This window comes from Streptomyces sp. NPDC002835 (genome assembly GCF_053591995.1).
Genome location: NZ_JBSFUW010000021.1, coordinates 57,672 through 115,342, shown reverse-complemented (window position 1 = coordinate 115,342; position 57,671 = coordinate 57,672). Strand labels below are relative to the sequence as shown.

The 57,671-nt window shown below is 71.1% G+C and carries 41 protein-coding genes and 2 pseudogenes (2 of these 43 cut by a window edge); 31 read left to right on the top strand and 12 right to left on the bottom strand.

Annotation, left to right across the window (positions count from 1 at the left end; translation table 11 throughout):
• The 3 genes from ACWD01_RS22670 to hflX all read left to right on the top strand — a co-directional run.
• Window positions 1–1,999: the 3' portion of a RelA/SpoT family protein gene (locus ACWD01_RS22670; RefSeq protein WP_451164545.1), read on the top strand. Its footprint begins 98 nt before the window's first position; the window shows 1,999 of its 2,097 coding nt (coding positions 99–2,097); the start codon falls outside the window, past its left edge; it ends in the stop codon at window positions 1,997–1,999.
• 77 nt (window positions 2,000–2,076) lie between these two features.
• Complete coding sequence (locus ACWD01_RS22665) at window positions 2,077–3,561, top strand: M1 family metallopeptidase (RefSeq protein ID WP_451164543.1); 1,485 nt, start codon at window positions 2,077–2,079, stop codon at window positions 3,559–3,561.
• A 180-nt stretch (window positions 3,562–3,741) separates the two neighbouring features.
• Entirely contained in the window at window positions 3,742–5,232 is a 1,491-nt protein-coding gene (gene hflX, locus ACWD01_RS22660) for a GTPase HflX (protein WP_451164541.1), read from the top strand.
• A 138-nt stretch (window positions 5,233–5,370) separates the two neighbouring features.
• Here the strand turns inward: hflX and ACWD01_RS22655 are convergent, their stop codons facing one another.
• Both ACWD01_RS22655 and ACWD01_RS22650 read right to left on the bottom strand, forming a co-directional pair.
• The gene (locus ACWD01_RS22655; RefSeq protein ID WP_451164539.1) at window positions 5,371–6,540 is read right to left on the bottom strand and encodes a trypsin-like serine peptidase; all 1,170 of its coding nucleotides are present in this window, start codon (window positions 6,538–6,540) and stop codon (window positions 5,371–5,373) included.
• 289 nt (window positions 6,541–6,829) lie between these two features.
• On the bottom strand, window positions 6,830–8,005 hold the full coding sequence (locus tag ACWD01_RS22650) for a trypsin-like serine peptidase (protein ID WP_451164537.1): 1,176 nt from the start codon (window positions 8,003–8,005) through the stop codon (window positions 6,830–6,832).
• A 454-nt stretch (window positions 8,006–8,459) separates the two neighbouring features.
• On the opposite strand from ACWD01_RS22650, the gene ACWD01_RS22645 reads away from it, so the two are divergent.
• The 5 genes from ACWD01_RS22645 to ACWD01_RS22625 are packed head-to-tail and all read left to right on the top strand — an operon-like array spanning window position 8,460 to window position 16,909.
• Window positions 8,460–9,836 (top strand): diaminobutyrate--2-oxoglutarate transaminase family protein, encoded by a 1,377-nt coding sequence (locus ACWD01_RS22645; RefSeq protein ID WP_451164535.1) that lies wholly within the window; start codon window positions 8,460–8,462, stop codon window positions 9,834–9,836.
• A gap of 29 nt (window positions 9,837–9,865) precedes the next feature.
• Complete coding sequence (locus ACWD01_RS22640) at window positions 9,866–12,031, top strand: IucA/IucC family protein (RefSeq protein ID WP_451164533.1); 2,166 nt, start codon at window positions 9,866–9,868, stop codon at window positions 12,029–12,031.
• Between the two features lie 42 nt (window positions 12,032–12,073).
• Window positions 12,074–12,904 (top strand): GNAT family N-acetyltransferase, encoded by an 831-nt coding sequence (locus ACWD01_RS22635; RefSeq protein WP_451164531.1) that lies wholly within the window; start codon window positions 12,074–12,076, stop codon window positions 12,902–12,904.
• A 59-nt stretch (window positions 12,905–12,963) separates the two neighbouring features.
• The gene (locus tag ACWD01_RS22630; RefSeq protein ID WP_451164529.1) at window positions 12,964–14,886 is read left to right on the top strand and encodes an IucA/IucC family protein; all 1,923 of its coding nucleotides are present in this window, start codon (window positions 12,964–12,966) and stop codon (window positions 14,884–14,886) included.
• A 52-nt stretch (window positions 14,887–14,938) separates the two neighbouring features.
• The gene (locus ACWD01_RS22625; protein ID WP_451164527.1) at window positions 14,939–16,909 is read left to right on the top strand and encodes an ATP-dependent DNA helicase; all 1,971 of its coding nucleotides are present in this window, start codon (window positions 14,939–14,941) and stop codon (window positions 16,907–16,909) included.
• A 169-nt stretch (window positions 16,910–17,078) separates the two neighbouring features.
• On the opposite strand, the gene lexA is transcribed toward ACWD01_RS22625, so the two are convergent.
• Window positions 17,079–17,864 carry a transcriptional repressor LexA gene (gene lexA, locus ACWD01_RS22620; protein ID WP_356895829.1) on the bottom strand — a complete coding sequence of 262 codons (786 nt, stop codon included), beginning with the start codon at window positions 17,862–17,864 and terminating at the stop codon, window positions 17,079–17,081.
• A gap of 586 nt (window positions 17,865–18,450) precedes the next feature.
• Between lexA and nrdR the strand changes: the two genes are divergently transcribed.
• Together nrdR and ACWD01_RS22610 are read left to right on the top strand one after the other, a co-directional pair.
• Window positions 18,451–18,963 (top strand): transcriptional regulator NrdR, encoded by a 513-nt coding sequence (gene nrdR, locus ACWD01_RS22615; RefSeq protein ID WP_356895831.1) that lies wholly within the window; start codon window positions 18,451–18,453, stop codon window positions 18,961–18,963.
• 169 nt (window positions 18,964–19,132) lie between these two features.
• On the top strand, window positions 19,133–22,015 hold the full coding sequence (locus ACWD01_RS22610; protein ID WP_451164524.1) for a vitamin B12-dependent ribonucleotide reductase: 2,883 nt from the start codon (window positions 19,133–19,135) through the stop codon (window positions 22,013–22,015).
• A gap of 107 nt (window positions 22,016–22,122) precedes the next feature.
• Here the strand turns inward: ACWD01_RS22610 and ACWD01_RS22605 are convergent, their stop codons facing one another.
• Entirely contained in the window at window positions 22,123–22,653 is a 531-nt protein-coding gene (locus ACWD01_RS22605) for a TerD family protein (RefSeq protein WP_451164522.1), read from the bottom strand.
• A gap of 255 nt (window positions 22,654–22,908) precedes the next feature.
• Between ACWD01_RS22605 and ACWD01_RS22600 the strand changes: the two genes are divergently transcribed.
• Window positions 22,909–23,514, top strand: coding sequence for a YdbC family protein (locus ACWD01_RS22600; protein ID WP_451164520.1), 606 nt, complete (start codon window positions 22,909–22,911; stop codon window positions 23,512–23,514).
• Here the strand turns inward: ACWD01_RS22600 and ACWD01_RS22595 are convergent, their stop codons facing one another.
• On the bottom strand, window positions 23,515–24,135 hold the full coding sequence (locus ACWD01_RS22595) for a TetR/AcrR family transcriptional regulator (RefSeq protein WP_451164518.1): 621 nt from the start codon (window positions 24,133–24,135) through the stop codon (window positions 23,515–23,517).
• Window positions 24,136–24,221: 86 nt separating this feature from the next.
• On the opposite strand from ACWD01_RS22595, the gene ACWD01_RS22590 reads away from it, so the two are divergent.
• From ACWD01_RS22590 to ACWD01_RS22580, 3 genes are read left to right on the top strand one after another with little or no spacing between them, the layout of a single operon-like run.
• Window positions 24,222–25,832 (top strand): ABC-F family ATP-binding cassette domain-containing protein, encoded by a 1,611-nt coding sequence (locus ACWD01_RS22590; RefSeq protein WP_451164516.1) that lies wholly within the window; start codon window positions 24,222–24,224, stop codon window positions 25,830–25,832.
• Between the two features lie 19 nt (window positions 25,833–25,851).
• Window positions 25,852–26,511, top strand: coding sequence for a histidine phosphatase family protein (locus tag ACWD01_RS22585; protein ID WP_451164514.1), 660 nt, complete (start codon window positions 25,852–25,854; stop codon window positions 26,509–26,511).
• 12 nt (window positions 26,512–26,523) lie between these two features.
• Window positions 26,524–27,447 (top strand): ADP-ribosylglycohydrolase family protein, encoded by a 924-nt coding sequence (locus ACWD01_RS22580; RefSeq protein ID WP_451164512.1) that lies wholly within the window; start codon window positions 26,524–26,526, stop codon window positions 27,445–27,447.
• A 201-nt stretch (window positions 27,448–27,648) separates the two neighbouring features.
• Here the strand turns inward: ACWD01_RS22580 and ACWD01_RS22575 are convergent, their stop codons facing one another.
• Complete coding sequence (locus ACWD01_RS22575) at window positions 27,649–29,202, bottom strand: MFS transporter (RefSeq protein ID WP_451164510.1); 1,554 nt, start codon at window positions 29,200–29,202, stop codon at window positions 27,649–27,651.
• A gap of 121 nt (window positions 29,203–29,323) precedes the next feature.
• Here ACWD01_RS22575 and ACWD01_RS22570 point away from each other — a divergent pair, with 121 nt between their 5' ends.
• From ACWD01_RS22570 to ACWD01_RS22560, 3 genes are all read left to right on the top strand, one after another.
• A complete protein-coding gene (locus tag ACWD01_RS22570) occupies window positions 29,324–29,971 on the top strand; it encodes a TetR/AcrR family transcriptional regulator (RefSeq protein WP_451164508.1) in 648 nt (215 codons plus the stop codon).
• Window positions 29,972–30,023: 52 nt separating this feature from the next.
• Complete coding sequence (locus ACWD01_RS22565; RefSeq protein WP_451164506.1) at window positions 30,024–30,725, top strand: ribonuclease HII; 702 nt, start codon at window positions 30,024–30,026, stop codon at window positions 30,723–30,725.
• An 83-nt stretch (window positions 30,726–30,808) separates the two neighbouring features.
• Window positions 30,809–31,429, top strand: a complete 621-nt coding sequence (locus ACWD01_RS22560; RefSeq protein WP_451164504.1) for a hypothetical protein — start codon at window positions 30,809–30,811, stop codon at window positions 31,427–31,429.
• A 73-nt stretch (window positions 31,430–31,502) separates the two neighbouring features.
• Here the strand turns inward: ACWD01_RS22560 and ACWD01_RS22555 are convergent, their stop codons facing one another.
• Both ACWD01_RS22555 and ACWD01_RS22550 read right to left on the bottom strand, forming a co-directional pair.
• Window positions 31,503–32,132, bottom strand: coding sequence for a hypothetical protein (locus tag ACWD01_RS22555; protein WP_451164502.1), 630 nt, complete (start codon window positions 32,130–32,132; stop codon window positions 31,503–31,505).
• Between the two features lie 238 nt (window positions 32,133–32,370).
• Entirely contained in the window at window positions 32,371–34,542 is a 2,172-nt protein-coding gene (locus tag ACWD01_RS22550; protein ID WP_451164500.1) for a RecQ family ATP-dependent DNA helicase, read from the bottom strand.
• Between the two features lie 110 nt (window positions 34,543–34,652).
• Between ACWD01_RS22550 and ACWD01_RS22545 the strand changes: the two genes are divergently transcribed.
• The 6 genes from ACWD01_RS22545 (at window position 34,653) to ACWD01_RS22520 (ending at window position 43,181) form a co-directional block, all read left to right on the top strand.
• Window positions 34,653–36,002 carry a DUF4192 domain-containing protein gene (locus ACWD01_RS22545; RefSeq protein ID WP_451164498.1) on the top strand — a complete coding sequence of 450 codons (1,350 nt, stop codon included), beginning with the start codon at window positions 34,653–34,655 and terminating at the stop codon, window positions 36,000–36,002.
• A gap of 244 nt (window positions 36,003–36,246) precedes the next feature.
• Entirely contained in the window at window positions 36,247–37,011 is a 765-nt protein-coding gene (locus ACWD01_RS22540; protein ID WP_451164496.1) for an NUDIX hydrolase, read from the top strand.
• A 146-nt stretch (window positions 37,012–37,157) separates the two neighbouring features.
• Window positions 37,158–39,071, top strand: a complete 1,914-nt coding sequence (locus ACWD01_RS22535) for an ATP-binding cassette domain-containing protein (RefSeq protein ID WP_451164494.1) — start codon at window positions 37,158–37,160, stop codon at window positions 39,069–39,071.
• Window positions 39,072–39,177: 106 nt separating this feature from the next.
• Window positions 39,178–40,119, top strand: coding sequence for a FadR/GntR family transcriptional regulator (locus tag ACWD01_RS22530; protein WP_451164492.1), 942 nt, complete (start codon window positions 39,178–39,180; stop codon window positions 40,117–40,119).
• A gap of 360 nt (window positions 40,120–40,479) precedes the next feature.
• A complete protein-coding gene (locus tag ACWD01_RS22525) occupies window positions 40,480–42,036 on the top strand; it encodes an RNA polymerase sigma factor (protein ID WP_451164490.1) in 1,557 nt (518 codons plus the stop codon).
• Window positions 42,037–42,347: 311 nt separating this feature from the next.
• Window positions 42,348–43,181: a S1 family peptidase gene (locus ACWD01_RS22520; RefSeq protein WP_451164488.1), complete on the top strand. Its 834-nt coding sequence runs from the start codon at window positions 42,348–42,350 to the stop codon at window positions 43,179–43,181.
• Between the two features lie 128 nt (window positions 43,182–43,309).
• On the opposite strand, the gene ACWD01_RS22515 is transcribed toward ACWD01_RS22520, so the two are convergent.
• A complete protein-coding gene (locus tag ACWD01_RS22515) occupies window positions 43,310–43,540 on the bottom strand; it encodes a DUF7455 domain-containing protein (RefSeq protein WP_100109587.1) in 231 nt (76 codons plus the stop codon).
• Between the two features lie 434 nt (window positions 43,541–43,974).
• Between ACWD01_RS22515 and ACWD01_RS22510 the strand changes: the two genes are divergently transcribed.
• The 4 genes and pseudogenes from ACWD01_RS22510 (at window position 43,975) to ACWD01_RS22495 (ending at window position 49,064) form a co-directional block, all read left to right on the top strand.
• Window positions 43,975–46,092, top strand: coding sequence for a DNA gyrase/topoisomerase IV subunit B (locus ACWD01_RS22510; RefSeq protein ID WP_451164486.1), 2,118 nt, complete (start codon window positions 43,975–43,977; stop codon window positions 46,090–46,092).
• A gap of 185 nt (window positions 46,093–46,277) precedes the next feature.
• A pseudogene (locus ACWD01_RS22505) lies at window positions 46,278–46,885 on the top strand (response regulator).
• A gap of 95 nt (window positions 46,886–46,980) precedes the next feature.
• Window positions 46,981–47,463 (top strand): DUF485 domain-containing protein, encoded by a 483-nt coding sequence (locus ACWD01_RS22500; protein WP_451164484.1) that lies wholly within the window; start codon window positions 46,981–46,983, stop codon window positions 47,461–47,463.
• Window positions 47,460–49,064, top strand: a complete 1,605-nt coding sequence (locus ACWD01_RS22495) for a solute symporter family protein (RefSeq protein WP_451164482.1) — start codon at window positions 47,460–47,462, stop codon at window positions 49,062–49,064. Before ACWD01_RS22500 ends, ACWD01_RS22495 begins: the two co-directional genes overlap by 4 nt.
• A gap of 40 nt (window positions 49,065–49,104) precedes the next feature.
• Here ACWD01_RS22495 and ACWD01_RS22490 read toward each other — a convergent pair whose 3' ends face one another.
• Window positions 49,105–49,785 carry a DUF7342 family protein gene (locus ACWD01_RS22490; RefSeq protein WP_451164480.1) on the bottom strand — a complete coding sequence of 227 codons (681 nt, stop codon included), beginning with the start codon at window positions 49,783–49,785 and terminating at the stop codon, window positions 49,105–49,107.
• A complete protein-coding gene (locus ACWD01_RS22485; RefSeq protein ID WP_451164478.1) occupies window positions 49,782–51,479 on the bottom strand; it encodes an ATP-binding protein in 1,698 nt (565 codons plus the stop codon). Before ACWD01_RS22485 ends, ACWD01_RS22490 begins: the two co-directional genes overlap by 4 nt.
• A 139-nt stretch (window positions 51,480–51,618) precedes the next feature.
• On the opposite strand from ACWD01_RS22485, the pseudogene ACWD01_RS22480 reads away from it, so the two are divergent.
• Both ACWD01_RS22480 and ACWD01_RS22475 read left to right on the top strand, forming a co-directional pair.
• Window positions 51,619–52,395 (top strand): annotated as a pseudogene (locus ACWD01_RS22480) (LacI family DNA-binding transcriptional regulator); the annotation flags it as partial.
• 76 nt (window positions 52,396–52,471) lie between these two features.
• Window positions 52,472–53,560 carry a CobW family GTP-binding protein gene (locus ACWD01_RS22475; RefSeq protein WP_451164476.1) on the top strand — a complete coding sequence of 363 codons (1,089 nt, stop codon included), beginning with the start codon at window positions 52,472–52,474 and terminating at the stop codon, window positions 53,558–53,560.
• 13 nt (window positions 53,561–53,573) lie between these two features.
• Here ACWD01_RS22475 and ACWD01_RS22470 read toward each other — a convergent pair whose 3' ends face one another.
• Window positions 53,574–56,024: a DNA gyrase/topoisomerase IV subunit A gene (locus ACWD01_RS22470; protein WP_451164474.1), complete on the bottom strand. Its 2,451-nt coding sequence runs from the start codon at window positions 56,022–56,024 to the stop codon at window positions 53,574–53,576.
• 244 nt (window positions 56,025–56,268) lie between these two features.
• Here ACWD01_RS22470 and ACWD01_RS22465 point away from each other — a divergent pair, with 244 nt between their 5' ends.
• Both ACWD01_RS22465 and ACWD01_RS22460 read left to right on the top strand, forming a co-directional pair.
• Window positions 56,269–57,618, top strand: coding sequence for a M16 family metallopeptidase (locus tag ACWD01_RS22465; protein WP_451164569.1), 1,350 nt, complete (start codon window positions 56,269–56,271; stop codon window positions 57,616–57,618).
• Window positions 57,619–57,635: 17 nt separating this feature from the next.
• Window positions 57,636–57,671, top strand: partial view of a M16 family metallopeptidase gene (locus tag ACWD01_RS22460; RefSeq protein ID WP_451164567.1) — the beginning only. Its footprint extends 1,332 nt past the window's final position; the window shows 36 of its 1,368 coding nt (coding positions 1–36); it begins with the start codon at window positions 57,636–57,638; its stop codon lies off the right edge, out of view.

Genomic DNA, 57,671 nt, shown 5'->3' with positions numbered 1-57,671 from the left:
CACGGGGCGCGACCGGCTCCCCGACGCGATCGGCCACGTCGTGGAGGCGCACCGGGCGCACCACCCCGACGCGGACCTCGCCCCGCTGCACAGGGCGTACCTGCTGGCGGAGGCTTCCCACCGCGGTCAGTTCCGCAAGAGCGGCGAGCCCTACATCACCCACCCGCTCGCCGTGACGCTGATCCTGGCCGAACTGGGCGCGGAGACCACCACGCTCACCGCGTCGCTGCTCCACGACACCGTCGAGGACACCGAAGTGACCCTCGATCAGGTGAAGGACGAGTTCGGCGCCGAGGTCGGCTATCTGGTCGACGGCGTCACGAAACTGGAGAAGGTCGACTACGGCGCCGCCGCAGAGCCGGAGACCTTCCGCAAGATGCTCGTCGCCACCGGCAACGACGTCCGCGTGATGTCGATCAAACTCGCCGACCGGCTGCACAACATGCGCACCCTGACGGTGATGCGCCCCGAGAAGCAGGCACGTATCGCCAGGGTCACCCGCGACGTGCTGATCCCGCTCGCCGAACGGCTCGGCGTCCAGGCGCTCAAGAGCGAACTGGAGGACCTGGTCTTCGCGATCCTGCACCCCGAGGAGTACGAGCGGACCAGGGCGGTCATCGCGGAGAACGCCACCTCGTGCACCGCGCTCGCCGGTTTCGCGGACGACTTCCGGGCCGCCCTGCGCGAAGCGGGCATCAGCGCCGAAGTGCTCATCAGACCGAGGCACTTCGTATCCGTGCACCGGGTCTGCCTCCGGCGCACCCAGCTGCGCAGCACGGACTTCGGCCGGCTGCTGATCCTCGTCTCGGAGGACGCCGACTGCTACGCCGTCCTCGGTGAACTGCACACCTGTTTCACGCCGGTGATCTCCGAGTTCAAGGACTTCATCGCGGCGCCCAAGTTCAACCTGTACCAGTCGCTGCACACCGCCGTCGCCGGCCCGGACGGCGCCGTCGCCGAAGTCCTCATCCGCACCCACCAGATGCACAAGGTGGCCGAGGCCGGGGTGATCGCGCTGGGCAACCCGTACGTCCCCGGGGACGGCGCGGAGCCGGCCGGCGGCGCGGAGCCGGCGGACGGCGAGCGGGCCGACCCGACCAGGCCGGGCTGGCTGTCGCGGCTGCTGGAGTGGCAGGAGTCCACCCCGGACCCCGACACCTTCTGGACCTCCCTGCGCGTGGACCTGGCGCAGGACAGGGAGATCACCGTCTTCCGCGCCGACGGCCGCGCACTCGGCCTGCCGGCCGGGGCGACCTGCGTGGACGCCGCCTACGCGCAGTACGGCGAAGCGGCGCACACCTGCATCGGCGCCCGCGTCAACGGCCGTCTCGCCACCCTCAGCACCGTCCTCGGCGACGGCGACACCGTGCACGTCCTCCTCGCCCAGGACAGCGCGTCGGGGCCGTCCCCGGAGTGGCTCGACCACGCCCGCACCCCGGCCGCCCGGATCGCCATCACCAGCTGGCTCGACACGCACCCGGAGGGCGCCGCGGCTCCCTCCCCCGCCCCCCGCAGGCCCGCCCCGCTCCCCGCCGGCCGGCCGGTATCGGTGAACGCCGTGGTGGACGACCCGGAGGCGACCGTACGGCTCGCCGGCTGCTGCACCCCCGTACCGCCGGACGCCGTCACAGGCTTCCCCGTACGCGGCGGAGCCGTGACCGTCCACCGGCAGGGGTGCCCGGCGGTGGCGCGCATGACCGGCGCGGGCCGTGCGCCGGTGCCCGTGCGCTGGGGCGACGCGGCCGAATGCCGGGTCACGCTGGTCGCCGAGTCGTTCGGCCGCCCCCGGCTGCTGGCCGACCTCACGGAAGTGATCGCCGGGCAGGGGGCCGCGGTCGTCTCGGCCACCGTGGAGCCGCCGACCCAGCAGCGGGTCCGGCACACGTACACCCTCCAACTTCCCGACGCGGCCGGGCTCCCGGCCCTGATGAGAGCCATGCGCGACGTGCCAGGGGTGTACGACGTGAGCCGGACCCAGCATCCGGCGGCCACCGCCTGACCTCGTTCGGGTGGGCGCGCGGCCGCCCGTCGCGTGCCGTCGCGGTCCGTACGGCGGGGCGCTGGTAGCGGTAGTCCATGCTGCACACATCCCGGCGCCGTATGCGTGCCGCCCTGCTGGCCGCCGCGTCGGCCACCCTCATCGCCGCGACCCTGCCCTCGCCGGAGGCGCTCGGCATCGGCGACCGGCTCTTCCCCCAACTGGGCAACCCCGGCTACGACGTTCTCGAGTACGACATCGCCCTCGCCTACGAAGGCCGCAACGACCGGCCCCTCGAAGCCGTCACGAAGATCGACGCCTGGTCGACCCGGGGGCTCGACCGCGTCAACCTCGACTTCACCCACGGCACGGTCCGCTCGGTCATGGTGAACGACACCCCGGCCGACTTCGCCACCGCCGGCGAGGACCTCGTCATCGACCCGCCCGCGAACATCCCCGCCGGCTCGCGGATGCGGATCACCGTCGCGCACACCAGCGACCCGCGCGGACCCAAGGACGCCGGCGGCTGGGTGCGCACCGGCGACGGCCTGGTGATGGCCAACCAGGCGGACGCCGCGCACCGGGTGTTCCCGTCCAACGACCACCCGTCCGACAAGGCGTACTTCACCTTCCGCGTCACCGCGCCGCCGGACATCACCGTGGTCGCCAACGGGCGGCGGGTCGCCCGTGCCCGGACCGACGAGCAGACGTCCTGGGTCTACCGCACGGGCCACCCCATGGCCACCGAGCTGGCCCAGGTCTCCCTCGGCCGTTCGTCCGTCGTCGAGCGGCAGGGCCCGCACGGGCTGCCCCTGCGCGACGTCGTCCCCACCGCCGACCGTGAGGCGCTGGAGCCCTGGCTGAAGAAGACGCCCGCCCAGCTGACCTGGATGGAGGAGAAGGTCGGCCGCTACCCATTCGAGACCTACGGTGTGCTGATCGCCGACGCGGAGACCGGCTTCGAGCTGGAGACCCAGACGCTGTCGCTCTTCGAACGCTCCGTGTTCACCTCGGACGCCTTCCCCGAGTGGTACGTCGACTCCGTCATGGTCCACGAGCTGGCCCACCAGTGGTTCGGCAACAGCGTCACCCCGCGCACCTGGTCCGACCTGTGGCTGAGCGAGGGCCACGCCACCTGGTACGAGGCGCTGTACGCGGACGAGAAGTCCAAGCAGTCGCTCGAGACCCGGATGCGCCGGGCGTACGAGCACTCCGACGCGTGGCGCGCGGCGGGCGGACCGCCGGCGGCGCCGGCCGCGGCCGCACCCGGCAAGAAGCTCAGCATCTTCCGGCCCGTCGTCTACGACGGCAGCGCGCTGGTCCTGTACGCGCTGCGCCAGGAGATCGGCAAGAGCGCCTTCGAGCGCCTGCAGCGCACCTGGGTCCAGGAGCACCAGGACGGCACGGCCGGCACGGAGGACTTCACACAGCTCGCATCGAGCATCGCGGAGCGTGACCTCTCGACGTTCTTCCAGGGCTGGCTGTACGGCAAGAAGACGCCCGCGATGCCCGGCCACCCCGACTGGCGCAGCCCGGCCGTCGAGGACGCCGGGAGCGGCGCCACGAAGGCCCGCCGCCGCTGAGAAGCCGCCGAAATCGGGGTGACGGTCCCGGCGGGCCCGTGCGACCATCGGCGGGTCGGCGGCGCTGCCGGGACCGGAACCCCCAGGGGGAATCATCCGGGGCCCCCACGCGTTGTCACTGGCAACGGAGCGGCCCGGCATCTGGCCGGCGTCCGCTCTCCATATCGACGTAAGGATCCAATGACCTCCTCTTCATCCCCTTCCCAGGAACAGCAGAGCTTCGCGGAGACGCGCACAGAGAGCCTTCGGGCCGATGCCCTGATGGAAGAGGACGTCGCCTGGAGCCACGAGATCGACACCGAGCGGGACGGCGACCAGTTCGACCGCTCGGAGCGTGCCGCGCTGCGGCGGGTGGTGGGCCTCTCCACCGAGCTCGAGGACGTCACCGAGGTCGAGTACCGGCAGCTGCGCCTCGAGCGCGTCGTGCTGGTCGGCGTCTGGACCTCGGGGACCGCGCAGGACGCGGAGAACTCCCTCGCGGAGCTGGCGGCCCTCGCCGAGACGGCGGGTGCGCTGGTTCTCGACGGCGTGATCCAGCGCCGCGACAAGCCGGACCCGGCCACGTACATCGGCTCGGGCAAGGCGCAGGAGCTGCGCGACATCGTGCTCGAGACCGGCGCCGACACCGTCGTCTGCGACGGTGAGCTCAGCCCCGGCCAGCTCATCCAGCTCGAGGACGTCGTCAAGGTCAAGGTGGTCGACCGGACCGCCCTGATCCTCGACATCTTCGCCCAGCACGCCAAGTCCCGAGAGGGCAAGGCGCAGGTGGCCCTGGCGCAGATGCAGTACATGCTGCCCAGGCTCCGTGGCTGGGGTCAGTCGCTGTCCCGTCAGATGGGTGGCGGCGGCAGCGGCGGCATGGCCACACGCGGCCCCGGTGAGACCAAGATCGAGACGGACCGGCGCCGGATCCGCGAGAAGATGGCGAAGATGCGCCGTGAGATCGCGGAGATGAAGACCGGCCGCGACATCAAGCGCCAGGAGCGCCGCCGTAACAAGGTGCCCTCCGTCGCCATCGCGGGCTACACCAACGCGGGCAAGTCGTCCCTGCTCAACCGCCTCACGGGCGCCGGCGTCCTGGTGGAGAACGCGCTGTTCGCCACCCTGGACCCGACCGTCCGGCGGGCCGAGACCCCGAGCGGCCGCGGGTACACCCTGGCCGACACCGTCGGGTTCGTACGGCACCTGCCGCACCACCTGGTCGAGGCGTTCCGCTCCACCATGGAGGAGGTCGGGGACTCCGACCTGATCCTGCACGTGGTCGACGGAGCGCACCCGGCGCCGGAGGAGCAGCTGGCGGCCGTGCGCGAGGTGATCCGCGACGTGGGCGCGACGGACGTGCCCGAGATCGTCGTGATCAACAAGGCGGACGCGGCCGACCCGCTCGTACTGCAGCGTCTGCTGCGCATCGAGCGGCACGCGATCGCGGTGTCGGCCCGGACCGGTGCGGGCATGAGCGAGCTGATGCAGCTGATCGACGACGAGCTGCCCAGGCCGAAGATCCAGATCGAGGCACTGGTTCCCTACACCGAGGGCCAGCTGGTCTCGCGGGTCCACGCCGACGGCGAAGTCCTCTCCGAGGAGCACACCACGGAGGGCACACTGCTGAAGGCCCGGGTGCACGAGGAACTGGCCGCGGCCCTGTCCCCGTACGTGCCGGCGGCACACTGACACTCTCTCCGCCAGGCGCCGATGGCACTGCGGTGGTTTGCGCCTGCTGAACACGCCGAAAGGCCCGCCCCCAGGGGGCGGGCCTTTCGGCGTGTTCGCGTGCGGTCGCCCGGCCGGCCTACGGCCCGGCGAACCCGCCTACCGTCCGGCGAACTTGTCGCTCATCATCGTGTAGATCTGCTGGGCGTCCGCGTCCAGCCGGGGACCCGCCAGCCAGCCCGAGGTGACCGGGCCGATGGAGGTGTTGGAGACCAGCGCCAGCTTTCCGTTGGGCTGTTCGGCGAACCAGCCGCCGCCGGAGGAACCGCCGGTCATGGTGCAGCCGATGCGCCACATCGTCGGAGTGCCGGGAGCGATCGACAGCCGCCCGGGCCGGTCGACGCACTTGTGCATGAGCGCGCCGTCGTACGGCGGCGCGGCCGGGTAGCCCCAGGCGCCCATGGCGCGGATGTTCTTGGCCTCGGGGGCGTCGAAGTCGATGTCGAGGGCGACGCCGACCGTCTCCTCGAGGGACTTGGTGCCCCGCTCGGGCTTCACATGCATCACGGCGTAGTCGTACGGGGCGCCGGTTCCGCCCGTCGGGCCGCCCTCGTTGATCCAGGCGCCGGAGGTCGCGACCCAGTCGGCCCAGTAGACGCCGTACGGCGCGATCTCCTGCGGCCGCGCGTTCTCCAGCGCGGCCGGGGACTTGCCCTGGTCGTTGTAGGCGGGGACGAAGGCGATGTTGCGGTACCAGCCGCCCGCCCGGCCCGCGTGGACGCAGTGGCCCGCCGTCCACACGAGGTTGGACTTGCCGGGGTTCTTCGGGTCCTTGACGACGGTCGCGGAACAGACCATCGAGCCCTCGGGAGCGTCGAAGAACACCTTGCCGACGGGGGCGGCGTTCTTGTGGTACGGCTTCTTCTCCGGCTCGGCACGGACCGGGCGGGGCTCCGGGTCGGTGACGCCCTGGTCACCGGAGAGGTCGCCGGCCGCCATCGTCTTCGCGGGCGCCTTGGCCGTCGTCATCCGCTCGGGCTTCCACAGGCCCTCGATCACCGGGTTGACGAAGTCCTCGGCCTCACGCAGCCACGTGTCCTTGTCCCAGTTCTTCCACTCGCCGTTCTTCCACTTGTCCAGGCCGACACCCTGCTCCTTGAGCTTGTCGGCCAGGTCCGCGGGAAGTGCGGCGCCTCCCTTGTCCGCGGCCGCGTCGGACGCGGCAGGCTTGTCCGCCGCCTCCGTCCCGCTCGGGCCGCAGGCCGTCGCCGTCAGGGCGAGAGCCGAAACGAGGCCGGCCGCGGCCAGCAGTGGTCGTATGGATCGCATGGAACGATTCCCCCTGAAAAGCTCTGTACCTGCCATGGAAGGCACATCGCGCTTGCCATGGACGTGTCATAGGAAGAGGCGGCCGTCGGGGCCGCCTCATGCTGGGGCACCACTCTAGGCTCTGCGGACGGACGATCATCATCACGGGCCCTCAACTGCACGGACTTTCCACGAGGATGGAGAACGAGGGCGAGGCGCAGGTGTGGGCGAGGAGCGGCGAGGGTCCCGGCCGCCCGGCCGGGACCCTCGCCGGATCAGTTCACGCGGGCGCCCTCGCGCCCGGACGTCCTTACTGGCCCGCGAACTTCTTGCTGACCGCCTCGTAGATGCCCTCGGCCTCCTTGCCGAGACGCGGACCGGCCAGCCAGCCGGCCGTCACCGGGCCGATGGAGGTGTTGGAGACCAGGGCCGGCTTGCCGTCCTGGCCCTGCGCCACCCAGCCGCCGCCGGACGAACCGCCGGTCATGGTGCAGCCGATGCGGTACATCGTCGGCTCGCTCGCCTTCAGCGACAGCCGGCCCGGCTTGTCGGCGCACTGGAAGAGCTTCTGGCCGTCGTACGGCGGGGCCGCCGGGTAGCCGGTGGCGGTCATGCTCTGGATCTTCGGCACCGCGGGGGCGTTGAAGTCGACCGGCAGGGCCGAACCGACCGTCTCCTCGAGGGACTTGCCGGTGCTGCCCTTCTCCGGGGTCACGTGGATGACGGCGTAGTCGTACGCCGCGCCCTGGCCGCCGGTCGCGGCGCCCTGGGAGATCCACTGGTCGGAGGTCTGGGCCCAGTCGCCCCACCAGACACCGTAGGGAGCGATCTCCTCCTTGGGCGCCTTCTCCAGCTCCGCGGTCTCCTTGGCCCCGTCGTTGTAGGACGGGACGAACGCGATGTTGCGGTACCAGCCACCGCTCTTACCGGCGTGCACACAGTGGCCGGCGGTCCACACCATGTTGGACTTGCCGGGGTGGGCCGGGTCCTTCACCACGGTCGCGGAGCAGACCATCGACCCCTGCGGACCGTCGAAGAAGACCTTGCCGGCCTCCGCGGCGTTCGCGCGGTACGGGGCCTTCACGGCCTGGGCGTCGACCGGGGCCGGGGCGGGGTCGGTGACGCCTTCGTCGCCCGAGATGTCGTTGTCGACCGGCTTCTCCGGGGGCTTCTCGGCGTCCCGCATCCGGTCCGGGTCCCAGAGGTCCTCGATGATCGGGTTGACGAAGTCCTGCGCCTCACGCAGCCACTTGTCCTTGTCCCAGTTCTTCCACTCGCCGTCCTTCCACTTGTCCAGGTCGATCCCGCGCTCCTTGAGGCGGTCCTTGAGATCGTCCGGAATAGTGATCTTGCCGTCGGCGGGCTGACTGGCCGAAGCGCTCGGCTCACCGCCGGCGTTGTCCTCGCTGGGGCCGCAGCCAGTGGCGGCAAGTGCCAGCACCGCGGCCATCGAGGCCGCTGCCAGCGTCGGGCGAATGGGTCGCATCTCTTGATCCCCCTGGGACTTCAGTGCTGCTGATCGATTGAACTCAGCGGTTGGACAGAACTGTTGGACTGCTCGGCGGAAGCCGTCGGCTCAACCCGTCGGTCGAACCGGTCGATTGACCGACCACTGACCGACCACGTGGGCCGGGCGGTTGGGTCAAGCTGTTGAATTGTCGGTATTACCCAGGAACTTCCGGAAGGAGTGCGTTCCTGACCCCTCCTGCACAGCTCGTGGCCGCCGGAGTGCGGCCCCCACTATGCCGGTGCCGATGGGGACGGCGTGCGGCAGGTCCATGGTTCCGGACCGTAAGGATCTTCCGATCGGCCGTGATCCCCGGCCCCCCGCGTCGTTGGTACGGGCGGGGGACGCGAGGACAGCCTTCAACGCCGGTGCGCCCCGCGGGGGTGCCGTACCGATGTGCAACGCAACTGTGACAGCCGGAGGACGAACAGCCGTGGCCGTGACCGAACCTGCTCCGGTGGCGCCGACCGCAGCTCACGAGGGGATTCTGCGCAGACAGTCGCTCCGCGAGTCGGCCGCCCGGACCTACGCGCGCTCACTGCCCATCGTGCCGGTGCGGGCAAGGGGCCTGACGATCGAGGGCGCCGACGGCCGCCGGTACCTCGACTGCCTCTCGGGCGCGGGCACCCTGGCGCTGGGGCACAACCACCCCGTGGTCCTCGAAGCGATCAAGAAGGTGCTCGACTCGGGCGCCCCGTTGCACGTGCTCGACCTCGCCACCCCGGTCAAGGACGCGTTCGTCACCGAGCTGTTCGCCACGCTCCCGCGGCCACTGGTCGAGGACGGGCGCATCCAGTTCTGCGGGCCCGCGGGCACGGACGCGGTGGAGGCCGCGCTCAAACTCGTCAGGACCGCCACCGGCCGCAGCGGCCTGTTCGCCTTCACGGGCGCCTATCACGGCATGACGGCCGGGGCGCTCGAAGCCTCCAGCGGCGCCGGCGACGTACGGGTCACCCGCCTGCCGTTCCCGCACGACTACCGCTGCCCCTTCGGGATCGGCGGCGAGCGCGGCGCGGAGCTCGCCGCCCGCTGGACCGAGAGCCTCCTCGACGACAGCAAGAGCGGTGTCCCCAAGCCGGCCGGCATGATCCTGGAACCCGTGCAGGGGGAGGGCGGGGTGATTCCCGCCCCCGACGCCTGGCTGCGCCGGATGCGTGAGGTCACCGCCTCCCGCTCGATCCCGCTGATTGCCGACGAGGTGCAGACCGGGGTCGGACGCACCGGGACCTTCTGGGGCGTCGAGCACAGCGGAGTCGTACCGGACGTCATGGTGCTGTCCAAGGCCATCGGCGGGTCCCTTCCGCTCGCCGTCATCGTCTACCGATCAGCGCTCGACGCCTGGCAGCCCGGAGCGCACGCGGGCACGTTCAGGGGCAACCAACTCGCCATGGCGGCGGGCGCCGCCACCCTCGCCCATGTCCGGGAGAACCGCCTCGCCGAGCACGCCGCGACGCTCGGCGCCCGCATGCTGGCCGGCCTCCAGGGGCTCGCCGCCGCCCATCCCTGCATCGGCGACGTACGCGGCCGCGGCCTGATGATCGGCGTCGAACTCGTAGACCCCGACTCCATGGCACCGGACGCGGTCGTCCCGCCGTCGGCACCCCGGCTCGCGGCCCTCGTCCAGCAGGAGTGTCTGCGCCGCGGACTCATCGTCGAACTCGGCGGACGCCGGGCCGCTGTCGTGCGCCTGCTCCCTCCGCTCACCCTGACCGACGAACAAGCGGCGGCCGTCCTCGAGCGGTTCGCCGACGCCCTGGCCGCCGCTGAGCGCTCCACGCAGGGCCGCACCGACCACAGGCAGTCGCACTGACCCCGGACCACGTCACAAGGAAGCCCTCCGTGAACCCCACTCCCGCACCCGATGCGCCCGAGTCCCACGACGGCCCCGCCGGCCACCACCGCGAGCAGGGCGGCGTGAGCGGCCCCCTCGTACTGGAACCCGCGACGGTGCCACGCCAGGCCGGCCACCTCGACGAAGCCCGCGACGCTGCCGCGGCCACGCCGACGCCCCCCAGTGCCCCCAGCGACCTTGCCGGCTCCGACGGCCGCGACGGCCTCGGCAGCTCCGACGGCCCCGACCGTCCCGGCAACCTGGACCGGCCCGAGCGGCCCGACTACCTGGACCGCCTCGACGGCGCAGGCCGTTCCGACCGAGCCGGCTGTTCCGGCGCCGAGCCGGACCTGGTCAGCGACCTGGACCCGTTGAAGCGCTCGGGCCCGCTGGACGACCTCGGCCCGGACGTGCGCCCCGACCACCTCAGCGACCCCGACCGGGCGGAGTGCCCGGATCCCCTCGACGACCCCGATGCGCGCCGCGCCGCGGACACGGCCACCGTGGAGAACCTGCTGCGCTGCTGGGCGCGGGAGAACGGCCTGGCACGCCCCGACGGACCCACCCTGCGCATCCCCCTCGCCGCCAGCGGCACCGCACTGCTGGTCCCCGTCCACTACTGGTCGGCCACCGGATGGCACCGTTTCGGACCTCCCGCCCTGGAGGGCAGCCCGCACGAGGCCGCCCGGGCCGACGCCGTGACCGTCGCCGCGCTGCTCGGCCGCGAGAGCGGCCACGGCGACGGAACCGATCTCGTGGCGCGGGTCGCCGACTCCGCCCGGCGCACGGCCGACTTCATCACCGACCGGCGCGCGCGCCCCTCCGCCGCTCCCGAGGCGGACCTGTTCCTCACTGCCGAGCAGTCGCTGCTGCTCGGCCACCCCCTCCACCCGACGCCCAAGAGCCGTGAAGGACTCTCCGAGGCCGAAGCACGGAGCTACTCGCCCGAGTTGTACGGCTCCTTCCCCCTGCACTGGATGGCTGTCGACAAGTCGGTACTGGCCGCGGAGTCGGCCTGGACCGAACAGGGCCGCGCCGTCACGGCCGAACAGCTCACCTCCCGTCTCGCGGGAGATCTCCCGCTTCCCGGCAACAGCGCCGCCCTGCCGCTGCACCCCTGGCAGGCACGCGACCTCAGGCAGCGCGCGGCCGTTTCCGCGCTGCTCGACGCCGGCCTCCTGCACGATCTCGGTCCCCATGGCGACCTCTGGTACCCCACCTCCTCCGTCCGTACGGTGCACCGGCCCGGCGCCCCGGCCATGCTGAAGCTCTCCCTCGGCCTGCGGATCACCAACTCCTGCCGGGAGAACCTCCGCAAGGAACTGCATCGCGGGGTCGAGGTCCACCGACTGCTCCGCGCCGGGCTCGCCGAGCAGTGGCGGGCCGCCCACCCCCGCTTCGACATCGTGCGCGACCCGGCCTGGCTCGCCGTCGACACGCCCGACGCCGGACCCGTGCACGGACTCGACGTCATGATCCGTCACAACCCCTTCGGCCCCGGCGACGACGCGGTCTGCATCGCGGCCCTGACCACCCCCCGCCCATGGCCCGGACGGGCGGGCATGCGCTCACGCCTCGCGGTCACCGTCGAACGCCTCGCCGCCCGTACCGGCCGGCCCCTCACCGCGGTGGCGGCCGAGTGGTTCCTGCGCTACCTCGACCAGGTCGTACGCCCCGTGCTGTGGCTGGATGCCACCGCAGGCATCGCCCTCGAGGCCCACCAGCAGAACACGATCGTGCTGCTGGACCCCGACGGCTGGCCGACCGGTGGCCGCTACCGGGACAACCAGGGTTACTACTTCCGCGAGTCCCACCGCGAGCGGCTGGAAGCCCGTCTCCCGGGCATCGGCGCGCACAGCGACTCGTTCGTCTCCGACGACGTCACCGACGAGCGCTTCGCCTACTACCTCGGCATCAACAGCGTGCTGGGCCTGATCGGCGCCTTCGGGGCACAGCGCCTCGCCGACGAGCGGGTGCTGCTCGCCGCCTTCCGGCAGTTCCTCGCCTCCGCGGCCGGTATGGGGTCACCGCTGCCCGGTCAGCTGCTCGAGACACCCACGCTCCGCTGCAAGGCCAACCTGCTCACCCGGCTGCACGGACTCGACGAACTCGTCGGCCCCGTCGACACCCAGTCCGTCTACGTCACCATCGCCAATCCCCTCCGATCTTCCTGAGGCACGACACCCGACACCGAACCGCGAGAGGAGCACGCCGCATTGCCTCCCACCGATGCGTACACCGCAGGCGGGCCGGGGCCCGCTCCCCGGCCGGGGGGAGGAATCGAGGACACCCTCCCTGCCGCCCCGGGGCGAGGCGCCGACGACGCGCTTCCTCCCCGGATGGCGGGAGGCGCCGAGGACACCCTCGACCTGCGGCTCCCGGACGAGTTCCTCGCCCTGTTCCACGACGACGCACCAGTCCCCTGTGCGCCGGCGGAGCGTGCCCGCCCCAGGTCGCAGGCCGGGGGCGCCGCGGGAGAACTGCTCGGCGAGCCCGGTGAGTGGGGGCCGGTCCCCACGCCCGCCGGTGCCTTCCGGCTCGTCCCCGTGGCCCTGGGACGTGATCTCACGCTCATCGCCCGGTGGATGAACGACCCCGCAGTCGCCGCCTTCTGGGAGCTGGCGGGACCCGACGCTGTCACCGCCACGCACGTCACCGCGCAACTCGAGGGCGACGGCTGCAGCGTCCCCTGCCTGGGCGTCCTCGACGGCACACCCATGAGCTACTTCGAGCTCTACCGCGCCGACCTCGATCCGCTCGCCCGCCACTACCCCGCGCGTCCGCACGACACCGGCGTCCATCTGCTCATCGGTGGCGTCGCCGACCGCGGCCGTGGCGTCGGCTCCACCCTCCTTCGAGCCGTGTCCGATCTCGTGCTCGACAACCTGCCCCTGTGCACACGCGTCATCGCTGAACCCGACCTGCGCAACACCCCCTCCCTGTCCGCCTTTCTCAGCTCCGGCTTTCGGCTTTCCGCGGAAATCGACCTTCCGGACAAGCGAGCCGCCCTCATGGTCCGCGACCGGGCGCTGCGGAACCTGCTGTGAACAACCCGCTGACTTACATGCACCGCCCGATCCGCATCGGTTCCATCTGAGGAGTCCCCGTGCCGAAGTCCCCTGCCAGCCACGGCTCCGTCCCCTTCATTCCGCCCGGCCTGACCCGCGGGAACTGGGACCGGGCAGCCGCCCGCCTGCTCGCCAAGATGCTCGGTGAATTCGCCTACGAAGAGATCATCGAGCCGGTCCTGGTCGAGCCGGACGACTCGGCCCCGCTCCAGCCCGCCGCTCCGACCCCGCTTCCGATCCCGCGCTCGATCCCGGGCTCGACCCCGCCTTCGGTCCCGGGCTCGGTCCGGCCGGCCGGCGCCGGACCGACGGCCGGCGGCGACCTCTACGCCCTCCCTGTCGAAGGGATGGGCGTGCTGACGTTCCGGGCCCGGCGCGGAGCCTACGGAAGCTGGCGCATCGCTCCCGGCTCCGTGGCATGCGACGGCCTTCCCTTCTCCGACCCGCTGGCCTTCCTCGCCCGTGCGAGGACCCTGCTCGGCCTCGACGGAGCCACCCTCGGCCATCTGATCCGCGAAATGTCCGTCACCCTGACCGGGGACACCCGCCTCGAAGGCACCGCTCTGAGCGCCTTCGAGCTCGCGGACCTCAGCTACGCGGAGCTCGAAGGCCACCAGACCGGCCACCCGTGGCTGGTGCTCAACAAGGGGCGCATCGGCTTCTCCGCCACCGACACCGCCCACTGGGCGCCGGAAGCCCGCTGCCCCGCCCGCCTTCCCTGGATAGCGGTCAAAACCGGTCTCGCGGCCTACCGCGGGGTCCCCGGGCTCGACCGCTCGGAGGTCCTGTACGCCCGCGAGCTCGACGAAGAGACCCGTGAGTCCTTCGCAGCCGCGCTGCGCGACAAGGGCCTCGATCCCTCCGCATACCTGTTCCTCCCGGTGCACCCCTGGCAGTGGGACGAAGTGCTGCTCCCCCTCTACGCGCCCGCGGTGGCGCGCGGCGAGATCGTTCCGCTGCCCAGCGACGGCGACCGGAGGCTGCCCCAGCAGTCCATCAGGACCTTCACGAACATCGACCGGCCCGACCGCCACACCGTGAAACTGCCGCTGTCCATCCTGAACACGCTGGTGTGGCGGGGACTGCCCACCGAGCGGACCCTCGCGGCGCCCGCCGTCACCTCGTGGGTACAGGGCCTGCGTGACGCGGACCCGTTCCTGCGCGACGAGTGCCGGGTCGTGCTGCTCGGCGAGGTCGCGTCCGTGACGGTCGAGCATCCGCTGTACGACCACCTCCCCGAGGTTCCCTACCAGTACAAGGAACTGCTCGGCGCGATCTGGCGTGAGCCGCTTCAACCGCGGCTGGACGCGGGGGAGCGGGCCCGCACCCTCGCCTCGCTCCTCCACACCGATCCACAGGGCCGGGCGTTCACCGCCGAACTCGTCAGCCGGTCCGGTCTCGCCCCGGCCGTCTGGCTCCAGCGGCTCTTCGCGGCCCTGCTGCCCCCTCTGCTGCATTTCCTCTACCGCTACGGCACCGTCTTCTCCCCGCACGGCGAGAACGCCATCGTGGTCCACGACGACCACGACATCCCGGTACGCCTCGCGATCAAGGACTTCGTCGACGACGTGAACGTCAGTGCGCAGCCACTGCCCGAGCACGCGTCGATGCCGGAAGAGGTGCGGCGGATCCTCCTCACCGAGGATCCCGGCTTCCTCACCCAGTTCATCCACTCAGGTCTCTTCGTGGGGGTGTTCCGCTATCTCGCCCCGCTCTGTGAGGAGCAACTCGACGTTCCCGAGGAGCAGTTCTACTCGCTCGTACGGGCGGAGATCCTGCGCCACCAGGCCCGTTTCCCCGAGCTCAAGGAGCGTTACGAGACGTTCGACCTGCTCACTCCCCGTATCGAGCGCCTGTGCCTCAACCGGAACCGGCTCCACCTCGACGGCTACCGCGACCGTCCGGAGCGCCCTCACGCGGCCGTCCACGGCACTGTCCCCAACCCGCTGGCCCCGGCCTGATGGCCCGCTGCGTGATCCTGTTGTCGGTGGCGCCCCGTAGGCTGGTCGGGCTATGACGAAGCCATCCCTTCCCGAGCTCCTCCACTCCGCCGTGACCGCCGTCGGCGGTGTGGAGCGGCCAGGCCAGGTCACCATGGCCGAGGCCGTGGCCGAGGCCATCGACGACGATTCCCACCTGTTGGTCCAGGCCGGCACCGGCACCGGAAAGTCGCTCGGCTATCTCGTCCCGGCCCTGGCTCACGGCGAGCGGGTGGTGGTGGCCACGGCGACCCTGGCGCTGCAGCGCCAGCTCGTCGAGCGCGATCTGCCGCGTACGGTCGAAGCACTGCATCCGCTGCTGCGACGCCGGCCGGATTTCGCGATGCTCAAGGGCCGGTCGAACTACCTGTGCCTCCATCGCCTGCACGAGGGTGTGCCGCAGGACGACGAGGAGGGTCTCTTCGACCAGTTCGAGGCAGCGGCGCCCACGAGCAAGCTCGGCAAGGACCTGCTGCGCATGCGGGACTGGGCGGACGAGACCGAGACCGGTGACAGGGACGATCTGACCCCGGGCGTCTCCGACCGGGCCTGGCACCAGGTCTCCGTCTCCTCCCGCGAATGCCTGGGCGCCTCCAAGTGCGCCTACGGGGCGGAGTGCTTCGCCGAGATGGCGCGCGAGCGGGCGAAGCTCGCGGACGTCGTCGTCACCAACCACGCCCTGCTGGCGATCGACGCCATCGAAGGCGCCCCGGTGCTCCCGCAGCACGAGGTGCTGATCGTCGACGAGGCGCATGAGCTGGTCTCCCGTGTGACGGGCGTGGCCACGGGCGAGCTCACCCCCGGGCAGGTCAACCGCGCTGTCCGCCGTGCCGCCAAGCTCGTCAACGAGAAGGCGGCCGACGCTCTCCAGACGGCTGCCGAGTCCTTCGAGCGGCTCATGGAGCTGGCCCTCCCCGGCCGTCTCGAGGAGATCCCCGAGGACCTCGGCTACGCCCTGATGGCGCTGCGCGACGCGGCCCGTACGGTGATCAGCGCGATCGGCTCCACCAGGGACAAGTCGGTCCAGGACGAGGACGCCGTGCGCAAGCAGGCGCTGGCCGCCGTCGAGAGTGTGCACTCCGTCGCCGAGCGGATCTCCCAGGGCTCCGAGTACGACGTGGTCTGGTTCGAGCGGCACGACCGGTTCGGGGCGTCGCTGCGGGTGGCGCCGCTCTCCGTCTCCGGGCTGTTGCGCGAGAAGCTGTTCGCGGAGCGGTCGGTGGTGCTCACCTCGGCCACGCTCAAGCTCGGCGGCGACTTCAACGGAGTGGGGGCCTCGCTGGGTCTCGCGCCGGAAGGCAGCGGGGGCGAGGACGTGCCGCAGTGGAAGGGGCTCGACGTCGGCTCGCCCTTCGACTATCCCAAGCAGGGCATCCTCTATGTCGCCCGGCATCTCTCCACCCCCGGGCGCGAGGGTTCCCGCGGCGACATGATGGACGAGCTGGCCGAACTGGTGGAGGCCGCCGGCGGGCGTACGCTCGGGCTCTTCTCCTCGATGCGGGCCGCGAAGGCGGCGGCGGAGGAACTGCGCGGCCGCATCGGCAATCCGATTCTGCTGCAGGGCGAGGAGACCCTGGGCGAATTGATCAAGGCGTTCGCCGCAGACCCGGAGACATGCCTGTTCGGCACTCTCTCGCTCTGGCAGGGCGTCGATGTGCCCGGTCCCGGCTGCCAGCTCGTCGTGATGGACCGCATTCCGTTCCCGCGTCCCGACGACCCGCTGATGAGCGCCCGGCAGAAGGCCGTCGAGGAGGCGGGCGGCAATGGGTTCATGGCCGTGGCGGCGACGCACGCGGCGCTGCTGATGGCTCAGGGAGCGGGCCGTCTCGTGCGCGCGACCGGAGACCGCGGTGTGGTGGCGGTGCTCGATCCGCGGCTCGCCAATGCGCGCTACGGCACCTATCTGCGCGCCTCGCTGCCCGACTTCTGGTACACGACGGACCGCAACCAGGTCCGCCGTTCCCTGGCGGCGATCGACGCGGTGGCCAAGGCGGAGGGCAAGTAGCGCCGCTGCCACAGCAGTCCGCCTGTCAGAAGGCGCGACTGTCGGAAGGGCAGCGCGAGTGGGCGGAAGGTGCTCGCCCTGCTTCTCGTGCTCACAGGGGCGCGGGCAGCGCAGGACCCCGGGACCGGCGCAGTGGATCCCGGGGTCCGGTCTGGGCCGGCGGGTGGTCTCACACCCGTCGCAGCACTGCCACCACCTTGCCGAGGATGGTCGCCTCGTCGCCGGGGATGGGCTGGTACGCGGCGTTGTGCGGGAGCAGCCAGACATGGCCGTTCTCCCGCTTGAAGCGCTTGACCGTGGCCTCGCCGTCGAGCATGGCCGCCACGATGTCCCCGTTCTCCGCGACGGGCTGGCGGCGCACGGTCACCCAGTCGCCGTCGCAGATCGCGGCCTCGATCATCGAGTCTCCGACGACCTTCAGCACGAAGAGCTCGCCGTCGCCGACCAGCTGGCGGGGGAGGGGGAAGACATCCTCGACGGACTCCTCGGCGAGGATGGGGCCACCGGCCGCGATCCGGCCGACGAGGGGCACGTACGACGCGGCGGGCTTGCCGGTGGTGTCCGTGGGCTGGGTGCTCGGCTGGTCGGAGCCGCGGACCTCGTACGCCCGGGGCCGGTGCGGGTCCCGGCGCAGGAACCCCTTGCGCTCCAGCGCCATGAGCTGGTGGGCCACGGACGAGGTGCTCGACAGGCCGACCGCCTGGCCGATCTCGCGCATCGACGGCGGGTATCCCCTTCGCTGCACTGAGTCGCGGATGACCTCGATGACGCGCCGCTGCCGGTCCGTGAGGCCCGAGCTGTCAGCCCGGATGCCGGGAGGTCGGCCGGGCAACGAGCGGCCGGGCTTCGGCCCCTCCGGAGTCGTGGCTGCGTCATTCATGGCATGCACCGGCTCGAATCGGCTCTGTGAGCGGTCCTGGGCAGTGATGGTGGCACTGTCTGCGGTGGTGGTCACGTCGGCCCCTCTCGAATGGTCTCCCTAAATGGACAACGGTAGTTGGTTTCGAAAGGTTGCGCCAAACACACGTTCGAGTGAAAAATTGCAGATTGCCTGACGTGGGCATTCTGCTGGGTGTATGCGCGAACGATCGAGCCGGGCCGCGCAGCCGCTACGGTAGCCTTCGCCGACGACGCCGACGGAGTCGGGTCGTTCCGGAGCCTTCCGGTGCCGCCCGTTCGGGCCGTCGCTCAGTCTCGCATCCAGGCCGTTCCGGAGCGGGGACGCCGGGCCCCGTGTCGTCACGAGGAGCCCGTCGGCGCGTCCCGGGCAGCGGGTCCGAGCACGGAACGCAGCCGCCCGGCACGCGGTGTGTCCGAGCGCCCTTGGAGCCCCTCCGTACCCGCCGCGCAGGACGACACGCGTGGCGAGCTGAAGTGCGCCAGACCCCAGATCTAGTGGTTGGATTGGGTTCGCCACCCAGAAGTTGTGTCCCTGGTGTTTCACGGCCGAAGGGATCGCCTATGCTTGTGGCTGCTTCGCGAGGCCCGATCCGGCCCGCAGAGGCTCATCGGTCGTGCTCACGAAGGAGGGGTTGGGAGCCATGCACTGTCCCTTCTGCAGGCATCCCGACAGTCGTGTCGTCGACAGCCGCACCACCGACGACGGGACGGCGATCCGCCGCCGCCGGCAGTGCCCGGACTGTGCCCGGCGCTTCACGACGGTCGAGACCGCCTCTCTGATGGTGATCAAGCGCAGCGGCGTGACGGAGCCCTTCAGTCGTACCAAGGTTATTTCCGGGGTACGGAAGGCTTGCCAGGGGCGGCCGGTCACCGAGGACGCCCTCGCCCAGCTCGGCCAGCGTGTCGAGGAGGCGGTGCGCGCCACCGGCAGCGCCGAGCTGACCACTCATGACGTGGGTCTGGCCATACTCGGCCCGCTGCAGGAACTCGACCTCGTCGCGTACCTGCGCTTCGCGTCCGTGTACCGGGCGTTCGACTCGCTCGAAGACTTCGAGGCCGCCATCGCGGAGCTCCGCGCCGGCCGGCCTCCTGCCGAGGAAGACGGGGGCGGCGGGACGGTCGAGGTCCCCGTACCCGCCACCGCCGCCGACTGAGCGGAGCGGCCGGACGGCCGAGGCCCGCATGAAGGGCCCGCCGGACGGTCAGGGCGGCAATGAACCTGCTCGCGTACGCCCTGCGTGGCGTCCGCAGCAACAGACAGAAACCGTGCCCCGGGAAGATCTGGGCACTTCAGGGCGTTTTTGCCCGTATATGGGAGGCGGCATGACCGAGACGACGAGCGGCCCGGCACGAGGGTCCCGAGCCAAGGGATCCAAGGCGAGCAAGGGCCTGCGTATCGAGCGCGTCCACACCACCCCCGGCGTGCATCCGTACGACGAGGTGGTCTGGGAGCGCCGTGACGTCGTCATGACCAACTGGCGTGACGGCTCGGTCAACTTCGAGCAGCGTGGCGTCGAGTTCCCCGACTTCTGGTCGGTGAACGCGGTCAACATCGTCACCAGCAAGTACTTCCGCGGGGCCGTCGGCACCCCGCAGCGCGAGACCGGTCTCAAACAGCTCATCGACCGGATCGTGAAGACGTACCGCAAGGCCGGTGAGGACAACGGCTACTTCGCCTCGCCCGCCGACGCGGAGATCTTCGAGCACGAGCTCGCGTACGCCCTGCTGCACCAGATCTTCAGCTTCAACTCGCCGGTCTGGTTCAACGTCGGCACGCCCCAGCCGCAGCAGGTCTCGGCCTGCTTCATCCTGGCCGTCGACGACTCCATGGAGTCGATTCTCGACTGGTACAAGGAAGAGGGCATGATCTTCAAGGGCGGCTCCGGCGCCGGCCTGAACCTCTCCCGCATCCGCTCCTCCAAGGAGCTGCTGTCCTCGGGCGGCAACGCCTCCGGCCCCGTCTCCTTCATGCGGGGCGCCGACGCCTCCGCAGGAACGATCAAGTCCGGCGGTGCCACCCGCCGCGCGGCCAAGATGGTCATTCTCGACGTCGACCACCCCGACATCGAGAACTTCATCGAGACCAAGGTGAAGGAAGAGGAGAAGATCCGCGCCCTGCGTGACGCGGGCTTCGACATGGACCTGGGCGGCGACGACATCACGTCCGTCCAGTACCAGAACGCCAACAACTCGGTGCGCGTCAACGACGAGTTCATGAAGGCGGTCGAGGCGGGCGGCAAGTTCGGCCTGCGTGCCCGGATGACCGGGGACGTCATCGAGGAGGTCGACGCCAAGAGCCTCTTCCGCAAGATGGCCGAGGCGGCCTGGGCCTGCGCCGACCCGGGCATCCAGTACGACGACACCATCAACCACTGGCACACCTGTCCGGAGTCCGGCCGGATCAACGGCTCGAACCCCTGCAGCGAGTACATGCACCTGGACAACACCTCGTGCAACCTCGCCTCGCTGAACCTGATGAAGTTCCTCAAGGACGACAGCAAGGGCAACCAGTCGTTCGACATCGAGCGCTTCTCGAAGGTCGTCGAGCTGGTCATCACGGCGATGGACATCTCCATCTGCTTCGCGGACTTCCCGACCCAGAAGATCGGCGAGAACACCCGCGCCTACCGCCAGCTCGGCATCGGCTACGCCAACCTCGGCGCGCTCCTGATGGCGACCGGCCACGCGTACGACTCCGACGGCGGCCGCGCGCTCGCCGGCGCCATCACCTCCCTGATGACCGGAACGTCGTACAAGCGCTCCGCCGAGCTCGCCGCCGTGGTCGGCCCCTACGACGGCTACGCCCGCAACGCCGAGCCGCACAAGCGCGTCATGAAGCAGCATGCCGACGCCAACACCGTGGCCGTCCGGATGGACGACCTGGACAGCCCGATCTGGGCCGCCGCCACGGAGGCCTGGCAGGACGTGATCCGCCTTGGGGAGAAGAACGGTTTCCGCAACGCCCAGGCGTCGGTCATTGCCCCGACCGGCACCATCGGTCTCGCGATGTCCTGCGACACCACCGGTCTCGAGCCCGACCTCGCCCTGGTCAAGTTCAAGAAGCTGGTCGGCGGCGGCTCGATGCAGATCGTCAACGGCACGGTCCCGCAGGCCCTGCGCCGGCTCGGCTACCAGCCGGAGCAGATCGAGGCGATCGTCGCCCACATCGCCGACCACGGCAACGTGATCGACGCGCCCGGCCTGAAGACCGAGCACTACGAGGTCTTCGACTGCGCCATGGGCGAGCGTTCCATCTCCGCGATGGGCCACGTCCGCATGATGGCCGCGATCCAGCCGTGGATCTCCGGCGCGCTCTCCAAGACGGTCAACCTGCCGGAGACGGCGACGGTCGAGGACGTCGAAGAGGTCTACTTCAAGGCGTGGAAGATGGGCGTCAAGGCGCTCGCGATCTACCGCGACAACTGCAAGGTCGGCCAGCCCCTCTCCGCGAAGAAGAAGGAGCAGGAGAAGGCCGAGGTCACCGAGAAGGCCGAGGAGACGATCCGGGCCGCGGTCGAGAAGGTCGTCGAGTACCGCCCGGTCCGCAAGCGCCTCCCGAAGGGCCGCCCGGGGATCACCACCTCCTTCACGGTGGGCGGCGCCGAGGGCTACATGACCGCCAACTCCTATCCGGACGACGGTCTCGGCGAGGTCTTCCTGAAGATGTCGAAGCAGGGCTCCACGCTCGCGGGCATGATGGACGCTTTCTCGATCGCCGTCTCGGTCGGCCTGCAGTACGGCGTTCCGCTGGAGACGTACGTCTCGAAGTTCACCAACATGCGCTTCGAGCCGGCCGGTATGACGGACGACCCCGACGTGCGGATGGCGCAGTCGATCGTCGACTACATCTTCCGCCGCCTGGCGCTGGACTTCCTGCCCTTCGAGACCCGATCCGCGCTCGGCATCCACTCCGCGGAGGAGCGTCAGCGCCACCTGGAGACCGGCTCGTACGAGCCGTCGGACGACGAGCTCGACGTCGAGGGCCTGGCCCAGTCGGCTCCGGTGCGGCAGGAGCCGCAGGCCGTCGCCGCCCGGCAGGCGGAGATCCCGGCGCCGAAGCAGGCGCACACCTCCGCCGAACTGGTGGAGATGCAGCTGGGGATCAGCGCCGACGCTCCGCTGTGCTTCTCCTGCGGGACCAAGATGCAGCGTGCCGGTTCCTGCTACATCTGCGAGGGCTGCGGCTCGACCAGCGGTTGCAGCTGACGACCGACGCCACCGGGTGAACCGGTGAGGGCGGGGGAGCCGATGAGGCTCTCCCGCCCTTTGGTCTTTCTCCGCGGTGCCGGCATTTCTCCGTGGTCACCGGGTGTTCAGCCCGTCGGGCGTCCCATCACCGTGAGATACGTCTGCGGGTCCGCGTCGAAACCGGTGAGCGAGCCGCTGAACGTCCATTCCCCCGTCTCGCCGCGGACGAACTCGCCGACCGTCGCGGCCGTGGCGTCCGGGACCGTGGCGAAGTCGTTCCCCCCGATCTCCGTGTGTCCTTCGAGGATCCGCACCGAGGCGTTCGCGACATCGCCGAACGTCGTGCGGCCGTTGCTCTGCTGGATGACGACTCCCACGACGACACGCCCGTAGGCCGAGGCCAGCCGGTCGAACTCCAGGGTCATGACCTCGTCCGCCCCGAAACCCTGCCCCGTCCCGCTCTCCCTGGCCAGGATGATCGTGCCGTCGGGCGAGCGGCTGTCGAAGTGCACGACGTATGCCGGATCGCCGAAGGGAGCCTCCGTCGGATACGTCGCGGCCACCAGGTCGAGGTCGTGGGGCGACTCGCCGAGGGGGCTGGGATCCCACTTGAGGGCCACCTCTGCCTTCCGGACGCCCTTGTTGAGGCTGCTCACAGCACATCCTTCCCCGTAACTGCCGGAAACGATTCGTGTGTTGACCGTATCCGTTCCGTGCGTGCTGCGGCGAGGATGCCGCCGGCACACCACCTCGTGGCGGAACGCGTCGATCCCGCCGCTGACCTGGCAGCTCGGCCGGGCGTGCGCGAAGGCGCCCACGGTGGCCGTCCCGCGCACGAGTTGCCGTGCCGCGGGCGGGCGTTGTGACGCCGAGAGTGACCCGGGCCACGTTCCGAGCCGTACGATGGCGCGGTGCTGGTCAAGTGGATTCGCTGCACGGTCGTGGACCGCCGAGGCTTCGAGCGCGGGCAGCGGAAATGGGCGGGGCTGCTGGGTGAGCCGGGATTCAGGGGGCAGGGCGGAGGATGGAGCAGGATACGGCCGAACGTGGCCCACATCTTCGCGTTCTGGGAGACCCGGGCGTTCTACGACTCGTTCATGGCGCGCTCCCACGACCGGCTCGCGTCCGGGCAGACGGGCACGTACAAGGACCTGCAGGCGAAGCTGTTCGACCACCGCTTCGACGTCAAGACCGGTTTCCAGCCGCGGTTCACGGAATCCGATGTGGTCAGAGTGGCGCACTGCCGGGTCCGTGAGGACAGGGCCGAGCACTTCTCCCTGATGCAGGAGAAGGTGTGGAACCCGGCCATGGCCGGCTCGCCGGGGATGGTGCGGGGGGTGTTCGGGGAGGCGCCCGGCAACGAGTTCCTCGTGATGTCCATGTGGCTGGCGGCGGCTGAGCACGGGAAGTACCGCTCCGAGCGCGTCGAGCGGCTGCTGCTGCGCGCACAGACTCAGGCGGACGTCGTGGCCCTGGCCGGTGACGTCGTGGCCCTGGAACCGTCGTGGACGGTGTGATCAGCTCTCCGGCGCGGTGAAGGCGCCGGCCCGCACTCCCGCGAAGGCGGCCGCGGCCGCCTGGTCCGCGACCGCGTGGCCTATCGGTTCCCGGGTGATGAACAGTCTGAAGTAGATCGGCGCCGAGACGGCCCTGACGACGGCGCCCGCGTCCGTCTCCGGCGCGGCCTCCCCGCGCTCGACCGCACGGCGGACGATGCTCTCACAGCGCGAGAAGCGCTCCGTGTAGAAGGCGTGCAGCGCGTCGGCCGCGCGCTGGGACTGGAATGCCGCGGCGATGATCGCGGTGGGCGCGGCGGCCTGCGCCGGATCGGCGAACGAATCGGCTGCCTCGCGTGCCAGCGCCCGAAGGTCCCTTTCGAGGCTTCCCGTGTCAGGCGGGCTCCAGTCGTCCTCGCCAGCCAGGTCGAGCGCGTCTGCGACGAGGCCCTCGATATCGCCCCAGCGTCGGTAGAGGGTGGTCTTGTGCACGCCGGAGTGCTCCGCGACGTATTCGACGGTGAGGCCGGGGTATCCGTGCTCGCCCAGGCCTGTGAGGACGGCGTCGCGGACCGCGGCGCGGGTGCGGGCGGTACGGCCGCCGGGGCGGAGTGTGCCCGGCGCGGACTGTGTGGCATTCAATTGCTACTCCTGTTGCGTTAGGTGGTTCGAGTCTGCCACACTCGACGTAACGCGACAACAGTTGCGTTAAATCTTCGGAGGTGCCTTTGCCCACTCAGATCTCGATGCGTGGTGTGACCCTGTCCCGCGGGGACAGGCTGCTGCTCGACGACGCCTCCCTCGCCGTGCGCCCGGGCGAACGGATAGGCGTCGTCGGCGAGAACGGCGCGGGCAAGTCCACGCTGCTGCGCCTGCTGGCCGGTATCGAGCGACCGGACGCCGGTGACGTGGTCACCGTCATCGAGAACGGGGCGGGACACCTCGCCCAGACCCCGCAGCTGCCGCCCGGCAGCACCGTCGGCGACGTCGTCGACGCGGCTCTCGAAGAGCTGCGCTCGATGGAGGCGAGGATGCGCGACCTGGAGCAGGCCCTGGGCTCGGGGCGGGCCGATGTTCTCGACGAGTACGGCGATCTGCTGACGCACTTCGAGCTCCGCGGCGGATACGACGCCGATGCGCGAGTCGACAAAGCGATCAACGGACTGGGTATCGCCCACATCGGCCGGGAGCGCACCCTCGGCAGCCTGTCCGGCGGGGAGCAGGCGCGACTCGGCATCGCCTGCCTCGTGGCGGCGGCGCCCGAGGTCATGCTGCTGGACGAGCCGACGAATCACCTGGACGGAGCCGCGCTCGACTGGCTGGAGAGCGCCCTGCTCGACCACACCGGGACGGTGATCGCCGTTTCGCACGACCGGACCTTCCTGGAGCGGGTCACCACCGCCCTTATAGAGGTGGACGCGGACCGCCGCACCGTCGTGCGGTACGGCGGTGGCTACGAAGGCTTCCGCGCCGAGCAGGCGGCCGCGCGCAGACGCTGGGAGCAGGCCTACGCGGAGTGGACGGAGGAGACGGCGCGCCTGGAGGCGTTCGCGGCGACCACCGCGCACGGCGTCGCGGCCGGCCGATCCATGAAGGACAACAACAAGATGGCGTACGACCGGGCCGGTGCCAGAGTCCAGGCGTCGGTGTCGGGACGGATCCGCAACGCGCAGGAGCGGCTGCGCCGGCTCCGCGCGGAGCCCGTCCCGAAGCCGCCGGAGCCACTGCGCTTCACGGCAGGGCCGGTCTCCGGCGCGGCGGCGGGCGAGCTGGTCACCCTCTCCGACGTGCGCGTGGGGGACAGGCTCTCGGTCGGCCGGCTCACGGTCGAGGCCGGGCAGAAGCTGCTGATCCACGGTGGCAACGGCGCCGGGAAGTCCACTCTGCTCCGGGTGATGGCCGGTCTGCTCGCACCGGACGCCGGCGCCGTGCGGCGCAGGGGGAGGATCGGGTTCCTCGCCCAGGAGATACCGGTCGACCGGCCGGCGGAGTGCGTCCTGGAAGTCTTCGGGAGGGGCCTGCCGCTCACCGACGACGAGCTCGAGGGGTTGCTGCTGTCCTACGGACTCTTCCGCCCGCGGGACCTGCACGTCGCCGTGGGAGCCCTTTCGGCCGGGCAGCGTCGCCGCCTGGCGCTGGCCCGTCTGCTGGCGCGGCCCGCCGATCTGCTGCTCCTCGACGAGCCGGCCAACCACCTGGCACTCGGGCTGGTCGAGGAGCTGGAGGAAGCCCTGTCCGTCTGGACCGGCGCCCTGGTGGTGGTCTCGCACGACCGCCTGCTGCGCCGGCGCTTCGAAGGGAGGGTGCACCGGATGGCCTCCGGCCGACTGCTCGACTGAATGGTTCTAGGGTCGTCCTATGGCGCGACCGCGACGCATCGTCCTCGTCCGGCACGGAGAGTCGGTGGGCAATGCCGACGACACGGTGTACGAACGCGAGCCCGACCACGCCCTCCGGCTGACCGCCGCCGGCCTGGCACAGGCTGCGGAGACCGGGGCACGGCTGCGGGAACTCTTCGGAAGCGAACGCGTCAGCGTCTACGTCTCCCCCTACCGCCGGACCCATGAGACGTTCAGGGCGTTCGGCCTCGACCCGGAGCTCGTACGGGTCCGCGAGGAGCCGAGGCTGCGCGAGCAGGACTGGGGGAACTGGCAGGACAGGGACGACGTACGGCTCCAGAAGGCGTATCGCGACGCTTACGGCCACTTCTTCTACCGCTTCGCCCAGGGGGAGTCCGGCGCCGACGTGTACGACCGGGTCGGCGCGTTCCTGGAGAGCCTCCACCGCAGTTTCGAGGCCCCCGACCACCCGCCGAACGTGCTCCTGGTCACTCACGGACTGACCATGCGGCTGTTCTGCATGCGCTGGTTCCACTGGTCGGTGGCGGAGTTCGAGTCGCTGTCCAATCCGGGCAACGGCGAGACCCGCACACTGTGGCTCTGCGACGACGGGCGCTACCGCCTCGACCGGCCCTTCGAGCGCTGGCGGACCCCGGAGCCGTATGGCACCACCGGTTAGAGTGGCAGGAAGATGACCGCTGATTCCGCATCCGACCGGCGCTTCGAACGCGCTCTGGACAGCCTGCGAGGCCTGTCCGTGGGAGACGCCCTGGGCTCCCAGTTCTTCGTTCCCTCCAACTATCCGCTGCTGAAACGGCGCGAGCTGCCGCCCTCCCTCTGGCAGTGGACCGACGACACGGAGATGGCCTGCTCGGTCCTTGCCGTCCTCGTCGGTCACCACCGCGTGGACCAGGACGCCCTCGCCCGGTCCTTCGCCGAACACCACGACTTCGACCGTGGCTACGGCCCCGCGGTCAACCGGCTGCTCCGGCTGGTCAGAGAGGGCGGCGACTGGCGGGAGCTCTCGGCGGAGCTGTTCGAGGGGCAGGGCTCCTGGGGCAACGGCTCCGCCATGCGGATCGCGCCTCTCGGCGCCTGGTACGCGGACGACCCGGAACAGGCCACGCACCAGGCCGAGATCTCCTCGTACCCCACGCACCAGCACCGGGAGGCCGTGGTCGGCGCCATGGCCGTGGCCGCGGCGGCCGCGCTGGCGGCGGATCCGGCGGGCCCGCCCGCTCCGGCGGACCTGCTGGACGGCGTCATCTCCCTGGTGCCGCGCAGCGCCGTGGGCGCCGGTCTGCGGCGGGCCCGGGACATGCTCGACTACAACGACGCCGGAACCGTCGCCGCCGTACTGGGCAGCGGCCGGCGTACCAGCGCCCATGACACGGTGCCTTTCGCGCTGTGGTCCGCGGCCCGGTCGCTCGGGGACTTCGAGCAGGCGTTCTGGACCACCGCCCAGGTCGGTGGCGATGTCGACACCACCTGCGCCATCGCCTGCGGCGTCGTCGCCGCCACGAAGGCCGGACAGCCGCCGGCGCACTGGCTGGAGCGGACAGAGCCACTGCCCGACTGGCTGCCCGGGGCACCCGGCGCGGACCGCACGAGCTGAGACCGGAAGGGCGCGCGGCGGCGCCGGCCGGGAGGCCGGAACTGCGTCCGCTGGCGGGGCCGGCACCGCCCGATGAGTCTGCGCCCGGGCACTGGAGAGCCTGCGCGGCGGCTCAGCACTGGGCCGTCGGCAGGCGGCGCCGGGCGCAGGCCGTACCCCCGTGGACGGCCTGTACCCGGCGCGCTCATGCGGCGGAGCGCGTCATGCGGCGTGTCCGCCTGGACCCGCCGCCCCGCTGAGCGCCTCCAGGTCACTCTTGCGGACCCGCACCACGAACAGGGCCGTCACCACCGCGAGCGCGACCAGACCCACCCCGGCCCAGAACGCTGTCGCGATCCCTTCGGCGAGCACCTGGTGGCCCCACGGGGGCGGCAGTTCGTGGGTCTTGGCGAAGGCTTCCTGCTGAGCGGGCGTCGCCTCGGCGAGGAACGACGGCAGCTGCCGCTCGGCCTCGTCGCGGCTCGCCGTCCCGAACACCGTCATCAGGATCGACAGACCGAGGGATCCGCCGACCATCTGCGTGGCATTGAGCAGGCTCGAGGCGGCGCCGGACTCGTGCTGCGCCACGCCGGACACAGCGGTCAGCGTCGCCGTCACGAAGACCAGCCCCATGCCGAAGCCGAAGAGCAGCATCGGACCGAGTACGCCGCTCCCGTAGGAGCTGTCGGGGGAGATGAAGGTGAGCCACGTGATGCCGGTGCCCGTGAACACGGTTCCGGCGGCGAGGAACGGCTTGGGCCCCAGCACCGGCAGCAGTCGCGACGAGAGGCCTGCCGCGACGACGATCATCACCGTGACCGGAAGGAACGCGAGGCCTGAGGTGATGGGGCTGTAGTTCAGCACGTTCTGCACGAACAGGACGATGAAGAAGAACATGCCGAACATCGCCGCCGCGAGGCTCATCATGATCACGTAGGTGCCCGACCGGTTGCGGTCGGCGAACATGCGCAGAGGAGTGATCGGATCGCGCGCCTTGCGCTCGGTCAGCACGAAGGCCGTCAGCAGCGCCACGGCGGCGGCGAACGCGCCGAGCGTGAGCCCGTCGCTCCAGCCCTCCTCAGAGGCCCGGATGAAGGCGTAGACCAGCGACGCCATGCCCGCGGTCGAGGTGAGCGCGCCCGTCACGTCGAACCGGCCCGGGTTGCGCTCCGACTCGTTAATGTACACCGGGGCGAGGACGGCGATGAGGATGCCGATGGGCAGGTTCACGTAGAAGACCCAGCGCCAGTCCAGCCACTCCGTGAGCATGCCGCCCGCCAGGAGCCCGATGGCGGCGCCGCTGGCGGAGACGGCCGCGAAGATGCCGAACGCGCGTGTGCGTTCCGGTCCTTCACGGAAGGTCGTGGTGATCAGCGCGAGGGCCGTGGGCGAGGCGATCGCTCCGCCCACGCCCTGCAGCACGCGGGCCGCGAGCATCTGCCACGGTTCCTGGGCGACGCCGCACAGCAGCGAGGCGAAGGTGAACAGCAGCACGCCGGAGACGAACACCCGGCGGCGCCCGAGGATGTCGCCCGCCCTGCCGCCGAGCAGCAGAAGACCGCCGAAGGTGAGCGTGTAGGCGTTCACCACCCACGAGAGCTGCGTCGTGCTGAACTCGAGCGCTCCCTGAATGTGCGGGAGCGCGATGTTCACAATCGTGGTGTCGAGGACCACCATGAGCTGCAGGGCGGCGATGACGGTGAGCGCGATGCCGGGGCGCCCCTGCCGACGGGCCGCTCCTGGTGGAGAAGGTGCTGTTAACTGAGAGGTTGTCACTACGAGTCCCCCACGCATGAGTTAGTGAACGAAGGCGTTCACTTTTTCGTCAACCGTAGAGAGTCCCCGTCAGTGAACGCAAGCGTTCACTGAGCCTCCCGTCCCCAACGGAGATATGACGATGGCCACTTCGCGCTGGACCGGTGCCGCACAGGCTCCGCCGGGCCCGCTGCGCCGGCGAGGGCCCGTGCTCGAACGAGCGATCCTCGAAGCCGCGCTGGAGCAACTCAGTACGGTCGGATGGAACGGATTCACCATGGAAGGGGTCGCCGCCCGGGCGCAGACGGGCAAGGCGGCCGTCTACCGGCGCTGGCCCTCCAAGGAGGACCTGGTCGTCGACGCTCTCGAGGCCGGGCTCCCGCGGCTGGACGAGGCCGCCGACCACGGGTGCGTACGGGACGACCTCTTCCACGTCTGCTGCCGGGTGCGTGACGCGATGTTCTCCCGCACCGGGATCGCACTGCGATCGGTGCTTTACGAATGCGACGCGGTGGCGGCCGAACGCTTCCAGGGCGTGATCACCAGTCGGGTCGTCGAGCCGTCCGTCGAGCTCTTCCGCGCGGTGGTGCAGCGCGGAGTTGCCCGCGGCGACGTCCGGGCGGACGCGGTCTGCGAGCTGGTCCTCGATGTGGTCCCCGGCCTGCTGATGTACCGCTCGAAGGTGTGCGGGAGCGAATGGCCCGACCAGGACATCGCCAGGATGATCGACCAGGTCATGGTCCCGTTGCTCCGGCCGCACAGCTGCCGCCCGACCGTCGGCGGATCGTGACCTGCATCCGGTTGTCATCAGGCCACCCGGGCGGCGTACCCTTGCTGGCGCCATGCCCTACGAACCACCCACCCACGCAGTCGAGCGCTCGATCCGGGCGACCACCGGCGCCAAGATCGTCGCAGGTATCGACGAGGTCGGGCGCGGAGCGTGGGCCGGGCCGGTGACGGTGTGCGCCGCGATCACCGGACTGCGCAGGCCACCCGTCGGCCTGACCGACTCCAAGCTGATCACTCCCAAGCGCCGCGAGGAGATGGCAGAGGTGCTGGAGGGCTGGGTCACGGCTCACGCCCTCGGTCACGCCTCGCCGGAAGAGATCGACGAGCTGGGGATGACGGCGGCCCTCAGGCTGGCAGCCGGCCGGGCCCTCGAAGGCCTGCCGGTCCGTCCCGATGCCATCATCCTCGACGGCAAGCACGACTACCTGGGAGTGCCCTGGCAGGTGCGTACGGTGATCAAGGGGGACCAGTCGTGCGTGGCCGTCGCCGCCGCGTCGGTGATCGCCAAGGTGCGCAGGGACGCGATGATGGCGCAACTGCCGGAGGACTTCGCCGCCTTCGGTTTCGCCGAGAACGTCGGCTACCCCTCGCCCGTGCACAAGGCCGCACTCCGGGAACTGGGCCCCACGCCGTACCACCGGCTCTCCTGGGCCTATCTCGACGCGCTGCCCCGGTGGCGGCACCTCAAGAAGGTCCGCGTGTCCCCGGAGGCGGCCGAACTGGAAAGCGGGGGCCAGCTCGGCTTCGACTTCTGAACTCGCCCTGCCGTCAATCCGGTCGCACTGTTCGTGCCCACCCGCCGATGCCTTCCGCACCGGCGTTTGATAGACATCCACCCATGCCTCTCATTCCCGAGGAGCCTCAGATTCACGAGAGCGCCCAGGGTCCCCGCGTCACTCCGGCCACCGGCCGCACCGCGCCGACCCCCCGTCCTGTCCCCGGTCCCCGTTCCGCGGCGTCGCCGCGCCCCGGTCACCCGGGCCCCGGCCCGTCCAGGCCCGCACCGCCCGCGCAGCGCGCGTCCGGTGCGGCCGGCAAGCCGAAGCCGCCCCGGCCGGAGAATCGTTCCGAGCCGCAGATCCAGCTGGTCCCCGCGCCCGCCGACGGTGCGCTGGACGCCGCCGACGAGGCGGTCGACCTGCTGCTCGACTCCGGCCGCGCCCCTGGCGACGTGCTGGTGTTCACCACCGGTGACCAGCACCCGTGGGCCGCTCACGAGCTGTCCTTCGGCGAAAGCGCCTACTGGGCACAGCACGACGCCCGCGACGACGTCTTCTACGCCGACGCCGCATCGGTGGACCGGGCCGCTGCCCGGCCCGTCGTGGTGGTCGCCGTCAACGGCGGCACGGACGGCACCGCCGCCAGTGCGCTGCCGGCCGCGCTGAAGAAGGCTTCGGCGCTGCTCATCGTCTGCGGTGACCCCCAGCGCATCAACGCCGTGCTCGGCGCGGGCGTCTGATGCGGACCGCCTGAACGGGCCGTACGTCCGGTCGTGCTCCGGCTGCCCGGTCAGGGGCAGCCGGGCGGGCGGTTCAGCGGGCCGCCGTGCGCCGGAGCGCGTCCACGGTGCCGCCCGCCGTACGCAGGGGTACCGGCTCGGCATCGATCCCCGCGTCCGCCAAACGGCCGGGTGACGACGTCGAGTTGGGGTGCCGGCCGCCGCGTCCCTCGCCCAGCACCTGCCAACCGCCGCGTGTCAGCGTGATGTACGCGCCGCAGCGCAGCCCGTGCAGCGTGCACGCGTCCCGCAGGCCCCACATCCAGGCTCCGTCCTCCTCCGTCCACCGCTCGTCGCCCTCGCGGCAGTAGAGCAGCACCGCGGTGCGCACGGGCGTCCGGCGGCGGAGGTCGTGCGGGATCACTCGGCGCAGGTGGGCCAGCAGCGCGTTGCGGAACTCCCAGCCGTCCGCCGGCGCGGCGCGCCGGGAGAACGACGCGCTGGCCGCGAGCCGTTCCTCGTGATCGAGCACGGCGACGACCGCCGTGCTGGGTGCGGGACGATGCCGGGCATGCAGTCCACCGACCACCTCGCGGGGATTGCGCAGCAGCGGGATACCGGCTGCCGCCCATTCGGCCGGCTCGAGCAACCGGGCAAGGCGGTTGGCGGAGTTGGCCGATGCGGTGATCGAGGTGGCTGCGGACGAAGCGAATCCGAAGGTCACGGTCCTCCCTTCGCATACGCGCCCACAGTGCGGGCAGGGTCGGGTGAGGGCGCGCCACGGCATGGCCCTTGGGGACCGCGAACGGGCCGTGCGGGGGAGCACTCCAATTCTTCCTGGCGCATGGGAATGCGGCAACGAGCAATTCGGCACCACCGGTGGAAAACAGCGGGTATGACGCTCATATCCCTTCCCCTGTCCGTCCGTGACGACCCCTGTACTTCAGGACGTGACGGCTACTTCAGGACTGGATGGCAAGGACCAGGGGGAACACCCCCTTCGCGCCCGCCCTGCGCAGCAGCCGTGACGCCACGGCCAGCGTCCAGCCGCTCTCCGAGAAGTCGTCGACCAGCAGCACCGGTCCGCCCGCGGCGGCCAGCGCCTCCGCCAGCTCCGGGGGCACGACGAGCGACTCGTGCAGAGCCCGCACCCGCTGGGCGCTGTTGGTGCGCGACATCCCCGTCTCAAGCGCCTCCGGCACGTACTCGAGGGATCCCAGCAGAGGCATCCGCCCGACCTCCCCGATACGGCCGGCGAGGGAGCTGATCAGACGCGGCCGGGTGCGGGACGCGACCGTGACCACGCCCGCGGGGCGCTGCGGCGCGTCCGGGGCCCCGGATGCCCAGCCGCCGGGCCCCCTGGCCCAGTCGGAGAGCACGGTCACGACCGCGTCGGCCATGTCGTCGGGCACTGGGCCGTCCGGTGCCTGGGGCGAGAACATCGGACGGAGCCGGTTGCCCCAGCCGATGTCCGAAAGCCGCCCCAGCGCCCGCCCCGTGAAGGACTGCTCACTCTGCGGGATACGGCCCTTGAGATCGATGCCGACGGCGGCCAGCCCCGTCGGCCACATCTTGCGGGGCTCGACCTCCGCGCCGGGCCTGCCCAGCTCGCCCCGTGCCGCGTCCAGCGCCGCCGTGGACACCTTGTCGCTGAACCGCGCGCCGGAGCAGTTGTCGCAACGGCCGCAGCGCGACGCCTCCTCGTCGTCCAACTGGCGCCGCAGGAACTCCATCCGGCAGTCGGTGGAGCTCACGTAGTCCCGCATAGCCTGCTGCTCGGCGGCGCGCTGCCGGGCCACCCACGCATACCGCTCGGAGTCGTAGGACCAGGGCTGCCCGGTGGTGGTCCAGCCGCCCTTCACCCTGCGTACGGCGCCGTCCACGTCGAGCACCTTGAGCATGGTCTCGAGCCGGGTGCGCCGCAGCTCCACCAACGGTTCCAGGGCCGGCAGCGACAGAGGGCGCCCGGCCTGCGCCAGCACGTCCAGCGTGCGCCGCACGAGCTCCTCGGGCGGGAAGGCGACCGAGGCGAAGTACTGCCAGATCGCCTCGTCCTCCTTGCCGGGCAGCAGCAGCACCTCCGCATGCTCCACACCACGGCCGGCGCGGCCCACCTGCTGGTAGTACGCGATCGGGGACGAGGGCGAACCGAGGTGTACGACGAAGCCGAGGTCAGGCTTGTCGAACCCCATGCCCAGCGCCGAGGTCGCCACCAGGGCCTTGACCCGGTTGGCGAGCAGATCCTCCTCCGCCTGCTGCCGGTCGGCGTTCTCCGTGCGTCCGGTGTACGAGGTCACGGTGTGGCCGCACTGGCGCAGATACGCGGTGACCTCCTCGGCGGCGGCGACCGTCAGGGTGTAGATGATCCCGGACCCGGGCAGCTCGCCGACGTGATCCGCGAGCCAGGCCAGCCGCGTCGCGGCGTCCGGGAGCCGCAGCACGCCGAGGCTGAGGCTCTCCCTGTCCAGCGGGCCGCGCAGCACCAGGGCGTCGGTGCCGGCTCCCGTGCCCAGCTGCTCCGCCACGTCCGCCGTGACCCGCGCGTTGGCCGTGGCCGTCGTGGCGAGGACAGGAACGCCCCCGGGGAGATCGGCGAGCATGGTGCGCAGCCTGCGGTAGTCGGGCCGGAAGTCGTGGCCCCAGTCGGAGATGCAGTGCGCCTCGTCCACCACGAGCAGTCCGGTCGCCGCGGCCAGCCGGGGCAGCACCTGGTCGCGGAAATCGGGGTTGTTGAGCCGCTCGGGACTGACGAGCAGCACATCCACCTCGCCCTCGGCGATCTCGGACTGGATGGTCTCCCACTCCTCGGGGTTGGACGAATTGATCGTCCGGGCGCGGATACCGGCTCGCGCCGCGGCCTCCACCTGGTTGCGCATCAGCGCGAGCAGGGGAGAGACGATCACGGTGGGGCCGCTGCCGCTCGCCCGGAGCAGCGAGGTGGCGACGAAGTAGACCGCGGACTTGCCCCATCCCGTCCGCTGGACGACCAGCGCCCTGCGCTTGTCCGCGACCAGGGCCTCGATCGCCCGCCACTGGTCCTCGCGCAGCCGGGCACGACCCGAGGTGTCGGAAACGAGCCGGGCCAGGACGGAATCGGCGGAAGCCCTGAGCTCCGCGCGGTCTGCGTTGGTCATCCCCCCATGCAACCCGATGGCACCGACAAACCGCGAACGAGCCGCCAAGCATGTGGATAACTTTATCCACAGGGGTCGCGCGGTCCGGATCTGCGCGGGAGCGTCGTCGCATGAACAAGCACCACGACCTCAGCGGCACAGACCAGCAGATCACCCTGCGCGGCCCGGCCGAACTGGCCGACGCGCTCCCGTACATGATGGGGTTTCACCCGACTGATTCCATCGTCCTCGTCGCCCTGCACGGCAGCAGCGGACGCTTCGGCGGACGACTGCGGCTCGGTATCCCACCCTCGCCGGGGGAATGGGGTCCGGTCGCCGCGCAGCTCGCCGAATGCCTCGTCCAGGGCTGCCGCCGCCGCGGACCCGGGCCCGACGGCATCGTGGCCTTCCTCTGCCAGGAACCGGCGGAGGGCGAGAGCGGGCAACAGGTCATGGAACGGCTGCGTCCGCTGGCCCAGCGACTTCGCACCGCCTGCGGCAGCCTCGACGTACCGGTGTACGAGGCACTGTGCATCTCTGATGGCCGCCTGTGGAGCTACTGCTGCCCCGACGCCCGCTGCTGCCCGCCCGACGGCACGCCCCTCGCCCTGCCCGGCACGTCGGTGATGGCCGCCGCGGCCGCGTACGCGGGAATCAGGGTGCGCGGCAGCCTGCGCGACATGGAGCAGCGGTACGCACCGGCGAACGCTCCCGAGGCTCGGGACCAGGTCCGGGCGCTCGATGCGGCAGGTGTGGCGATCACCGGCAGGATCCTCGACGCCCAGGGACGGCAGGAGGTCGCGGAGGAGACCGTGACGCTCGCCCGCCGTCTGCTGGAACGGATGGCGGACGACCCACGTGGCGACGACGACCCCGGCGCCGACGCGGCCGACGACCGGCTGGTCTCCGCGGACGAGGCCGCGGCGGTCATCCTCGGCCTGCAGGACCGGGAGACCAGGGACCGGGCGGCGCAGTGGATGGAGGGCGTGGAAGCGGCCCCGGCACTCCGCGTCTGGCGGGTCCTGTCGCGCCGGTGCGTGCCCCCGTACACGGAACACGCTGCGGCACCGCTCACCCTCGCGGGCTGGGTGTCGTGGTCCCTGGGTGACGAACCCGGTGCCCGCGTCGCCCTGGGGCTCGCTCTGCAGGCCGATCCCGAGTACGTGTTCGCGCGGCTGCTGCACCAGGCGTGCAACGAAGGGCTGGACCCGGAGACCGTGCGCCACTGCCTGCGACAGGCACGCGACGCCCCGCCGGCGGCGCCGCCGTCCGCACCCCCTGCCCGGAACTCCCGCACGCGGACCCGGAGGCGTCGCACCAGGCCCCTCGGGAAGTCCGCCGCCCAGCGGGAGCGGTCGGAGTCCCGGAGCGAGAGCGGCCGCCCCGCCCCTGGCCGCCCACGCAACGGCACAGCCGCCGCCCGGGCCCGCGCGCGTGCCGGGCGGCGGAGCGGACAGCGCGGCACCAGGAGCGGGCGGTGACGGCGGCGACGGCCGTGAAGGCGGTGCGGACAGCGGCGGCGGTGACCGGACGGAACGTGCAGGCGCCCAACGCCGCGGCGGCGACGTACGGTCCGTGCCGCCACGCCCGGGCGAGCACGCCGTGGACCGGCTCCAGTTGGAGGTGCGAGCCGTCGTCGCCGGGCGGGTGCGACCGGGTGAGTAATCCAGCCGTGCAGGTGGCGAAGGGTGTCTTTATCGTCAGGCAGACGACTATGATCGCGGCATGTCGCCCTACGACCCGTCGGCCTTTCCGCCCTTCGCCGTCACTGTCGATCTGGTCGTGCTCACCGTGCGTCGGCACGCGCTCTGCGCTCTGGTCGTGCGCCGTGGTGAGCCGCCGTTCCAGGGCAGGTGGGCGTTGCCCGGCGGCTTCGTCAGGGGCGACGAGGACCTGGCGGCGGCAGCGGCGCGCGAACTGTCCGAGGAAACGGGCCTGTGCGCGCACGACCCGGCGTCCCCGGGCGCGGCCAACGGCGCCCACCTGGAACAGCTCGCCACCTACGGTGACCCCAAGCGTGACCCCCGTATGCGGGTGGTGAGCGTCGCGCATCTGGTGCTCGCTCCGGACCTGCCGGCGCCCCGAGCGGGCGGGGATGCCAACAGTGCGCGCTGGGCGCCGGTCGAGGAGCTCCTCGCCCGTGACAGCGTCTTCGCGCGCGAGGAGGAACAGCCGGCGCCGCTCGCCTTCGACCACGCGCTGATCCTGGCGGACGGTGTGGAGCGCGCCCGTTCCAAGATCGAGTACTCCTCGCTGGCCACCGCCTTCTGTCCGCCGGAGTTCACGGTGGGGGAGCTGCGGCGGGTGTACGAAGCGGTGTGGGGCGTCGCACTGGACCCCCGTAATTTCCACCGCAAGGTGACCGGCACGCCGGGCTTCCTGGTTCCGGCCGGAGGCACGACCACGCGGCAGGGCGGCCGCCCGGCGCAGCTCTTCCGTGCCGGTGGCGCGACGGTACTGAACCCGCCGATGCTGCGTCCCGAGGTCTGATCACGCGGGGATCGGCGCATCGGTCGTGTTCTGACACCCTGGGCTGCCGACCATGCGCAAGAAGTCTGAAATGTCGCGTTATCTTGCTGCGGTACCCGTGCTGCCGCTGAGCGGTCTCACCTTCCGCGAGAGAGGCGAGAGAAGCGATGCTCCAGGCCGTCGGACTGACCAGCACCCGCCGCCGGGAGCGTCGGCCCGCCGTCGACGACGTCACCTTCGAGGCCGGGCCGGGCCGCGTCACGATGCTGCTCGGTGCCTCCGGCGCCGGAAAGACGACAGCGCTGCGGCTCGCCCTCGGGCTCGAGGCCGGCCGGGGGGTCGCGTACTTCCGCGGGAACCCGCTGCATCGCATCGCCAACCCCGCATGCGAGGTGGGCGTCCTGCTCGGTGACGTGCCGGGGCACCCCGCCAGGACGGCCCGCAGCCAGCTGCGGATGCTGAGCGCGGCTGTCGGGGTGCCGGCCTCCCGCGCCGACGAACTGCTCGACGTCGTGGGCCTCGGCGCTCTCGCGCAGGAGCAGCTGGGCAGGCTGTCTCTCGGCATGGACCGCAGGCTCGGGCTGGCGTCCGCCCTGCTGGGGGATCCTCAGACGCTCGTCCTCGACGAGCCGTTCCGCGAGCTGTCCCCGCGCGACCGGAGCTGGTTGTCCGCGCTGCTGCGGGCGCACGCCGCGGACGGTGGAACGGTCCTGTGCACGATGCGCGACCCCAAGGAGGCCGCGAAGCTCGCGGATCGCGTCGTCACGCTCCACGAGGGCCGCCTCGTCGCGGACCAGGAGGCCGCCGACTTCTCGCGGACCCGGCTTCGCCCCCGTGTCGCCGTCCGCACCCCGCACGCTGCCCGGCTCGCCGCCGTTCTGGCACGCGAGGCACGGGCCTCACGGCGGTCGGTGGAAGTGGTCGCCGAGTACGGTGGCGGGCTGGCGGTCTTCGGCAGCAGTTGCGCCGAGGTCGGTGAGGCGGCCTTCCGGCACGGAGTGCTCGTCCACCGCCTCACCGACGAAGTCGGTGATACCTGCCCCGCCCCGGACTCCGCCGCCGGCGCGAGCGTGCCCGCCACAGCCACCGCTGCCGCAGTTCCAGTCCCCGCCACCTCCGACGAGCCGTCGCCCGCCCCCGACGCCCGGCCGACCACCTCCGACGCCCGTCCCGGCGCCCCCGACGCCCGACCGCCCGCCCCCGACACCCCGCCGCGCACCCCCGACGCCGGGCCCCCCACCGCCCCCGACGCAGCACCACGCCCCACCGCCCCCGCTCCCGTCGCGGTCCCGAAGCCCGCCCGCCCGGTGCGCAGCCCGCGGTGGCCGCTGCGCTACGAGATCCGCCGCCTGCTCGGCGTCCGCACCGCCCCCGTGATCGCCCTCGCCGCTCTCGCCGCCTCCCTCGCCCTGTGCGTGCTGCTGGCCCGGACGGAAGGCGCCCTGCACCCCCGGGCCGTCGTCGCGTGGCCCGACTACCTGCCGCTGCCGCCGGCGGCCTTCGGGGCCGGTCTGATCGGGGCGCTCGCCTTCGGTGAGGAGTTCCGCTATCCCACTCTTGCCGCCGCCCGGGGGACCGTGCCGCGCCGACTCGGCCTGCTCCTGGCCAAGCTCGGTGTGACCGCGGTCGCGGCCCTGGTGCTGGCGGGCCTCGTGGTGGCCGCCGACTTCCAGGCGCTTCGCCTCGTGTACGGGCCGGACTTGGTGGCGATGCCCGGCAATTGGGCGGGAGCGGCAGCCGGTTGGGGCGGTCTCTGCGTCGGCTGTGCCTGGTCCGGCCTGCTCGCCGCCGGCGTCTTCCGCGTCACGGCCGCAGGGGTGGCCGCGGTGCTCGCCGCACCGGTACTGGTGGCGCCACTCGTGCACAAGGTGATCGTCGTACCGGCGGCCCGCTCGATCACCGGACTTCCCGGCAGGCTGCGCGACCTGGCCTGGCTCGAGTTCCCTCAGCAGGCGGACCGCTGGCTGATCGCCGCGGGGCGGCTGCTGGCCCAGCCCGTGGGGGCCGCGATCGCACTGTCGCTGACGGCGCTCGTCTGCGCGTACGTGTTCACCGGTCTTCGCCGGAGGGCCTTTTGGTGACCGAGGGGTGACTGTCTGTTCGTGAACTGCCCGCGACGACTTGACTAATGCCCGTTTCCTTACGATAAGTCGTCAATTGAGGGGCGAGCGCCGATCACCCTTTCGTGTGCTTTTCACCAAAGACCTCAAGGGGCTCGGAAGCGGAGCCGACAAAGGATGCGTGAGTACCCTTGCGCACACCATGATGACCGCCGCCCGCCCCACCGAGAACGGCCTTGCCGGTCCGGGCGAACTCGACCGCCACGGCTACGGCGGATCGCCCGTCGCCGACCGTGTCGGCCCTCCCTCGTGGGACGGCTCCGACGCGGAGTTGGGCCGGGTTGGCCGCCGCAGCGCGGGCAGCCGCGGCCGCGGCCTGCACGGCCAACTCGTCCAGCAGCTCGGCCAGATGATCGTCTCCGGCGACCTGGGGGCGGACCGGCCGCTCGTACCCGAGGAGATCGGCCAGCGCTTCGAGGTCTCCCGCACCGTGGTGCGGGAGTCGCTCCGGGTGCTCGAGGCCAAGGGGCTGGTCAGTGCCCGGCCCAACGTCGGCACCCGTGTCCGCCCCGTCAGCGACTGGAACCTACTCGACCCCGACATCATCGAGTGGCGCGCCTTCGGCCCGCAGCGCGAGGACCAGCGCCGGGAGCTGGGCGAGCTGCGCTGGACGATCGAGCCGCTGGCCGCCCGGCTCGCCGCCGGTCACGGCCGTGAGGACGTCCAGCAGCGTCTCGGCGACATGGTCGAGATCATGGGCCACTCCCTGGCCCAGGGGGACGCGCTCACGTTCTCGCGCGCCGACGCCGAGTTCCACTCGCTGCTGATCCAGCTCGCGAGCAACCGGATGCTGGAGCACCTGTCCGGAATCGTTTCAGCGGCGCTCCAGGTGTCCGGCGCGCCGGTCACCGGCTGTGACCGGCCCACCGAGGCGTCGCTGTCGCACCACGCCCGCATCGCGGACGCCCTCTCCTCCGGCGACGGGCAGGCTGCGGAATCGGCCATGCGCCAGCTGCTCACGGTTCACCCGGAAGTGGAGCGAGTGGTCCCCGCGCCGCGTGAGCACTGACAGCGGCGGCGGTCGGGGATGGGACGGCATCCGGACCACGGGTCACCGGATTCCGAGAGGACGCGTCGCCGGATTCCGAGGGGATCCGGCGACGTGCCATGCCGTAAACATCCCGCTTTGACCGTTCAGTCGCTTTTGGGGTGTGACTGGGGCCACGTGGATTGGGCGTAACACTCCTCGAGGCTGCGCGATGACCTAAGAGGTGACAGCCGAGGAGGGAATACAGCAGCCGTACACGGCGCTGTGACAGCTCCTGGGTTCCGCCCGCGCCACCGGCACATCCGCAGCCCGGTGGTCGTCGGCTTCGGCCCGATCATGGGCGGGGCCGGAAGCCGTTTCCATCGTTCCGAGAGGTTGTTCGTGTCGGCCAGCACATCCCGTACGCTCCCGCCGGAGATCGCCGAGTCCGAGTCTGTGATGGCGCTCATCGAGCGGGGAAAGGCTGATGGGCAGATCGCCGGCGATGACGTGCGTCGGGCCTTCGAGGCTGACCAGATTCCGCCAACCCAGTGGAAGAATGTTCTGCGCAGCCTCAACCAGATCCTCGAGGAAGAGGGTGTGACGCTGATGGTCAGTGCAGCGGAGTCGCCGAAGCGCGCCCGCAAGAGCGTCGCTGCGAAGAGCCCGGCCAAGCGCACCGCCACCAAGACCGTCGCGGCCAAGACCGCCACGGCGAAGACCGTCGCGGCCACCACGGCCCCGGCGGCCGAGACCGTCGAGGTCCCGGCCGACGAGTCCTCGGAGACCGCGCCTGCCAAGAAGACGGCCGCCAAGAAGACGACGGCCAAGAAGACGGCGGCGAAGAAGACCGCCGTCAAGAAGACGACGGCGAAGAAGACCGCCGCCAAGAAGGACACCGACGAGGCGGCCGACGGCGAGGAGCTGCTCGACGAGGTCCAGCCCGGCGCCAAGAGCGACGAGGAAGAGCCCGAGGGCGAGAGCAAGGGCTTCGTCCTCTCCGACGACGACGAGGACGACGCGCCCGCGCAGCAGGTCGCCGTCGCGGGGGCCACCGCCGACCCGGTCAAGGACTACCTGAAGCAGATCGGCAAGGTCCCGCTGCTCAACGCCGAGCAGGAGGTCGAGCTCGCCAAGCGCATCGAGGCTGGCCTGTTCGCCGAGGACAAGCTGGCGAACTCCGACAAGCTGGCGCCGAAGCTCAAGCGCGAGCTGGAGATCATCGCCGAGGACGGCCGCCGCGCCAAGAACCACCTGCTGGAGGCCAACCTCCGGCTGGTCGTCTCGCTGGCCAAGCGCTACACCGGCCGCGGCATGCTCTTCCTGGACCTGATCCAGGAGGGCAACCTGGGCCTGATCCGCGCGGTCGAGAAGTTCGACTACACCAAGGGCTACAAGTTCTCCACGTACGCCACTTGGTGGATCCGTCAGGCGATCACCCGCGCCATGGCCGACCAGGCCCGCACCATCCGTATCCCGGTGCACATGGTCGAGGTCATCAACAAGCTGGCCCGTGTGCAGCGCCAGATGCTCCAGGACCTGGGCCGCGAGCCCACCCCGGAGGAGCTGGCCAAGGAGCTCGACATGACCCCTGAGAAGGTCATCGAGGTCCAGAAGTACGGCCGCGAGCCGATTTCGCTGCACACCCCGCTCGGCGAGGACGGCGACAGCGAGTTCGGTGACCTGATCGAGGACTCCGAGGCGGTCGTCCCGGCGGACGCTGTGAGCTTCACCCTCCTGCAGGAGCAGCTCCACTCGGTGCTCGACACTCTGTCGGAGCGTGAGGCCGGCGTGGTCTCGATGCGCTTCGGTCTCACGGACGGCCAGCCGAAGACCCTGGACGAGATCGGCAAGGTCTACGGTGTGACGCGCGAGCGCATCCGCCAGATCGAGTCGAAGACGATGTCGAAGCTGCGCCACCCGTCGCGGTCGCAGGTTCTGCGCGACTACCTCGACTGAGTCCAGCCCCAACAGAACGCCCCCGACCTGCGGATCCGCAGGTCGGGGGCGTTCTCGTTCCGCCGGACGGGGACACAGGCCGCGTTCCTGGTCCGGATCGCTGCGGGCCTGGGCAGCGAGGCGTCGGCGCGGTCCAGGGTATTGGCCCTCGGGCGGGGGCGTACGCGGTCGAGCGGATGCCGGTCCGAGAGCCGGTGGCGAAGGACCCGGATCCCCGTGGGGCCGGGTTCTTCGCCGTGTCATGGGGTGCGCGAGGCGGTCGGCTGGCGGACTCTGAGTTGGACCGGATTCACGCAGAGTCAGGAGACCATATGCGTCGGCCAACTGCCCGAGCCCTGGCCGGGGTGCCGGCCCTGATCGCAGCAACGGTCGTGACACCACTGGCGACGCCCCTGCCCGCCGCAGCGGACAGGGTGGTCATCGGCGGTTACGAGGTGCGTGCCGAGGAGGCCCCGTGGGTCGTGGCGCTGGCCAGCCGTGACCGGTTCGGCGCAACGCGCAGCGGGCAGTTCTGCGGGGGCGTGGTCGTGGCGCCGACCACGGTGATGACGGCCGCCCACTGTCTGAGCACGGCCGTGCTGGGCAAGGACGCCGCGTCCGTGCGCGACCTGCAGATCATCGCGGGCCGTTCGGAGCTGACGGGCGGTGGCGGGCAGGAGGTCCCGGTGCGGGAGACCTGGGTGACGCCCGAGTACGACCCGGTGACCAACAGTGCCGACATGGCGCTGCTGACGCTGGCCGATGCCCTGCCCGCGGATCATGTGCTGCCGGTGGCCGAAGCGGGCGACCCGGCGTACGAGGCCGGCACGGCCGCTACGGTCTACGGCTGGGGCGACACGAAGGGTGACGGCAGTTACGCGTCAGCCCTGAGGGCGTCGCGGGTGTCCGTACTGCCGGACGAGACGTGCGCGAGCGCGTACCCCGGCGGGCGGGGGAGCAGGTACCAGCCATCCACGATGCTGTGTGCCGGGGACCCGCAGGGCGGCCACGACGCCTGCCAGGGGGACAGCGGAGGCCCGCTGATCGCCGAGGGCAGGCTCATCGGCCTCGTCTCCTGGGGCAGCGGTTGCGGACGGCCCGACGGGCCGGGGGTCTACACGAGGGTCGCAGCGGTGGCTCCGCCCCTGGCAGGGACCGGCAAATGACCGGCCACGGCTGAGGACTCTGCCGAGGACGGGTGACGGAACGAGAGCGGGCGGCTTCCCCCGGTGTCCGGGGGAGCCGCCCGTCGGCCGGTCCTGGACCGGCTACTGGCTCGTCGGGATGTGAGGCGTCAGTGGTCCTCTTCACCGGCGCCGGCCGGCACGGCCGTCAGGCGGTCCGTCTCATCCTGTATTTCCGCGGCGATCTTCTTGAGTTCCGGCTCGAACTTGCGCCCGTGGTGGGCACAGAAGAGCAGTTCACCACCACTGATCAGTACGACGCGCAGATACGCCTGGGCGCCGCAGCGGTCGCAGCGGTCAGCGGCCGTCAGCGGGCTCGCGGGGGTCAGAACAGTAGTCACGTCGCCTCTTCTCTAGCTCGACGAGCTGTCGTACCAGGGTCAACATCCAACCAGCCCGAAAACGTTCCCGCTCGTGGCTTTTCCTCGAAACTTTTTCCCGAGGTGGCTGTCTGCTGCCGGTTGGCGGCGAATGAGCCGTATTGCTTCGCTCTACGGATTTCGCGTTGCTTGTCTCGTTTGGCCCTCCCGGCTGGGTTGCCGGTTGTTCATGAGGACGTGCCCGGAGCCTAAATGGTTCATGCCTGGAAGGGAACGTGATGTGCACGTCACCCCATCGAGGGATCGAACACCTTTGCGACTCTGGACTAGCATGAGTTTTCACGTGGGTGGCGTTACATCGGCTCTACCAGGCCTCTGTACGCTCTGACCCGGTGACAGACGCCGGGCCTATACCCCCACAGGCCACTTTCCAAATTCAGCGAGGAGCGAACCGCGTGACCGCCGAGACGTCCGTGCCGTCCAGTGCGCTGCTGACCGCAGACCGTGACGGTTCCAACTACACCGCGCGGCACCTGCTCGTACTTGAGGGGCTCGAGGCGGTTCGCAAGCGCCCTGGCATGTACATCGGGTCGACCGACAGCCGGGGCCTGATGCACTGCCTCTGGGAGATCATCGACAACTCGGTCGACGAGGCTCTCGGCGGGTACTGCGACCACATCGAGGTCATTCTCCACGAGGACAGCTCCGTGGAGGTCCGCGACAACGGCCGGGGAATCCCCGTCGACGTCGAGCCGAAGACCGGCCTCTCCGGCATCGAGGTCGTCATGACCAAGCTGCACGCCGGCGGCAAGTTCGGCGGCGGCTCGTACGCCGCGTCCGGCGGTCTGCACGGCGTGGGCGCCTCCGTGGTGAACGCGCTGTCGGCCCGCCTCGACGTCGAGGTCGACCGCAACAGCTCCACGCACGCCATCAGCTTCCGCCGCGGCGTCCCCGGGATCTTCACCGAGTCCGGTCCCGACGCCCCGTTCGACCCCGCCAACGGACTGCGCAAGATCAAGCGCGTGCCGAAGGCCCGCACCGGCACCCGCGTCCGGTACTGGGCGGACCGGCAGATCTTCCTCAAGGACGCCAAGCTCTCCCTGGACCACCTGCACCAGCGCGCCCGCCAGACCGCCTTCCTGGTGCCCGGCCTGACCATCGTCGTGCGGGACGAGCGCGCCCTCGAGGGCGCAGGCAAGACCGAGGAGACGTTCCGCTTCGACGGCGGCATCAGCGAGTTCTGCGAGTACCTGGCCCAGGACAAGGCCGTCTGCGACGTGGTGCGGCTCACCGGCCATGGCACCTTCAAGGAGACCGTCCCCGTCCTCGACGACCGCGGTCACATGACCCCGACCGAGGTCACCCGTGAGCTCGGCGTCGACATCGCGCTGCGCTGGGGCACCGGGTACGACACCACTCTCAAGTCCTTCGTCAACATCATCGCCACCCCCAAGGGCGGCACCCATGTGAGCGGGTTCGAACGCTCCGTGACGAAGACGATGAACGAGGTGCTGCGCTCCGCCAAGATGCTGCGCGTCGCCGAGGACGACATCGTCAAGGACGACGCCCTGGAGGGCCTCACCGCCGTCGTCACCGTCCGGCTGGCCGAGCCGCAGTTCGAGGGCCAGACAAAGGAGGTGCTGGGCACCTCGGCGGCCAACAGGATCGTCGCCGCCGTCGTGGCCAAGGAGCTCAAGGCGTTCCTGACGTCCACCAAGCGGGACGCCAAGGCCCAGGCCCGCGCGGTGCTGGAGAAGGCCGTCGCGGCCGCCCGTACGCGCATCGCCGCCCGCCAGCACAAGGAGGCCCAGCGCCGGAAGACGGCCCTGGAGTCCTCCTCGCTGCCCGCCAAGCTCGCCGACTGCCGCAGCGACGACGTGGAGCGCAGCGAGCTGTTCATCGTCGAGGGGGACTCGGCGCTCGGCACCGCCAAGCTGGCGCGCAACAGCGAGTTCCAGGCGCTGCTGCCGATCCGCGGCAAGATCCTGAACGTTCAGAAGGCGTCCGTCTCGGACATGCTGAAGAACGCCGAGTGCGGCGCGATCATCCAGGTCATAGGAGCCGGCTCGGGCCGTACGTTCGACATCGACGCCGCCCGGTACGGGAAGATCGTCCTGCTGGTCGACGCCGACGTCGACGGCGCCCACATCCGGATCCTGCTGCTCACGCTCTTCCAGCGCTACATGCGGCCCATGGTGGAGGCCGGCCGGGTCTTCGCGGCCGTGCCGCCGCTGCACCGGATCGAGCTGATCCAGCCCAAGAAGGGCCAGGACAAGTACATCTACACGTACTCGGACAACGAGCTGCGGCAGACCCTGCTGGAGTTCCAGCGCAAGGGGGTCCGTTTCAAGGACTCGATCCAGCGCTACAAGGGCCTCGGAGAGATGGACGCCGACCAGCTCGCCGAGACCACGATGGACCCGCGCCACCGCACGCTGCGCCGGATCAACATCGGCGACCTGGAGGCCGCGGAGCAGGTCTTCGACCTGCTCATGGGCAACGAGGTGGCGCCCCGCAAGGAGTTCATCACCAGCTCGGCGGCCACCCTGGACCGTTCGCGCATCGACGCCTGACGGCCGGACCGCCGGGCCCTGCCCACCCGGGGGTGGAGACGACAGCTCCACCCCCGGTCCGATCCGCGGCGCCGTCTCCCTCCGTAGCATCGGCCCGGACCGAGGAGGCGGACCTGCGCGGTGGCAGGTGGACCCGGTGGCCCACCCGGGAGGCGCTTTCCCGTATCGGTGTCCCACGGGCCCGGATGGCGCTCGACATCGCCCTGTTCGCCGCGCTGGCCACCTGGGCCGTCGCCGCGGAGGCGGTCGCCCTCGTCGCCGAACTCGCCCCCGACGTCGTCCTCATGGACCTGCGGAGGCCGCGGGTCGACGGGGTGGAGGCCACCCGCCGGATCCGCGAGGAGCACCCCGCCACCCAGGTCGTCGTGCTCACGACCTACGCCGACGACCACTCGCTCTTCGCCGCGCTGCGGGCCGGCGCCCGGGGCTACCTCACCAAGGACGCCGACGGCGACGAGATCGTCCGGGCGATCCAGGAGGTCGTCGCCGGGCGGGCCGGGCTCTCCCCGGTGGTCCAGAGCCGGCTCATCGACCAGGTCACGGCGGAACCCGCCCATTTCACCCCTCCCGGCTGCCCGACGGACTGACCGCGCGCGAGGGCGAGGTGCTCACGCTGATCGCCGAAGGGCCGGGCAACGCCGACATCGCGCGGCGCCTCGGCATCTCCACCGCCACGGTGAAGACCCACATCGACAACCTGTTCGCCAAGGCGGGACTCCACGACCGGGCCCAGGCCGTCCGGTACGCCTATCGGGAAGGGCTTGCGCAGCCTCCTGGGAGGAACGTCACCTGATGGGGTGAAGACCTCGAGAGAAGAGTCCTGGATCTTCCCACTCTGTCCATCCTTGGGCAGGCGGCCTGAACGGTTCGCCGCGGCAAGGAGTGTCGATGGTGGAGAAGCAGGAAGACCGGGATGTCGCCCCGGTACGGCTCGAAGACCCGTGGTGCGACGCACTGGCCTCCGGCTGGAGCGACCGGGACGGCACCGGAGCCCCTGCCCCTGACGGGCTGCCCGCCCCGGGCGACGGCCCTGCGGCCGCGCGCAGCGCCGCCGAGATCTATCTGGAGGTGCAGCGCAGTGAGGCGTTCCAGGAAGTACGCGCCCGCTACCGGCGGTTCGTCGTCCCCGCCTGCGCGGCCTTCCTCCTCTGGTACCTGGCATACGTGGTCGCGGCGACGACGGCGCCGGACCTGATGGCCAGGCCGGTCGTCGGCGCGGTCAACGTGGCGATGGTCGCGGGGCTCGCGCAGTTCCTCACCACGTTCCTGCTGACCTGGGCGTACGTCCGCCACGCCAGGCTGCGCCGCGACCGGGCGGCACTGGATCTGCGGTGGGACACCCAGGAGATGACCAGGGGGGCCAGGCGTTGACGGGGGATCACCAGGCGCTCGCACTGCTGCTGTTCAGCGTATTCATCGCGGTCACCCTCGCGATCACCACCTGGGTGAGCCGCAACAGGCACGGTTCCGCGGAGGAGTTCTACGCGGGCGGGCGGCTGTTCTCCCCGATGGAGAACGGATTCGCCATCGCCGGCGACTACATGTCCGCCGCCTCCTTCCTCGGCATCTCCGGCCTCATCGCGCTCTACGGCTACGACGGCATGCTCTACTCCGTGGGCTTCCTGGTCGCCTGGCTGGTGGTGCTCCTGCTCGTCGCCGAACTGGTCCGCAACTGCGGCCGGTTCACCCTCGCCGACGTCGTCGCCGCGCGGATGAGGGAGCGGCCCGTCCGGATCGCGGCGGGGACCTCCTCGATCACCGTCTCCGTGCTCTATCTGGTGGCGCAGATGGTGGGAGCCGGCAGCCTGGTCGCACTGCTGCTCGGCGGGACGAGCGAGGCCGCGCGCTCGTGGACCGTCGTCGGCGTCGGGGCCCTGATGGTGATCTATGTGTCGCTGGGCGGGATGCGGGCCACCACCTGGATCCAGATCGTGAAGGCCGTGCTGCTGATGGCCGGCGCGATGGCGCTGACCGTGCTCGTACTGGTGCGTTTCCACGGCGACTTCGACCAGTTGCTCAACTCCGCCGCCGCGCGCAGCGGTCACGGCGCGGACTTCCTCGCTCCCGGCCTGAGGTACGGCGGGGACTGGACCGCCCGCCTGGACTTCATCAGCCTGGGCCTGGCGCTGGTCCTCGGCACGGCCGGACTGCCGCACATCCTGGCGCGCTTCTACACCGTGCCCACCGCGCGGGCCGCCCGCCGGTCGGTCGTCTGGTCCATCGGACTCATCGGCGGCTTCTATCTGATGACGATCGTGCTCGGCTTCGGAGCGGCCGCCGTGGTCGGCACCGCGGAGGTACGGGCGTCCAACGCCGCCGGCAACACCGCCGTCCCCCTGCTCGCCCTCGACCTGGGCGGCGGCGCCGGCTCCACCGGCGGCACCGTGCTCTTCGCGGTCGTGGCGGCCGTGGCGTTCGCGACGATCCTGGCCGTCGTCGCAGGCATCACCCTCGCCTCCTCCACGTCCGTCGCCCACGATCTGTACGCCACGCTGCGGAGCGGTCGCCCCTCCGGCCGGCGGCGGCAGTACGGCGAGGTGGCCGTCGCGCGCGTCGCCGCCATCGGCATCGGCGCGGTCGCGATCGCCCTCGGGCTGCTGGCCCGCGACCTGAACGTCGCGTTCCTCGTCGGCCTGGCCTTCGCCGTCGCCGCCTCGGCGAACCTTCCGGTCCTGCTCTACTCGCTGTTCTGGCGGAACTTCACCACGCGCGGTGCGGTCTGGTCCGTCTACGGGGGGCTGGTGCCCGCCGTGCTGCTGGTCGTTCTGTCACCGGTCGTCTCCGGCGGCGAGCGGTCGCTCTTCCCCGGTGTGGACTTCCATGTCTTCCCGCTGGAGAACCCGGGGCTCGTCTCCATCCCGCTCGGCTTCCTCGCCGGCTGGATCGGCACGGTCGTCTCCTCCGAGCCGCCGGACGCGGCGAAGCACGCCGAGACCGAGGTACGGGCGCTCACCGGAGCCGGCGCGGTCTGACCGTGCCGGGTGGCGCGCGCGTGCGGCCGCCCCGCGCCCGTCAGATGCTCGACGCCCACACGTAGCGGTGCTCCGGGCGGCCCGTCTCGCCGTAGCGGAGCGACAGCCGGACCCTGCTCGACCGCTCCAGGAGCTTCAGATAGCGCTGGGCGGTCTGCCGGCTCACCCCCGCCCGGTCCGCGATCTCCTGGGCCGACAGCGGGCCGTCGGCGGCCAGCAGCACCTGCCGCACCAGTTCCGCCGTGGTCGGCGAGTGGCCCTTCGGCAGCTCGGGGGCGATCACACCGGCCGCCAGGGTGCCGAAGATCCGGTCCACCTCCGCCTGTTCGGCCTCGCCGCCGCCGTCGAGGGTGCGCCGCAGCGTCGCGTACGCCTCCAGCTTGGCGCGCAGCCCGGCGAAGTTGAACGGCTTGACGAGGTACTGCAGCGCGCCGTGGCGCATCGCCGCCTGGACGGTGGCCACGTCCCTGGCCGCCGTCACCATGATCACGTCCGTCTGGTGGCCGAGCGCACGCAGTTCGCGGACGACCGACAGCCCGTTCTCGTCCGGCAGATAGTGATCGAGCAGGATCAGATCGACGGGCACCTCGGCGATCCGGGCGAGCGCCTCGGCGGCCGAATGGGCCCGTGCCACCACCCGGAAGCCCGCGACCTTGGCGACATAGGCGGCGTTGATCTCCGCGACCCGGACGTCGTCGTCCACGACCAGTACGTTGATCATCGTGCCTGCCGGATCTCTCGTGTGCCACCCGCCGGCGCCCCGATCCCGGCCTCTTCCGCCGGTGCGCCGTCCGGGGTGCCGGGCTCGGTCAGGGCGTCCGGCAGTACGACGCTGAACTCGGCGCCGCCCGCAGCCGACGCGCGGACCGCCGCGCTGCCGCCCTGCCGCTCCGCGAACCTGCGCACCAGCGGCAGACCCAGGCCGCGCTTGCCGTGGGCGGGCAGCTCCTTGGTCGACCAGCCCTCCGTGAAGATCAGCTCGCGCTGTCCGTCCGGGATGCCGGGGCCGCTGTCCGAGACCCGCAGGACCACCGTGCTCCCCTCCGCGCGCAACTCGACCTCGACCCTCGGGTCCGGGGTGCCCGCGGCCGCGTCCAGCGCGTTGTCCACGAGGTTGCCGACCACCGTCACCAGTCCGCGCGGATCCACCAGCCGGTCGGGCAGCAGGGTCGCGGGGGCGACGCCCAGCGAGACGCCGCGCTCCGCGGCGACCGTCGCCTTGCCGACCAGCAGCGCCGCGAGCAGCGGGTCGTGGACCTTCTCCGTGACCTGCTCGGCGGTCGTCCGGTGCACCCCGACGACCTCCGTGACGAACTCGGCCGCCTCCTGGTGCATCTCCAGTTCCAGCAGGCCCAGCAGAGTGTGCAGCCGGTTCGCGTGCTCGTGGTCCTGGGCGCGCAGCGCGTCGATCAGACCGCGGGTGGAGTCCAGCTCCCGGCCCAGCTGCTCGAGCTCCGTCCGGTCGCGCAGCGTGGCGACGGCGCCGCCGTCGTCGGTCGGCATCCGGTTGGCGACGAGGACCCGGCTGCCCCGTACGGTCAGCAGATCGTCCCCGCTCACCCGGCCCGCCAGCACATCGCTGGTGCGCCCCTCGCCCAGTACCTCCTCCAGCGGCCGGCCGATGGCCTCGGGGCCCACGCCGAGCAGCCGCTGCGCCTCGTCGTTCAGCAGCCGGACACGCCCCGCGTCGTCCAGTGCCACGACTCCTTCCCTGATGCCGTGCAGCATCGCCTCGCGCTCGGCGAGCAGCGCGGAGATGTCGGAGAAGGCGAGGTCGTGGGTCTGGCGCTGGAGCCGGCGGGAGATGAGATAGGCGGCGAGCGCCCCGACGGCCAGCGCGCCACCGGCGTAGGCGAGCAGCCCCGGGATCGCGGCCAGCAGCCTCGCCCGCACACTGTCGTACTCGATCCCGACGGACACCGCGCCGACGATCGTCCCGTCCGTGTCGCGCAGCGGCACCTTGCCGCGGGCGGAGCGGCCGAGGGTGCCGCTGTCGATCTCCATCACGTCCTGCCCGGCCAGCGCCTCGCTCGGGTCGGTGGAGACGACCCGGCCGATCCGCTCGGGGGACGTGTGGGACCAGCGCACCCCGCGGCCGTCCATGACCACGATGTACTCGGCCCCGGTGGCCTGCCTGATCCGCTCGGCCTCGGCCTGCACCGGTCCGTCGGCGGTCGGCCGGGAGGCGGTCAGCTCCTCCGCGAGCTCCGGTGACGCGGTCGTCTCCGCGATGGCGAGCGCACGGCGCATCGCCTGGTCGTCGAGCTGGGCGCTGAGCGGGGCGAGGAACAGGCCGGTGGCCAGTGCGGTGACCCCGGTGACGATCGCCAGCTGCATCAGCAGCACCTGGGAGAACACTCGCTGCGGCCAGCCGAACCGCCGTCGCCGGGCGGGGGCGGTCGGTGCGGGACTCATGCCTACGAACGGTAAGGGTGGCGGCTCCATTCCGGAAATGCGGTGCCCGCGCAAGGCGCTTGCGCTGCTCGCGGCGGCCTTTCGTCCTGGTGCGGGATCAGCGCAAGCCGCTTGCATGGCTTGCGCCAGTCTTGCGCGCTTGACGCGACGACTTGCTCAGGTGGCGAAGAAGGTGGGGGTCAGCGAGGCCACGGTCAGCCGTGTCCTCAACGGCAAGCCGGGGGTCTCCGAGGCCACCCGGCAGTCCGTGCTGACGGCCCTGGACGTCCTCGGCTACGAGCGGCCGACCCAGCTGCGGGGCGAGCGCGCGCGGCTGGTCGGGCTGGTGCTGCCCGAGCTGCAGAACCCGATCTTTCCGGCGTTCGCCGAGGTGATCGGCGGTGCGCTGGCGCAGCAGGGACTCACTCCCGTGCTGTGCACGCAGACCAAGGGAGGCGTCTCGGAGGCGGACTACGTCGAGCTCCTGCTCCAGCAGCAGGTCTCCGGCGTCGTGTTCGCCGGCGGTCTGTTCGCCCAGGCCGACGCCCCGCACGACCACTACCGGCTGCTGGCCGACCGCAAGATCCCCGTCGTACTCGTCAACGCCTCCATCGAGGGCCTCGACTTCCCCTGCATCTCCTGCGACGACGCCGTCGCCGTGGAACAGGCGTGGCGGCACCTCGCCTCGCTCGGCCACGAGCTCATCGGCCTCGTCCTCGGCCCCGGCGACCATGTGCCCTCGCGGCGCAAGCTCGCCGCCGCGCGTGCGGTGGCCGGCGCGGCGGGGGCGCCGCTGCCCGACGAGTACGTGGAGCGCTCGATGTTCTCCCCGGAGGGCGGGCAGACGGCGGCCCGGCTGCTGGAGCGGGGCGTCACCGGGATCATCTGCGCGAGCGACCCGCTGGCTCTCGGCGCGGTACGGGCCGTGCGGCGGCGGGCCCGTCCAACCCACGATCAAGGTAGGACCCCCATATCCTGGGATCCGCAGCCGTCGCAGCCCCGGAGGTGCCGTCTTGAGCAAGCCGCAGATCCCCGTCATCGTCCTCGCGGGCTTTCTGGGATCCGGTAAGACGACGCTGCTCAACCATCTGCTGCGCACCAGCCGCGCGACCAGGATCGGGGCGATCGTCAACGACTTCGGGTCCATCGAGATCGACGCCATGACCGTGGCCGGACAGCTCGGCGACTCCACGGTCTCGCTCGGCAACGGCTGCCTGTGCTGCGCGGTCGACGCGAGCGAGCTCGACGTGTTCCTCGACCGGCTCACCCGGCCCGCGGCCGGTCTCGACGTGATCGTCATCGAGGCGAGCGGCCTCGCAGAACCGCAGGAGCTGGTCAGGATGGTCCTGGCCAGCGACAACGAACGGATCGTGTACGGCGGCCTCGTCGAGGTCGTCGACGCGGCCGAGTTCGAGCGGACCCGGGAGAAGCACCCGGAGACCGACCGCCACCTGGCCGTCGCCGACCTCGTCGTACTGAACAAGGCGGACCGGGTCGGCGAGGCGGAGCGGCGCGCGCTGCGCGAGACGGTCACCGGGCTCGCCCGGGGCGCCGCCGTGATCCCGGCGTCGTACGGGCGCGTCGACCCCGAGCTGTTCTTCGAGCCGCGGCCGCGGACCGAGCGGGTCGGCCAGCTGTCGTTCGAGGACCTCTACGACGACGACCACGACGGTCGTGATCACCACGACGGCCATCTGCACACCGCCTACGAGACCGCCTCGTTCACTTCGAAGGACCCGCTGCACCCGCGCCGGCTGCTGGACTTCCTCGACTCGCGCCCCGAAGGGCTGTACCGCATCAAGGGGTTCGTCGACTTCGGCGCGCTCGACCCGGGCAACCGGTACGCGGTCCACTCCGTGGGCCGGTTCCTGCGCTTCCACCCCGAGCCCTGGCCGCCGGGCGACACCGCTCGCCGGACCGAACTGGTGCTCATCGGCTCCGGCGTCGACGCCCCCGCACTGGTCGCGGAACTCGACTCCGCCCGTCTCACCGCAGCCGAGGACACCCCGGAGGAGCACAGCCTGTGGGGCGTCCTGCGCTACGTACCGAAAAGGTCCTCGGACGACCCGTCCGAGGACCCCTTCGACAGCTACGAGCTCTAGCCCCCGCGTCGCCCTAGCTCGCCGGGCCCGCGAGGACCGCGACCGGCGAGGTGAGAGGCGTGCCGGAGCCGTCGCGGCGCGGGTCGATCTCCGGGAGCTCGGCGGGGGAGCCGTTCTTCTGCGCCGCTCTGGCCGGCGCCGCGCCCGCCCAGCCCAGGATCAGCACGTCCTCGCCCTTCAGGAAGCGCTGGCAGCGCACCCCGCCGGTGGCCCGCCCCTTGCGCGGGTACTGGTCGAAGGGCGTCAGCTTCGCCGTCGCGATCGAGTCGTCCAGCGTGCCGTGCGAACCCGCCACCGTGAACACGACCGCGTCCCCGGACGGGTCGACCGCGGTGAAGGAGATGACCTCCGCGCCCTCCGTGAGCTTGACGCCGGTCATACCGCCCGCCGGACGGCCCTGCGGACGCACCTGCGAGGCCGGGTAGCGCAGCAGCTGGGCGTCGGAGGTGATGAAGACCAGGTCCTCCTCGCCGGTGTGCAGCTCGACGGCGCCGACGATCCGGTCGCCGTCCTTGAGCGTGATGACCTCCAGCTCCTCCTTGTTGGAGGGATAGTCGGGCACCACTCGTTTGACCACGCCCTGCAGTGTGCCGAGCGCGAGCCCCGGCGACGACTCGTCGAGCGTGGTGAGGCACATGACCGATTCGTCGCCCTCCAGCGACAGGAACTCCGAGATCGGCGCACCCCCGGAGAGGTTGGGGGCGGTCGCCGTGTCCGGCAGCTGCGGCAGGTCGATCACGGACAGCCGCAGCAGTCGCCCGGCCGACGTCACCGCGCCCACCTCGCCGCGCTGGGTCGTGAGTACCGCCGAGACGATCACATCGTGCTTGGTGCGTCTGCTCCGGCCCTCGTCGAGCGGCTCGCCCGTGGCCGTGCGCGCGAGCAGACCGGTGGAGGAGAGCAGCACCCGGCACGGGTCGTCCGCCACCTGGAGCGAGGCCGCCGGCGCGGGCGAACCCGCGGACTCCAGCAGGACCGTGCGCCGCGGAGTGCCGAACTTCTTCGCCACCGAGGCCAGTTCGGCGGAGACCAGCTTGCGCAGCTCGGAGTCCGACTCGAGGATGCCGGTCAGCTCGTCGATCTCGCCGTTGAGCCGGTCGCGCTCGCTCTCCAGCTCGATGCGGTCGAACTTGGTGAGCCGGCGCAGCGGGGTGTCCAGGATGTACTGCGTCTGGACGTCGCTCAGGGAGAAGCGCTCGATCAGCCGCTCCTTCGCCTGCGCCGAGTTCTCGCTGGACCGGATGAGCCGGATGACCTCGTCGATGTCGATGAGGGCGACGAGCAGCCCCTCGACCAGATGCAGCCGGTCGCGGCGCTTGGTGCGCCGGAACTCGCTGCGCCGCCGGACGACCTCGAAGCGGTGGTCGAGATAGACCTCGAGCAGTTCCTTCAGACCGAGCGTGAGCGGCTGTCCGTCGACCAGCGCCACGTTGTTGATGCCGAAGGACTCCTCCATGGGAGTCAGCTTGTACAGCTGCTCGAGCACGGCCTCCGGGATGAAGCCGTTCTTGACCTCGATGACCAGGCGCAGGCCGTGCGAACGGTCGGTGAGGTCCTTGACGTCCGCGATGCCCTGGAGCTTCTTCGACCCGACCAGGTCCTTGATCTTGGCGATGACCTTCTCCGGGCCGACCGTGAACGGCAGTTCCGTGACGACCAGGCCCTTGCGGCGCGCGGTGACGTTCTCCACGGACACCGTGGCGCGGATCTTGAACGAACCGCGGCCCGACTCGTAGGCGTCCCTGATGCCGCTCAGGCCGACGATGCGGCCGCCGGTCGGCAGGTCGGGGCCCGGCACATGGCGCATCAGCGTCTCGAGGTCCGCGCCGGGATACCGGATGAGGTGACGCGCCGCGGCCACGACCTCGCCCAGATTGTGCGGAGGCATATTGGTCGCCATGCCGACCGCGATCCCGGACGCGCCGTTGACCAGCAGGTTCGGATAGGCGGCGGGCAGCGCGACGGGCTCACGCTCCTGGCCGTCGTAGTTGGACTGGAAGTCGACCGTGTCCTCGTCGATCGACTCGGTCATCAGGCTGGTGGCGTCGGCCATCCGGCACTCGGTGTACCGCATGGCGGCGGGCGGGTCGTCGTTGCCCAGCGAGCCGAAGTTGCCGTGGCCGTCGACCAGTGGGAGGCGCATGGAGAACGGCTGCGCCATGCGCACGAGGGCGTCGTAGATCGACGCGTCACCGTGCGGGTGCAGCTTTCCCATGACCTCGCCGACGACGCGGGCGCACTTCACATAGCCGCGGTCGGGACGCAGTCCCATCTCGTTCATCTGGTAGACGATGCGGCGGTGCACCGGCTTCATGCCGTCGCGTGCGTCCGGCAGGGCCCGGGAGTAGATCACCGAGTACGCGTACTCGAGGAAGGAGCCCTGCATTTCGTCCACCACGTCGATGTCGAGGATCCTCTCCTCGAAGTCGTCCGGCGGTGGGGTCTTCGTGCTGCGGCGGGCCATCGCGGCTGCTGCTCCTTCACGTACCAGGTGGGCGTCTGACGCCGACCATTGTGGACCGTCCCGCTGACAACGCCGACCGCGACCCGTGTTCCGCACCGCGCCGGGGGCGGAACGCGGCGCTCCGGCAGGGGGGAAGAACGCGGATACCGGGCCCGGGAACTTCGCCAGGTGTCGGCACGCTTGCATACAGTGGCAGGTCTGGCAGCACTTTCACGTTTTCGCGATCGAAGGGACGTACATGCCCATGGGTCACACGGCCACAGCGCAGGCCGGTTCCGGCGGCCTGACAGCGACCGAGCACCGCCTGGCGAATGGCCTGCGCGTGGTGCTCTCCGAGGACCACCTGACCCCGGTCGCCGCGGTCTGCCTCTGGTACGACGTCGGTTCACGCCACGAGGTCAAGGGCCGTACAGGACTCGCCCACCTCTTCGAGCACTTGATGTTCCAGGGCTCGGCGCAGGTGAAGGGGAACGGCCACTTCGAGCTCGTGCAGGGAGCCGGCGGCTCGCTGAACGGCACCACCAGCTTCGAGCGGACCAACTACTTCGAGACGATGCCCACCCACCAGCTGGAGCTGGCGCTCTGGCTCGAGGCCGACCGCATGGGCTCGCTCCTGACCGCCCTCGACGACGAGTCGATGGAGAACCAGCGCGACGTCGTCAAGAACGAGCGCCGCCAGCGGTACGACAACGTGCCCTACGGCACCGCGTTCGAGAAGCTGACCTCCCTCGTCTACCCGGAGGGCCACCCCTACCACCACACCCCGATCGGCTCGATGGCCGACCTGGACGCGGCGACCCTCGAGGACGCCCGTGCCTTCTTCCGCACGTACTACGCGCCGAACAACGCGGTGCTGTCGGTCGTCGGCGACATCGACCCCGAGCAGACGCTCGCCTGGATCGAGAAGTACTTCGGGTCCATCCCGTCTCACGACGGCAAGCAGCCGCCCCGTGACGGCACCCTGCCGGAGAACATCGGCGCCCAGCTCCGCGAGGAGGTCGTCGAAGAGGTCCCGGCCCGCGCCCTGATGGCCGCCTACCGCCTGCCGCACGACGGCACCCGCGAGTGCGACGCCGCGGACCTGGCGCTGACCGTCCTCGGCGGCGGGGAGTCCTCCCGGCTCCACAACCGCCTGGTGCGCCGCGACCGGACCGCCGTCGCGGCCGGGTTCGGCCTGCTGCGGCTGGCCGGCGCCCCGTCGATGGGCTGGCTGGACGTCAAGACCTCCGGCGGCGTCGAGGTCCCCGGGATCGAGGCGGCCGTCGACGAGGAGCTGGCGCGCTTCGCCGCCGAGGGCCCGACGGCGGAGGAGATGGAGCGGGCCCAGGCCCAGCTCGAGCGCGAGTGGCTGGACCGGCTCGGCACGGTGTCGGGCCGCGCCGACGAACTCTGCCGCTACGCGGTGCTGTTCGGCGACCCGCAGCTGGCGCTCAGCGCCGTCACGCGGGTGCTCGACATCACCGCGGAGGAGGTGCGGGCGGTCGCGAAGGCGCGTCTGCACCCCGAGAACAGGGCGGTGCTGGTCTACGAACCTGTCGCCGCGGAAGAGACCGAAGCGGCCGACGGACACGAGCACGAAGGGACGGACCAGTGAGCGACGCTGCCGTGACCATGGACTTCCATCCGCAGCCGGCCCCGGGCACCGCC

Bases quoted from the DNA above. Each gene is read 5' to 3' on its own strand.
- ACWD01_RS22665 (WP_451164543.1), top strand. From the start codon at position 2,077: ATGCTGCACACATCCCGGCGCCGTATGCGTGCCGCCCTGCTGGCCGCC.
- hflX (WP_451164541.1), top strand. From the start codon at position 3,742: ATGACCTCCTCTTCATCCCCTTCCCAGGAACAGCAGAGCTTCGCGGAG.
- ACWD01_RS22655 (WP_451164539.1), bottom strand. From the start codon at position 6,540: ATGCGATCCATACGACCACTGCTGGCCGCGGCCGGCCTCGTTTCGGCT.
- ACWD01_RS22650 (WP_451164537.1), bottom strand. From the start codon at position 8,005: ATGCGACCCATTCGCCCGACGCTGGCAGCGGCCTCGATGGCCGCGGTG.
- ACWD01_RS22625 (WP_451164527.1), top strand. From the start codon at position 14,939: ATGACGAAGCCATCCCTTCCCGAGCTCCTCCACTCCGCCGTGACCGCC.
- nrdR (WP_356895831.1), top strand. From the start codon at position 18,451: ATGCACTGTCCCTTCTGCAGGCATCCCGACAGTCGTGTCGTCGACAGC.
- ACWD01_RS22610 (WP_451164524.1), top strand. From the start codon at position 19,133: ATGACCGAGACGACGAGCGGCCCGGCACGAGGGTCCCGAGCCAAGGGA.
- ACWD01_RS22585 (WP_451164514.1), top strand. From the start codon at position 25,852: ATGGCGCGACCGCGACGCATCGTCCTCGTCCGGCACGGAGAGTCGGTG.
- ACWD01_RS22580 (WP_451164512.1), top strand. From the start codon at position 26,524: ATGACCGCTGATTCCGCATCCGACCGGCGCTTCGAACGCGCTCTGGAC.
- ACWD01_RS22570 (WP_451164508.1), top strand. From the start codon at position 29,324: ATGGCCACTTCGCGCTGGACCGGTGCCGCACAGGCTCCGCCGGGCCCG.
- ACWD01_RS22565 (WP_451164506.1), top strand. From the start codon at position 30,024: ATGCCCTACGAACCACCCACCCACGCAGTCGAGCGCTCGATCCGGGCG.
- ACWD01_RS22560 (WP_451164504.1), top strand. From the start codon at position 30,809: ATGCCTCTCATTCCCGAGGAGCCTCAGATTCACGAGAGCGCCCAGGGT.
- ACWD01_RS22550 (WP_451164500.1), bottom strand. From the start codon at position 34,542: ATGACCAACGCAGACCGCGCGGAGCTCAGGGCTTCCGCCGATTCCGTC.
- ACWD01_RS22545 (WP_451164498.1), top strand. From the start codon at position 34,653: ATGAACAAGCACCACGACCTCAGCGGCACAGACCAGCAGATCACCCTG.
- ACWD01_RS22540 (WP_451164496.1), top strand. From the start codon at position 36,247: ATGTCGCCCTACGACCCGTCGGCCTTTCCGCCCTTCGCCGTCACTGTC.
- ACWD01_RS22535 (WP_451164494.1), top strand. From the start codon at position 37,158: ATGCTCCAGGCCGTCGGACTGACCAGCACCCGCCGCCGGGAGCGTCGG.
- ACWD01_RS22520 (WP_451164488.1), top strand. From the start codon at position 42,348: ATGCGTCGGCCAACTGCCCGAGCCCTGGCCGGGGTGCCGGCCCTGATC.
- ACWD01_RS22500 (WP_451164484.1), top strand. From the start codon at position 46,981: ATGGTGGAGAAGCAGGAAGACCGGGATGTCGCCCCGGTACGGCTCGAA.
- ACWD01_RS22490 (WP_451164480.1), bottom strand. From the start codon at position 49,785: ATGATCAACGTACTGGTCGTGGACGACGACGTCCGGGTCGCGGAGATC.
- ACWD01_RS22485 (WP_451164478.1), bottom strand. From the start codon at position 51,479: ATGAGTCCCGCACCGACCGCCCCCGCCCGGCGACGGCGGTTCGGCTGG.
- ACWD01_RS22470 (WP_451164474.1), bottom strand. From the start codon at position 56,024: ATGGCCCGCCGCAGCACGAAGACCCCACCGCCGGACGACTTCGAGGAG.
- ACWD01_RS22465 (WP_451164569.1), top strand. From the start codon at position 56,269: ATGGGTCACACGGCCACAGCGCAGGCCGGTTCCGGCGGCCTGACAGCG.